Annotated in this window: 52 protein-coding genes, 2 tRNA genes and 1 riboswitch (1 of these 55 running past the window's edge); of the genes, 21 read left to right on the forward strand and 33 right to left on the reverse strand. The window is 71.8% G+C overall.

Annotation, left to right across the window (positions count from 1 at the left end):
• The 4 genes from BMW88_RS38465 to rimP all read right to left on the reverse strand — a co-directional run.
• Positions 1-1,121: translation initiation factor IF-2 N-terminal domain-containing protein (locus tag BMW88_RS38465; protein WP_177221632.1), on the reverse strand; the 1,121-nt coding region annotated here is incomplete at its 3' end.
• A gap of 87 nt (positions 1,122-1,208) precedes the next feature.
• Positions 1,209-1,562, reverse strand: coding sequence for a DUF448 domain-containing protein (locus BMW88_RS38470; protein WP_089961387.1), 354 nt, complete (start codon positions 1,560-1,562; stop codon positions 1,209-1,211).
• A gap of 15 nt (positions 1,563-1,577) precedes the next feature.
• Positions 1,578-2,591, reverse strand: coding sequence for a transcription termination factor NusA (gene nusA / locus BMW88_RS38475; protein ID WP_089961391.1), 1,014 nt, complete (start codon positions 2,589-2,591; stop codon positions 1,578-1,580).
• Positions 2,588-3,112, reverse strand: coding sequence for a ribosome maturation factor RimP (gene rimP, locus BMW88_RS38480; protein ID WP_089961394.1), 525 nt, complete (start codon positions 3,110-3,112; stop codon positions 2,588-2,590). Before rimP ends, nusA begins: the two co-directional genes overlap by 4 nt.
• A gap of 130 nt (positions 3,113-3,242) precedes the next feature.
• Here rimP and BMW88_RS38485 point away from each other — a divergent pair, with 130 nt between their 5' ends.
• Positions 3,243-3,686, forward strand: a complete 444-nt coding sequence (locus tag BMW88_RS38485) for a hypothetical protein (protein ID WP_245778354.1) — start codon at positions 3,243-3,245, stop codon at positions 3,684-3,686.
• On the forward strand, positions 3,683-4,111 hold the full coding sequence (locus tag BMW88_RS38490) for a ferritin-like domain-containing protein (RefSeq protein WP_245778355.1): 429 nt from the start codon (positions 3,683-3,685) through the stop codon (positions 4,109-4,111). The genes BMW88_RS38485 and BMW88_RS38490 overlap by 4 nt, the downstream gene beginning before the upstream one ends.
• 26 nt (positions 4,112-4,137) lie before the next feature.
• Here the strand turns inward: BMW88_RS38490 and BMW88_RS38495 are convergent, their stop codons facing one another.
• From BMW88_RS38495 to BMW88_RS38510, 4 genes are read right to left on the reverse strand one after another with little or no spacing between them, the layout of a single operon-like run.
• Positions 4,138-4,866, reverse strand: coding sequence for a hypothetical protein (locus BMW88_RS38495; protein WP_089961400.1), 729 nt, complete (start codon positions 4,864-4,866; stop codon positions 4,138-4,140).
• A gap of 55 nt (positions 4,867-4,921) precedes the next feature.
• A complete protein-coding gene (locus BMW88_RS38500) occupies positions 4,922-5,875 on the reverse strand; it encodes an aminotransferase class V-fold PLP-dependent enzyme (RefSeq protein WP_089961404.1) in 954 nt (317 codons plus the stop codon).
• On the reverse strand, positions 5,868-6,332 hold the full coding sequence (locus BMW88_RS38505) for a DUF4442 domain-containing protein (protein WP_089961408.1): 465 nt from the start codon (positions 6,330-6,332) through the stop codon (positions 5,868-5,870). Before BMW88_RS38505 ends, BMW88_RS38500 begins: the two co-directional genes overlap by 8 nt.
• Before the next feature lie 11 nt (positions 6,333-6,343).
• Positions 6,344-7,201 carry a glycosyltransferase gene (locus tag BMW88_RS38510; protein WP_342715341.1) on the reverse strand — a complete coding sequence of 286 codons (858 nt, stop codon included), beginning with the start codon at positions 7,199-7,201 and terminating at the stop codon, positions 6,344-6,346.
• Between the two features lie 141 nt (positions 7,202-7,342).
• Between BMW88_RS38510 and BMW88_RS38515 the strand changes: the two genes are divergently transcribed.
• Together BMW88_RS38515 and BMW88_RS38520 are read left to right on the forward strand one after the other, a co-directional pair.
• Positions 7,343-7,750 carry a secondary thiamine-phosphate synthase enzyme YjbQ gene (locus BMW88_RS38515; protein ID WP_089961411.1) on the forward strand — a complete coding sequence of 136 codons (408 nt, stop codon included), beginning with the start codon at positions 7,343-7,345 and terminating at the stop codon, positions 7,748-7,750.
• Between the two features lie 77 nt (positions 7,751-7,827).
• On the forward strand, positions 7,828-8,892 hold the full coding sequence (locus BMW88_RS38520; RefSeq protein ID WP_089961414.1) for a DUF8017 domain-containing protein: 1,065 nt from the start codon (positions 7,828-7,830) through the stop codon (positions 8,890-8,892).
• Between the two features lie 21 nt (positions 8,893-8,913).
• On the opposite strand, the gene BMW88_RS38525 is transcribed toward BMW88_RS38520, so the two are convergent.
• A complete protein-coding gene (locus BMW88_RS38525) occupies positions 8,914-11,901 on the reverse strand; it encodes an AfsR/SARP family transcriptional regulator (protein ID WP_089961417.1) in 2,988 nt (995 codons plus the stop codon).
• A gap of 738 nt (positions 11,902-12,639) precedes the next feature.
• Between BMW88_RS38525 and BMW88_RS38530 the strand changes: the two genes are divergently transcribed.
• Positions 12,640-12,948, forward strand: coding sequence for a hypothetical protein (locus tag BMW88_RS38530; RefSeq protein ID WP_089961420.1), 309 nt, complete (start codon positions 12,640-12,642; stop codon positions 12,946-12,948).
• A 43-nt stretch (positions 12,949-12,991) separates the two neighbouring features.
• Positions 12,992-15,544, forward strand: a complete 2,553-nt coding sequence (locus BMW88_RS38535) for an ATP-binding protein (RefSeq protein ID WP_177221633.1) — start codon at positions 12,992-12,994, stop codon at positions 15,542-15,544.
• Between the two features lie 60 nt (positions 15,545-15,604).
• Here the strand turns inward: BMW88_RS38535 and BMW88_RS38540 are convergent, their stop codons facing one another.
• On the reverse strand, positions 15,605-17,347 hold the full coding sequence (locus tag BMW88_RS38540; RefSeq protein WP_089961429.1) for a proline--tRNA ligase: 1,743 nt from the start codon (positions 17,345-17,347) through the stop codon (positions 15,605-15,607).
• A gap of 134 nt (positions 17,348-17,481) precedes the next feature.
• Here BMW88_RS38540 and BMW88_RS38545 point away from each other — a divergent pair, with 134 nt between their 5' ends.
• Positions 17,482-17,841 (forward strand): VOC family protein, encoded by a 360-nt coding sequence (locus BMW88_RS38545; RefSeq protein ID WP_089961433.1) that lies wholly within the window; start codon positions 17,482-17,484, stop codon positions 17,839-17,841.
• A 491-nt stretch (positions 17,842-18,332) separates the two neighbouring features.
• Here the strand turns inward: BMW88_RS38545 and BMW88_RS38550 are convergent, their stop codons facing one another.
• Positions 18,333-19,292: a GNAT family N-acetyltransferase gene (locus BMW88_RS38550; protein WP_089961437.1), complete on the reverse strand. Its 960-nt coding sequence runs from the start codon at positions 19,290-19,292 to the stop codon at positions 18,333-18,335.
• 84 nt (positions 19,293-19,376) lie between these two features.
• Here BMW88_RS38550 and BMW88_RS38555 point away from each other — a divergent pair, with 84 nt between their 5' ends.
• Positions 19,377-20,132: an SAM-dependent methyltransferase gene (locus BMW88_RS38555; protein ID WP_089961440.1), complete on the forward strand. Its 756-nt coding sequence runs from the start codon at positions 19,377-19,379 to the stop codon at positions 20,130-20,132.
• Here the strand turns inward: BMW88_RS38555 and BMW88_RS38560 are convergent.
• The 3 genes from BMW88_RS38560 to BMW88_RS38570 all read right to left on the reverse strand — a co-directional run bounded on the left by BMW88_RS38560 (position 20,133) and on the right by BMW88_RS38570 (position 21,639).
• Positions 20,133-20,204: transfer RNA gene (locus tag BMW88_RS38560), tRNA-Glu, on the reverse strand.
• A gap of 6 nt (positions 20,205-20,210) precedes the next feature.
• Positions 20,211-20,283, reverse strand: a tRNA-Gln gene (locus BMW88_RS38565).
• 18 nt (positions 20,284-20,301) lie between these two features.
• Positions 20,302-21,639, reverse strand: coding sequence for a hypothetical protein (locus tag BMW88_RS38570; protein WP_218148386.1), 1,338 nt, complete (start codon positions 21,637-21,639; stop codon positions 20,302-20,304).
• Positions 21,640-21,699: 60 nt separating this feature from the next.
• Between BMW88_RS38570 and yaaA the strand changes: the two genes are divergently transcribed.
• From yaaA to BMW88_RS38590, 3 genes are all read left to right on the forward strand, one after another.
• A complete protein-coding gene (yaaA, locus tag BMW88_RS38575) occupies positions 21,700-22,428 on the forward strand; it encodes a peroxide stress protein YaaA (RefSeq protein ID WP_089961446.1) in 729 nt (242 codons plus the stop codon).
• A 203-nt stretch (positions 22,429-22,631) separates the two neighbouring features.
• A complete protein-coding gene (locus BMW88_RS38585; protein ID WP_425434732.1) occupies positions 22,632-23,594 on the forward strand; it encodes a serine protein kinase RIO in 963 nt (320 codons plus the stop codon).
• A 231-nt stretch (positions 23,595-23,825) separates the two neighbouring features.
• Positions 23,826-25,346: a DEAD/DEAH box helicase gene (locus tag BMW88_RS38590; RefSeq protein ID WP_089961451.1), complete on the forward strand. Its 1,521-nt coding sequence runs from the start codon at positions 23,826-23,828 to the stop codon at positions 25,344-25,346.
• A gap of 231 nt (positions 25,347-25,577) precedes the next feature.
• On the opposite strand, the gene cobA is transcribed toward BMW88_RS38590, so the two are convergent.
• From cobA to BMW88_RS38645, 11 genes are all read right to left on the reverse strand, one after another.
• Positions 25,578-26,783: a uroporphyrinogen-III C-methyltransferase gene (cobA, locus tag BMW88_RS38595; RefSeq protein ID WP_089961454.1), complete on the reverse strand. Its 1,206-nt coding sequence runs from the start codon at positions 26,781-26,783 to the stop codon at positions 25,578-25,580.
• 51 nt (positions 26,784-26,834) lie between these two features.
• Positions 26,835-27,548, reverse strand: coding sequence for a PIG-L deacetylase family protein (locus BMW88_RS38600; protein WP_089961457.1), 714 nt, complete (start codon positions 27,546-27,548; stop codon positions 26,835-26,837).
• Positions 27,549-27,599: 51 nt separating this feature from the next.
• Positions 27,600-28,376: a S1 family peptidase gene (locus BMW88_RS38605; RefSeq protein ID WP_089961459.1), complete on the reverse strand. Its 777-nt coding sequence runs from the start codon at positions 28,374-28,376 to the stop codon at positions 27,600-27,602.
• A gap of 152 nt (positions 28,377-28,528) precedes the next feature.
• Complete coding sequence (locus BMW88_RS38610; RefSeq protein ID WP_089961462.1) at positions 28,529-29,785, reverse strand: cobalamin biosynthesis protein; 1,257 nt, start codon at positions 29,783-29,785, stop codon at positions 28,529-28,531.
• Positions 29,782-30,603, reverse strand: a complete 822-nt coding sequence (locus tag BMW88_RS38615; protein ID WP_089961465.1) for a hypothetical protein — start codon at positions 30,601-30,603, stop codon at positions 29,782-29,784. The genes BMW88_RS38610 and BMW88_RS38615 overlap by 4 nt, the downstream gene beginning before the upstream one ends.
• Complete coding sequence (locus tag BMW88_RS38620; protein WP_089961468.1) at positions 30,603-31,658, reverse strand: cobalt-precorrin-4/precorrin-4 C(11)-methyltransferase; 1,056 nt, start codon at positions 31,656-31,658, stop codon at positions 30,603-30,605. Before BMW88_RS38620 ends, BMW88_RS38615 begins: the two co-directional genes overlap by 1 nt.
• Before the next feature lie 30 nt (positions 31,659-31,688).
• The gene (locus tag BMW88_RS38625) at positions 31,689-33,062 is read right to left on the reverse strand and encodes a cobyrinic acid a,c-diamide synthase CobB (protein WP_089961586.1); all 1,374 of its coding nucleotides are present in this window, start codon (positions 33,060-33,062) and stop codon (positions 31,689-31,691) included.
• Entirely contained in the window at positions 33,059-33,673 is a 615-nt protein-coding gene (gene cobO, locus BMW88_RS38630) for a cob(I)yrinic acid a,c-diamide adenosyltransferase (protein ID WP_089961471.1), read from the reverse strand. The genes BMW88_RS38625 and cobO overlap by 4 nt, the downstream gene beginning before the upstream one ends.
• A 10-nt stretch (positions 33,674-33,683) precedes the next feature.
• Positions 33,684-35,621, reverse strand: a complete 1,938-nt coding sequence (locus BMW88_RS38635; protein ID WP_089961474.1) for a putative cobaltochelatase — start codon at positions 35,619-35,621, stop codon at positions 33,684-33,686.
• 59 nt (positions 35,622-35,680) lie between these two features.
• Positions 35,681-35,766: riboswitch (cobalamin riboswitch) on the reverse strand.
• Positions 35,767-35,986: 220 nt separating this feature from the next.
• Positions 35,987-36,949 carry a threonine aldolase family protein gene (locus tag BMW88_RS38640; protein WP_089961589.1) on the reverse strand — a complete coding sequence of 321 codons (963 nt, stop codon included), beginning with the start codon at positions 36,947-36,949 and terminating at the stop codon, positions 35,987-35,989.
• 57 nt (positions 36,950-37,006) lie between these two features.
• A complete protein-coding gene (locus BMW88_RS38645; RefSeq protein ID WP_218148387.1) occupies positions 37,007-38,083 on the reverse strand; it encodes a cytochrome P450 family protein in 1,077 nt (358 codons plus the stop codon).
• A 43-nt stretch (positions 38,084-38,126) separates the two neighbouring features.
• Between BMW88_RS38645 and BMW88_RS38650 the strand changes: the two genes are divergently transcribed.
• Complete coding sequence (locus BMW88_RS38650) at positions 38,127-39,320, forward strand: 8-amino-7-oxononanoate synthase (RefSeq protein WP_245778356.1); 1,194 nt, start codon at positions 38,127-38,129, stop codon at positions 39,318-39,320.
• On the opposite strand, the gene BMW88_RS38655 is transcribed toward BMW88_RS38650, so the two are convergent.
• A complete protein-coding gene (locus BMW88_RS38655; protein WP_089961478.1) occupies positions 39,274-39,732 on the reverse strand; it encodes a GNAT family N-acetyltransferase in 459 nt (152 codons plus the stop codon). The genes BMW88_RS38650 and BMW88_RS38655 overlap by 47 nt on opposite strands.
• Positions 39,733-39,796: 64 nt before the next feature.
• The gene (locus BMW88_RS38660; protein ID WP_089961482.1) at positions 39,797-40,531 is read right to left on the reverse strand and encodes a serine protease; all 735 of its coding nucleotides are present in this window, start codon (positions 40,529-40,531) and stop codon (positions 39,797-39,799) included.
• 149 nt (positions 40,532-40,680) lie between these two features.
• On the opposite strand from BMW88_RS38660, the gene BMW88_RS38665 reads away from it, so the two are divergent.
• Positions 40,681-41,289 carry a LysE family translocator gene (locus BMW88_RS38665; protein ID WP_089961486.1) on the forward strand — a complete coding sequence of 203 codons (609 nt, stop codon included), beginning with the start codon at positions 40,681-40,683 and terminating at the stop codon, positions 41,287-41,289.
• Between the two features lie 15 nt (positions 41,290-41,304).
• Positions 41,305-43,524 carry an ATP-binding protein gene (locus BMW88_RS38670; protein WP_089961489.1) on the forward strand — a complete coding sequence of 740 codons (2,220 nt, stop codon included), beginning with the start codon at positions 41,305-41,307 and terminating at the stop codon, positions 43,522-43,524.
• 72 nt (positions 43,525-43,596) lie between these two features.
• Here BMW88_RS38670 and BMW88_RS38675 read toward each other — a convergent pair whose 3' ends face one another.
• Together BMW88_RS38675 and BMW88_RS38680 are read right to left on the reverse strand one after the other, a co-directional pair.
• Entirely contained in the window at positions 43,597-44,373 is a 777-nt protein-coding gene (locus BMW88_RS38675; RefSeq protein WP_089961493.1) for a S1 family peptidase, read from the reverse strand.
• Positions 44,374-44,388: 15 nt separating this feature from the next.
• Entirely contained in the window at positions 44,389-45,411 is a 1,023-nt protein-coding gene (locus BMW88_RS38680; RefSeq protein ID WP_089961496.1) for a M48 family metallopeptidase, read from the reverse strand.
• Positions 45,412-45,481: 70 nt separating this feature from the next.
• Between BMW88_RS38680 and BMW88_RS38685 the strand changes: the two genes are divergently transcribed.
• From BMW88_RS38685 to srmL, 5 genes are all read left to right on the forward strand, one after another.
• On the forward strand, positions 45,482-46,375 hold the full coding sequence (locus BMW88_RS38685; RefSeq protein WP_245778357.1) for an alpha/beta hydrolase: 894 nt from the start codon (positions 45,482-45,484) through the stop codon (positions 46,373-46,375).
• Between the two features lie 34 nt (positions 46,376-46,409).
• A complete protein-coding gene (locus BMW88_RS38690) occupies positions 46,410-48,284 on the forward strand; it encodes an ABC transporter ATP-binding protein (RefSeq protein ID WP_089961499.1) in 1,875 nt (624 codons plus the stop codon).
• A gap of 38 nt (positions 48,285-48,322) precedes the next feature.
• Complete coding sequence (locus BMW88_RS38695) at positions 48,323-48,916, forward strand: CatB-related O-acetyltransferase (protein ID WP_089961601.1); 594 nt, start codon at positions 48,323-48,325, stop codon at positions 48,914-48,916.
• A gap of 197 nt (positions 48,917-49,113) precedes the next feature.
• Positions 49,114-50,994: a patatin-like phospholipase domain-containing protein gene (locus tag BMW88_RS38700; RefSeq protein WP_089961502.1), complete on the forward strand. Its 1,881-nt coding sequence runs from the start codon at positions 49,114-49,116 to the stop codon at positions 50,992-50,994.
• A gap of 130 nt (positions 50,995-51,124) precedes the next feature.
• Positions 51,125-52,153 (forward strand): PheS-related mystery ligase SrmL, encoded by a 1,029-nt coding sequence (gene srmL, locus BMW88_RS38705; protein ID WP_089961505.1) that lies wholly within the window; start codon positions 51,125-51,127, stop codon positions 52,151-52,153.
• On the opposite strand, the gene BMW88_RS38710 is transcribed toward srmL, so the two are convergent.
• Positions 52,126-52,920 (reverse strand): SAM-dependent methyltransferase, encoded by a 795-nt coding sequence (locus BMW88_RS38710; RefSeq protein ID WP_089961508.1) that lies wholly within the window; start codon positions 52,918-52,920, stop codon positions 52,126-52,128. The two genes, srmL and BMW88_RS38710, sit on opposite strands and share 28 nt — an antisense overlap.
• Positions 52,921-53,086: 166 nt before the next feature.
• On the opposite strand from BMW88_RS38710, the gene lon reads away from it, so the two are divergent.
• Positions 53,087-55,450, forward strand: a complete 2,364-nt coding sequence (lon, locus tag BMW88_RS38715; protein WP_089961511.1) for an endopeptidase La — start codon at positions 53,087-53,089, stop codon at positions 55,448-55,450.
• A gap of 66 nt (positions 55,451-55,516) precedes the next feature.
• Here the strand turns inward: lon and BMW88_RS38720 are convergent, their stop codons facing one another.
• The 3 genes from BMW88_RS38720 to BMW88_RS38730 form a co-directional block, all read right to left on the reverse strand.
• On the reverse strand, positions 55,517-55,993 hold the full coding sequence (locus tag BMW88_RS38720) for an AMIN-like domain-containing (lipo)protein (protein ID WP_143116467.1): 477 nt from the start codon (positions 55,991-55,993) through the stop codon (positions 55,517-55,519).
• 66 nt (positions 55,994-56,059) lie between these two features.
• Positions 56,060-56,506: an AMIN-like domain-containing (lipo)protein gene (locus tag BMW88_RS38725; RefSeq protein WP_143116468.1), complete on the reverse strand. Its 447-nt coding sequence runs from the start codon at positions 56,504-56,506 to the stop codon at positions 56,060-56,062.
• 23 nt (positions 56,507-56,529) lie between these two features.
• Positions 56,530-57,297, reverse strand: a complete 768-nt coding sequence (locus BMW88_RS38730) for a polysaccharide deacetylase family protein (RefSeq protein WP_245778358.1) — start codon at positions 57,295-57,297, stop codon at positions 56,530-56,532.
• 89 nt (positions 57,298-57,386) lie between these two features.
• Here BMW88_RS38730 and BMW88_RS38735 point away from each other — a divergent pair, with 89 nt between their 5' ends.
• Positions 57,387-57,671, forward strand: partial view of a YbhB/YbcL family Raf kinase inhibitor-like protein gene (locus tag BMW88_RS38735; RefSeq protein ID WP_089961516.1) — the 5' portion only. The gene runs 243 nt beyond the window's last position; the window shows 285 of its 528 coding nt (coding positions 1-285); the start codon lies at positions 57,387-57,389; its stop codon lies off the right edge, out of view.

A 57,671-nucleotide genomic window follows, 5' to 3' on the forward strand; every position in this document is an offset into this window, starting at 1 on the left:
CCGCCGCCACCGCCGCCACCGGGACGGAAGCCACCGCCACCGCCACCGCCGCCACCGCCGCCGCGGAAGCCGCCACCGCCGCCGCCGCCCCCACCGGGACGACCGCCGCCACCGCCACCGCCACCGGGACGGCCACCGCCGCCACCGGGACCAGGACGGTTACCGGCCGGACGGCCCGGCATCATGCCGGGGTTCGGGCGCGGGGGCATGTTGCCCGGGTTGGGGCGAGGACCGCCCTGACCGGGACCACCGGGACGCGGACCGCCCTGGCCGGGGCCGGGACGGCCACCGCCCTGCGCGGCGGCCGGGCGCTGACCACCCTGACCGGGCGTGCCGCCCGGACGGGGGTTCGCCGGACGCGGGTCGCCGGGCTTCGGGCCGGAGGGGCGGTCGCCCTGCTCCTGACGCGGGCCGGGACGAGGTCCGGGACGAGGCGCGGGAGCGTTGCCGCCACCGACGCCGAAGGGGTTGTTGCCCGGACGCGGGGAACGCGGGCCGGCAGGCTTGGGAGACTGCGGGCGCGGCGGCACCACGGACGGGGACTGCGCACCGGCGGACGCGGCCGGGGCCTGCGGCTGCTGGGGCTCTTGCGGCTGCTGCTGCGGAGCCGGGCGCGGGCCCGGACGCGGGCCACCCGGCTTGGCGCCGGGAGCCGGAGCGGCCTTGGGGGCGGCCGGAGCCGACGCGGCGGGTGCCGGTGCGGCGGCCGGAGCCTCCGGTTGCTGCTGGGGTGCGGGCGCGGCGGGAGCCGGAGCCTGCGCGGCAGGAGCTGCCGGGGCGGGCTTCGGCGCCGGCGGGCGCGGTGCCGCGGGCTTCGGGCCGGGGAAGGCCTTGGGCGCCGCGGGCTTGGTGTCGGACGCTGCCGGCTTGGGCTCCGCCGGTGCGGCGGGCGCCGCGGCAGCGGCGGGTGCGGGGGCCTTGGGCTTCGGGGCCGAAGGCTTGGGGGCCGAAGGCTTCGCCTTGGCTTCGTAGGCGTCACGGAGCCGGCGGGCCACGGGGGCCTCGACGGTCGACGACGCCGACTTCACGTACTCGCCCTGTTCGGCGAGCTTGTTCAGAACTTCCTTGCTAGTAACACCGAGCTCTTTCGCGAGCTCATGCACTCGGGCCTTGCCTGCCACTGCTCTCCTTGGTCGTGAGGCCGGCGGGCAAGTCCCATCGACCTCGTCTTAACGTCGCGCGTTCATGTCTTCAGCTTCACGGCTGACTCATGACGGGTCGACCTGCTTCCTTGTTTCCTGCTGACCGAAGGGCTGTCCTCCGGCCGGGTTCCCGTGCCGCTGCTCCAGGTGCTCGCGCAACAAAGCGACGTCGAGGGCTCCCTGGACCCGGAGGGCCCGCGAGAACGCCCGTCGCCGCTCGGCGTTGCGCAGACATTCGAGATCGAAATGCAACCAAGCACCCCGACCAGGAAGCCGCCTGCGGACGTCCGGAACCACCGATCCGTCCACCGCGACCACACGCAGCAGCTCAGAGTGCAACGTCCGGATGCGGCACCCAATGCACGTGCGAACTGGGCCGATGTGCTGGGAGACCGAACCCGACGTTGAACCGTTGATAATTCTATCCCCTGGAACTCATTCGGCCGAACTGGATGTGACTGCTCCGGCAGCCGGAGACTCCGCGTCGCTGCGGATGTCGATGCGCCAGCCGGTCAGGCGGGCGGCCAGGCGGGCGTTCTGCCCCTCCTTGCCGATCGCGAGCGACAGCTGGAAGTCCGGCACCACGACGCGCGCCGTCTTGGCGCGCTCGTCGAGCACTCGTACGGACACAACCTTGGCCGGGGACAAGGCATTCCCGACGAAGGTGGCCGGGTCGTCCGAGTGGTCGATGATATCGATCTTCTCACCGCCGAGCTCGTGCATGACGTTGCGCACGCGGGCGCCCATCGGGCCGATGCAGGCGCCCTTGGCGTTCACGCCGGAGACCGTCGACTTGACCGCGATCTTCGAACGGTGACCTGCCTCACGTGCCACCGCGGGGATCTCCACGGTGCCGTCCGCGATCTCCGGGACCTCGAGGGCGAACAGCCGCCGCACGAGGTTCGGGTGCGTGCGCGACAGGGCGATCTGCGGGCCGCGCGAGCCGCGGGAGACGCTCACGACGTAGCACTTGATCCGCTCGCCGTGGTTGTACTGCTCGCCCGGCACCTGCTCGGCCGGCGGCAGGACGCCCTCGGTGTCACCCACCTGGACGACGACCATGCCGCGGGCGTTCGCGCGGGCGTCGCGCTGCACGACGCCCGCGATGATCTCGCCCTCCTTGGCGGCGAACTCGCCGAACGTGCGCTCGTGCTCGGCGTCGCGCAGGCGCTGCAGGATGACCTGGCGCGCCGTGGTGGCCGCGATGCGGCCGAAGCCCTCCGGAGTGTCGTCCCACTCCTCCTGGACCACGCCGTCAGGCCCCAGCTCCTGCGCGAGCACGCGCACGACCCCGGTCTTGCGGTCGATCTCCACCCGCGAGTGCGAGTGGTGCCCCTCGGTGTGCTTGTAGGCGGTCAGCAGCGCTGACTCGATCGCCTCCAGGACCGTCTCGAAGGGGATGTCCTTTTCACGTTCGATCGCCCTCAGGGCGGCGATGTCGACGTTCACCTCGGCTCCTCCTCCGGTGCTTTGCGAGTGAGCCGAGCCAGTTCCTCGACCGGCGGCTGCTTGAACTCGATCTCCATGACCGCGCGTTCGATGTGGCGGTACTCCACGCGCCTCAGCTCGCCCTGGTGCAGCAGCTCGACCCCGGTCTCGTCGCACTCGCCGACCCGGCCGAACCACTCGGCCTGCTCCGGCTGCTTGATCTTCACGAGACGCAGGTGCGCGCGCTTCCAGTGGCGCGGGCGGGTGAGCGGGCGGTCGACACCCGGCGAGGTGACCTCGAGGGTGTACGGCCCGTTGATGAGGTGGTCGTGCGCGTCGAGCGCGGCGGAGACCACGCGGCTCGCCTCGGCGACCTCGTCGAGACCGATGCCGTCCTCACCGTCCACGACGACCTTGACCAGACGGCGGCGACCAGCCTGATTCACGTCGAGCGCGTCGAGGTCGAAGCCGATGGCCTCGAGAGCTTCCCGCACAACGGGCGCAAGCTGCGCGGAAAGCTCTCCGCGCGGCGGGCTGGACACGTGGTGACTCCTTCGAGTTCGAACGCATGGAAACCCCGGCCGACGACGTGGTCGGCGACCGTGGACGCCAAGACTATCTCGTTCGCCCGCCTCCCACCGCCCCGCACGGCTGCTGGCAAGATGGGTTCGCGTGATCTCCGAATCGGTCAGCCGCCGTCGCGTGCTGCTCGCGGTGGCCGCCGCACCGCTCGCCGTTGCGTGCACCACAGAACCTCCCGCGCCACCGCCGCCGGACCCGCTGTCGGCCCTCGCCGCGCAGGCCCGCACGGACGCCGCGCTGGCCAGGACGCTGACGACGGTGCCGGCGGCCTCTGAGATCGCGAAGGCCCGCGAGACGCACGCCGCCCTGCTGCAGGCGGAGGTCGACCGGGAGCGCCCGCCGCTGTCCTCCACGGCCCCGCCCGTCCCCACCACGCCGCCCACGCCGCCGGACCCGGTGGCGGCGCTGCGGACCGCGCTCGACGGGGCGGTCCGCGAGGCCTCGGCCGCCGTCGCGTCGCTGCCGAGCCACCGGGCCGGGCTCGTCGGTTCGGTGGCCGCCGGCTGCGCCTCGCTGCGGGAGGTGCTCGCGTGAACGTCGACGCCGTGCAGACCGCTCTCGGCACCGAGCACGCGGCGTTGTGGACCTACGGGATGGTGTCCGCGTTCCTGGGCAACCAGGCCGCGGCCGTCGCGGAGGGCGTCACCGCGCACCGGGCACGCCGGGACACGACCGAGCGGTGGCTGCGCGACCAGGGTGCGACGCCCGCGCCGCCCGCGGCCGCCTACCTGCCGCCCTCCCCCGTGTCGGACGGGCCTTCCGCGCTCGCGGCGCTCGTGGCGGTCGAGCAGGACACCTGCGCCGCGTGGCGGGGGGTGCTGGAGCGCACCGACGACCCCGCGCTGCGGACGTCGGCGCTGGAGTCGCTGACGGCGGCGGCGGTGCGGGCGACGAGGTGGCGCAAGGTCGCCGGGGCGACCCCGGCGTCCATCACGATGCCGGGTGTCGCCTCGGGTTAGGTTCCGCGCGGGGACCGGTGCGGGCTCTAGTCGCCGAACGACGAAGCGAGCCTGATCGCGTCCTCGGAGACCTTCTTCATCTCCTTGTTGTGCGCGAGCGCGTCGGCGCCCCTGACCGGCGAGTCCGACTCGACGATCACGACCTCCTGGTCGCGTTGCTCGGAGGCGTACCCGCCGTTGGCGAGCGTGGTCAGCGGCGGCACGCTGATCGCCTTGTCCAGCACCAGGTCCTTGACGTTGCCGGTGCCGTCCTTCTGGGTCAGCTCGCGCAGTTGCCGCGCCTCGTCCGCCGTGCGCATCTTCACCACGGACACCGACGAGTAGACGGTGCGGCCGTCGGGCAGCTTGGCGGTGTAGAAGGCGCGCGTCAGCTGCAGGCACGGCGTGGCCTTGAAGAACGCCTGCGTCTGCCCGGTCGCGTGGACCGCGCAGTCGCTGTCCTTCACCGGCCCCGGCAGCTGCGGCACGCTGGTGAACTCGAACTCCCCCGCGGTCTTCTGCGGCTGCGCGACCGGTTCGTCGACCCGCTCCGACGGCTGCAGCACCCACCACACGAAACCCGAGACCACCGCGACGCCCACGAGCGCCAGCGCCTTGCCCAGCCACGTCGTCTTGCGCTGGGGCGCAGGCGGCGGGGAGGGTGGGTGCGGCCGGCGGTTGTCCATGATCGACTGGAGCTTCACCAGCTCGTCGGCCGGGTACAACGGCGCGGTGTCGGTCGGCCTCGGTGGGAATCGAGGCAGGTTCTGGGTCACCTCTTCAGGTGACTGGCGTGGTTCCGACACAAGGACCAACGGTAACGGACGGCAGTCACGCAAGCGCTTCGAGCACCCGGTCAACGTCCTCGACCGTGTTGTACATGTGACACGCGAACCGCGTCCTGCCTGCACGAACCGATGAGACGACGCCCGGAACGGGTGCCGCGCCCACTGAGACGATCGACGACCCGTTCGGGGGAAGGCCGAGCCCGGCGAGGAGGCGATCCGTCAAGCTCACGCAGTGCGCGCGCACGGCCTCAAGATCGAGGGTGGCCACCCATGGCAGCGCCACCGCCGCACCGACGTGAGCGAACCACGTCGGCGAGAGGTCGAACCGCCGTGCGTCCGGACGGAGCACCAGCTCGGTTCCGTAGTTCTCCTCCGTGCTGTACCAGTTCGCCGCCACGGGACTGAGGAAGTCCATCCGGTCCGGCCGCACCGCCAGCCAGGCAGCGCCCCGCGGCGACATCAGCCACTTGTACGCGACACCGACGACGAAGTCCGCCCACGCCAACGACAACGGCATCCACCCGGCCGCCTGCGAGACGTCCAGCAGCACCGGTTTGCCCGACGCGCGCAACGCCTCCAGGTCCGCGATGGCCCCGTCCGCGGACTGGACCACGCTCACCGCGACGAGATCGCATTCGTCCACAGTGGACACGATCCGGTGGCCCGCCGCCACGAACGGCAGCGTGACGCTGGTGAACTCGCCGGGGTCGAGGAAGACCTTCGAGCCGGCGGGCAGCGCCTGAGCGACCAGCGAGACGAACTGCGAGACCGTGGCGCCGCACGCGACCGATGTCGCGGGCACCCCGATCAGCCGGCCGAACGCCGCACGGGAGGTCTCGACGACGCCGGTGAAGCTCGACGAGGTGTCCTGGCCGCGGCGCCACCGCTCGTGAGCGGCCGCCACCGCGTCGGCGACGTGCCGCGGGGGCACACCGATGGACGCCGTGTTGAGGTATCCCGGCTCGACGTCGAAGACGGCCCCGAACGCCTCACGCATGCGCGAGCCGCTTGTCGCGCTTGCGCCGCGCGTAGACCTGCTTGCGCACCTTGGCGATCACGGTCCCATCCTGCCCCACGACGTCCGTGTCGAACCAGATCAACGCCTTCGCGCCGGACCCGGTCCGCTCCAGGACCTGCTCGACGTGCTCGTCGGTCAGCCGGAACTCCGCGCGCACGGTGCCGCGGCCGGGCGCCACGAACTCGATCTCGCCGGCCCGGTCCCACACCACGTGCTCGCCCTTGAGCTGGTGGAACAGCAGCAGCACCCAGAAGGGGTCGGTCATCGCGAACAGCGAGCCGCCGAAGTGGGTCCCGAAGAAGTTGCGGTTCCACGGACGCAGGCGCATCCGGACCCGTGCGTACCGGTAGTCCGGTGAGATCTCCTCGACGCGGATGCCGGCGAACAGGAACGGCGGCCACAGGTTCATGCCGAGGCGCAGGCGGCTTGCCTTCATAAAAAACAGTGTTACACAACGTCCGCCAGCCTGTCCGCGACTTCCTCCGGCGACGGCATGTGACGTATCTCTTCGGCTACCCGAGCTGCGGCTTCCCGGTAACTGCCGACCGCGAGCACCCGCCGCGCGCTCTCCGCGACCGCGTCGGCACTCACCGCGTCCGGCCACACGCCCGCACCCGCCTCGACGAGTGCCGACGCGTTGCCGAACTGGTCCGCGCCCCGCGGCAGCACGACCTGGGGGACGCCGTGGGCCAGTGCCGCCAGCATCGTGCCGCTACCGCCGTGGTGGACGACGACGTCCGCCTGCCTGATGACCTCGGCTTGCGGCAGCCACGGGTGCACGGAGACGTTCGGCGGCAGCTCGCCCAGCCGCACTCGCGGCGCGGCGACGACCACCTGCGCGTCGAGCCGCCCGAGGCCCGCGATGGCGTTCCTCAGCACGTCCTCGGTGCCGAACACCGTGCCGAGCGTGAGGTAGACCAACGTCTCGTGCGTCCGCCGGGGCACCTCGCCGGGCGTGGCGTGCGGCACCGGTCGCAGCAGGAGGCGGTCGGCGCGGAAGCCCTCGTCCTGCAGCGAGGGCGGGCAGATGTCGAGGTGCCGCCCGCCCTCCGGCCGGGCCAGCCCGGTGCCCTCGGGGAACATCCGCCCGAACCCGTGCCACAGCACCGGGAACGCCCGCCTGCGCGCCTCCGCGAAGACCTCGGGGACCGCCCACCCGGCGATCACCAGGTCGGGCAGGACGCGTTCGAGCTCGGGGGCGATGTCCTCGGCGTAGATCTCGCCGAACACCAGCCCCGGGCGGAACGGGCGCAGCCCCAGCCGGTCCAGTTCGGGGTGCAGGTCCTCCCCGACCGCGAAGTGCACCTCGTGCCCCGCGTCGCGCAGGGCGAGCGCCAGCGGTACCAGGGGGTAGGTGTGTGACCGGCCGTCGCCATGCCGGCGAAGAGCACGCGCATGCCGCGACGGTACTGCGGGCGCGCGAGCGGGTTCGTAAGATCTGGTGCCATGCGCAGCGAGGAGATCCAGGTCCGCACCGGTGCCGAGGAGGTCGTCCACGACCTCACCAGCGAGTGCGAGCGGTTCCTCGCCGACGAGAACGGTGACGGGCTGCTGCACGTGTGGGTGCCCCACGCGACGGCGGGCATCGCCATCATCGAGACGGGCGCCGGCAGCGACGACGACCTGCTGACCGCGTTGGAACGCGTCCTCCCCCACGACGTGAAGTGGCGGCACCGGCACGGCGCCCCCGGCCACGGCCGCGACCACGTGATGCCCGCGCTGGTGGCGCCGTACGCGACGATCCCGGTGCTGGGCGGCGTGCTGGCGCTCGGGACCTGGCAGTCGATCTGCCTCGTGGACACCAACGTCGACAACCCCGTCCGCACGGTTCGGCTGAGCTTCCTGGCCGGCTGAGCTCCCAGGCCGCGACGACCCGCGGCAGCGCGGACGAGGGATCGGGGGCTGTCGGACGCACGAGGTACCGTTTGCCCGTGACGTACCCAGGTGGCGGCGGGCAGGGCGGCTGGAACGACCAGCAGGGCTGGAACGACCAGCAGGGCTGGGGTCAGCAGCAGGGTGAGCACCCCAGCGGCGGTTACCCGGTCGGCGGCCATCCGCAGACGGGCGGCTTCCCCCAGCAAGGCGGGTTCCCGCAGCAGGGGGAGCACCCCAGCGGCGGCTACCCGGTCGGCGGCCCCCCGCAGACGGGCGGCTTCCTCCAGCAGGGCGGCTTCCCGCACCAAGGCGGTTTCCCCCAGCAGGGCGGCGGCTACGGCGGTCTCGGGGTGTACGGCGGGTTCGGCGACGAGCCGCCGAAGAAGAGCAAGAAGACGGTGTGGCTGGCGCTCGGCGCGGTCGTGCTGGTGCTCCTGGCCGCCGGTGGCCTGACGTGGTTCCTGGTCGCGCAGTCGGATGACGACCCGGCCGCGCAGACGACCACGCCGGCCCCCACGAGCACCTCCTCCTCGCAGCAGGCCGAGGCGGGGTGTCCGAAGAACGACGGCATGCAGTGCGTGAAGACGTCGCTCGGCTTCACCTACGAGGTGCCGAGGACGTGGGACATCATCGACGCGAGCATCCCGGTCGAGAAGTTCGCGGGCGTCTCGCTGACCGGCGTCACCTCGTACGGCGACTACACCTGCGAGGGCAAGCCGTTCACGAAGGGCACCAACGGCGGAGCGCTGCTGCCGAAGGGCGACATCAACAAGACCGCCACCGACTTCACCACGGCCGTCGCGACGCAGTACTACTCGTCGGGCGGCGCGCCGCAGGTCACGCTGACGCAGCCCAAGCCCGTGAAGATCCAGCACACCCAGAAGAACGGCGAGAAGGTCGTCGTCGAGGGCGTGCAGGTCGACGCCACCGTCACCCAGTCCGGCAACAAGTGCCTGGCGAGCAAGGGCATGGTCAAGGTCGTCGTGCTCAACGGCAGCAGCAAGCTGCACGTGCTGGTCGTGAACGGCGACCTGGAGGGCGGCGGGGGTGGCGCCACGCCGCCGTTGCCCAAGGAGTCCGACCTGCAGAAGGTGGTCGACTCGCTGGTGCCGACCACCTAGCACCCGCCGAGAGCGGCTCGTCTACCGCGCGCCGCCGTTCGACGGGACGGCGGTGGGCGCGGCCGTCTCGGCGGTGATCTTCTCCAGCACCGCCACCGCCTTGCTCTCCCACAGGGCGAGCCGCAGTTCCTGGAACGTCATCATCGCCTGCTCGACGATGGCGACCGCGTGGAACGTCTCCCCGCGCTGGGCCACCAGCTGCGCGAGGTCGAGCCTGATCCGCGCGGCGCCGACCCGGTCGAGGTTCTCCTCGCACAACCGGATCGCGCGCCGCAGCAGCCGGCCCGCCTCCGTGAACATCCGCATCCGGCCGTTGATCAGGCCGAGGGAGTGCAACGCGTAGCTCTCGCCGACGATGTCGCCGGAGCGCTGCACCATGCCGAGCACCGACGTGATGAGCTGCTGCGCCTGCTCGTAGCGCCCCTGCACCAGCATCGCGCTGCCGAGCCGGTAGAGGATCTGGGCCTCGACGCGCGGGCTGGAGATCTCCCGGCACATGCCGAGCGCGCCGCGCAGCTGCCCCACCGCGAGCTCGTGCTCGCCGCGGTCGAGCGAGAGCTGCGCGAGCTGGGACACCACGTACGCCTGGCCGACGACGTCGTCGACGTGCTGGAAGCCCGCCAGCGACTGCTCGAAGACCAGGGCGGCGCGTTCGGGACGTCCCTCGTGGTACTCGAGCAGGCCCAGGTTCCTGCGCACCAGAGCCAGGCCGTGGACGTCGTCGAGCTCGAGGAAGAGCTCCAGGGCGGGTTCCAGGGCCGTCCTGGCCGCGTCCATCCGGCGCTGGCTCTGGTGCAACGACCCGAGCGAGCACAGCAAGGCCGCCGTGCCGCGCTTGTTGCCCGCCTTGCGCACGGCTTCGAGCGCACGTTCGTGGGTGTGCTGCCAGTCGTCGCAGTAGCTGCGGGTCTCGAACAACGTCACGAGCGTGGTGGCGAGGTCCCAGCACAGCTCGTCCAGGCCGGCGTCGGCAGCCTGGAACACGGCCGCGCAGAGGCTCTGGCGCTCGCTCTCCAACCAGCCCAACGGGTCTTCGAGCACCTGGCCGACGTACGAGGCGTGCGGTTGCCAACGTTGACCATGGCCGTGCAGGACCGTGAAGTCGCCGCCGTAGAGCTTCTTGTGCGCCTGCTCCGCCATCGCGAGCCATCCGCCGGTGACGCGTTCGACCGCGGCAAGCTGCGCGGCGGGGGCCTCGTGCACCGCGAGCTGCTCCTTGGCGAACAGGCGGATCAGGTCGTGGAAGCGGTACCTCGGCAGGCCCGTGACGTCGCTGCCCGCCACGTCGAGGAGCTGGGCGTCGACGAGGCGCTCGAGCATGTCGAAGCCTCGGTGGCGTTCGTCGTCGGTGAGCGCCGACGCCGTCCAGACCGGCAGGCTTTCCGCCTCCAGCAACGACATCAGCCGCATCACCCGGCGCGTCTCGGCGGCCAGCCCGTCGTAGGTGAGCGAAAGGCTGGCCCGCACGACCATGTCGCCGTGCACCAGTTCGTCGAGGCGGTGCCGTTCGTCGGAGAGACGACCGACCATCGAGGCGAGCGTCCAGTGCGGGCGGGCGGCCAGGCGCGCGCCGATGATGCGCAGCGCCAGTGGGAGCCCTCCCATGACATCCGCCAACGCGGCCGCGGCGACGGGTTCGCTGCCGAGGCGTTGCACGCCGATGATGCGCCTCAACAACTCCAGCGCGTCACCGGAGTCCATGAAGTCGACGTCGACCAAATGAGATCCCGCCAAACCGGTCAGCCGCGTCCGGCTCGTGACGATCACACCGCACGTGGGCGAACCGGGAAGCAGTTGGTGCACCTGGGACTCACTGGCCGCGTCGTCCAGCACGACCAGCACGCGGCGGTTGGCGAGCATGCTGCGGTACATGTCTGCCCGTTCGTCCGCGCTATCGGGCAAAGACGAGCCCACGGCGCCCAAAGCGGACAGGAACCGGCCGAGAACTTCGGCGGGAGTGGCCGGTTGGGCTTGCGTGCCGCGCAGATCGCAGTAGAGCTGGCCGTCCGGGTAGGTCTCGGCGGCGACGCGATGGGCCACGTGGACCGCGAGGGTGCTCTTGCCGATACCGGCCTTTCCCGAGATGTTCACCACCGGCATGGTCGTGTGGTCGTCCGAGAGCACGGCTTCCACCCGCGCCACCAGGTCCTGCCTGCCGACGAAGTCCGCGATGGTCGCCGGGAGCTGGTGCGGTGACACGACGTTCTGCACCGTGATCGGGGCCGGCTTCTGCTGGTCGAGGCGCAGCACCTGGTCGTCGGTCAGGATCGCGGTCTCGAGCTTGCGGAGCTGGTCGCTCGGTTCGAGGCCGAGGTGCTCGATGAAGAGGTCGCGGCCGGTGCGGTAGACGTCGAGCGCTTCCGGTTTCCGCCCGGATCGGTAGAGCGCGAGCATGAGCTGGCCGCGCGGCCGTTCCCGCAGCGGGTGTTCGGTCACCAGGCTCTGCAATTCGGCGATGAGAGCGTGGTGCCTGCCGAGCAGCAACTCCATGTCGATGCAGTTCTCCAGCACCGACAAGCGTTTCTCGTCGAGCCGCAGGGCTTTGTTCTGCAACGTCGCCGCGGCGCCGCCCAGCGTGGGGCCGCGCCACAACGCCAGCGCCGAGCGCAGGATCGTCGACGCCTCCTCCACCCGTCCCTGGCGGGTGGCGGCCTCCGACTCGGCCACCCTGCGCTCGAAGACGACGGCGTCGATCTTGTCGGCCGCGACGCGCAGCAGGTAGCCGGGCTGGCGGGTCTCGATCTGGGCGTCGACGCCGACCCGCGTGAACTCCCGCCGGAGCGCGGACACGCAGATCTGGATCTGCGCCCGCGCGGTCGACGGCGGGGTGTGCTCCCACACGAGGTCGATCAGCTGGTCCATGGCGACCACGCGGTTGGCCTCGAGCAGGAGGGCGCCCAGGATCGTCTGCTGCCGGCCGGGAGGAACCTGGACCTGCTCCTCGGCGCCGATGACCTCGATCGGGCCGAGCAGTTTGAAAATCAGTTTGTCGTCAGGGCCGGAACTCATATCGGACGACCCCTCGCGCCTTCATTTCCCGCAAAGCCACTACACCTCACGCTCCGGTCGCGTTCACCGTTACGGAATTGCATCCACCGAAGACGAGGAAAGGCACTCCCAGGGCGTCACCTCAAGATCGGTTTGCAAGATGAAGATGTTTCACATCTGTGTTCCGACTCCGGTTGCACCAAGCACAGGTAGCACTCGCAAGGTAATGCTCCCGAAGTTAGTCTCGGCCGAGAAAACTGTCAAGATCCTTCTTGTGCGCGTGGACACATCCTCCACAATGTGCCCGATCTCAATAGGCATCTCATTTGGCACTGGTCAGGGCGGTAACAACATGGCAGCTCAGGCGGTAACTCGGCGTGAAATTCATGGTCGTGATGGTGGTTCACCGCGATCCTACGACATGCCGTCGGGCGACAGCCTGAACGCCTCACCGACGCTACTCCGAAGGGCACAAGCCGTTCGTTCGGATCACCAGCCGCACTCCGAGCAATGCGGTACCCCGCACCTAATTCTGCGGATAACCGACCACCCTGCGTAGTAACAGTGGATTGCTGAGTGACGAGTCAGCTCACACACCGTCTCAATTGGCGACTTCCTGCGTCACGACCGATTGATACGCGGTGGGTACGTGATAGAGCGGCGATGGGCGGCGCTCCTAACTTGTATCGCGGGGCGCCACTGGAAGGTGTCCGCAGCACGAACTGGAAGCTCAGGTCCGAGCAACAAGAGGAGGCCGACATGACCCGCAGGACGACCGCCGCCGCCACTCTGGTTCTCTCCGCCATCCCCGCGGTCCTGGCGCTCACGCTGTTCACCGGGACGGCGCAGGCCGACGACACCCCGTGGGCCAACGGCCTCTCGGGTGACACGCCGTGGGCCAACGTCATCGACGACGACACGCCGTGGGCCAAGTCCCACTCCATCGACACCCCGTGGGCCTTGAGCGTGGCGAGCGACAACATCCCGTCGGGCAAGGCAGTTCCCAACGACGGCGACACTCCGTGGGCCGACATCACCCCGCTGAGCGACGACACCCCCTGGGCCTGATCCCTCCCTCCGTCCGGATGACCACGTAATGGAGGCCGGCACCATGCGATTCCACCTTCTGGGCTCCCTGGAAGTCCTCGACGACGACATGCCAGTGCCCTTGGGCGGCATCAAGCAGCGTGCGGCTCTGGGATACCTCCTGCTGCACGCCAACCGCGTGGTGGCGACCAGCAGGCTGCTCCAGGCGCTGTGGTCGCGGGACGTCCCGCCCACCGCCCGCAAGATGCTCCAGAACGCGGTCTCCGGACTGCGCGGCATCCTCACCCCGCACGGCGGCACCGGTGGTTCCGCTCTGCTGCTGACCCACGCGCCGGGCTACCTGCTGCGCGTGGACGAGGACTCGCTCGACCTGTCGCGCTTCCGGCAGCTCACCGAACAGGGCCGGGGTGAGCTGTCCGCGGGCAACTGGACCGCTGCGGCGAAGGTGCTCCGCACGGCGCTCAGCCTGTGGCGCGGACCGGTGCTCGCGGACCTCGCGGAGACCGGCATCACCTGGCCGGAGCTCACCGCCATCAAGGACTGGCGGCTCGCCACGCAGGAGGACTGCTTCGAGGCGGAGCTCGCCTGCGGCAGGCACTACGAGATCATCGGCGAGCTCGAGTCCCTGATCGAGGTCGAGCCGTACCGCGAACGGCTCAACGGCCAGCTCATGCTCGCGCTGTACCGGTGCGGACGCCAGGTCGACGCGTTGAGCGTCTACCGCCGCACGAGGGCGGCGCTGGTGGAGGAGCTCGGTCTCGAACCGGGCCGCGAGCTGCAGGAGCTGGAGCGCGCGATCCTCGACCACGCCCCCTCCCTGGACCTGCCGCCGTCAGTGCAGCGCAGGCACCTGCTCGCCGTCGGCAAGTCCTCGCCGGCTCCCGTGCCCGCGCCCGTCGTGATCACGCCGCCGCCGGTCGCGGAGCCCGCTGCTCCCGCGGTCCCGGTGGACGTGACGGTCGTGGAGCGCAAGCAGGTCAGCGTCGTGATGGTGTCCGCTCAGCTCGGTCTCGCGACCGGTGACGGCGACCCCGAGGACGTCGACGGCGTGCACCAGGAGGTCGCTTCCGCCGTCCGCGCCGAGGTTTCCCGGCTGGGAGGCGTCGTCGGCGGCAACGTCGGTTCCGTGTTCCTCGCGATGTTCGGTGTTCCCAGGACTTCCGAGGACGACGCCGACCGCGCTGTGCGCGCCTCGCTGGCCGTCCGCGACCGCCTCTCGTCCGTCGCGGACGTGCAGATCGGCGTGGCGACCGGCGATGCTCTCGTTCGCCTGCCCTCCTCGGGCACGCCCACGGCGACCGGCGTGCTGCTCGACCGGTGCCGTCAGCTCATGTCGTTGGCACCGCTGAGCGCGGTCCGAGCGTGCACCACGACCCGTGACGCCACCAGCTCCGTGACGTGGGCCGCTGATCCCGCCCCGACCGGCGGCTGGGAGGCGGTCTCGTGCGTGTCCCCGCAGGGCGCGACCCGCCGCGCGCAGGCCGCCGTGCCGTTCGTCGAACGTGAACGCGAGCTGCTGTTGCTGCGGGGGCTTCTCGACGACGTCCGCGGCCGCCGCCGTCCGCACTTCGTGACCGTGCTCGGGGAAGCCGGTGTGGGCAAGACCCGGCTGGTCGACGAGCTCACCGCTTCGTGCGCCACGGTGTTGCGCGGCACCGCCACCGCGTTCGGCGACGACCACGGCTACGGGCCGTTGTCCGACGTCGTCCGCGGCTTCGCGGAGCCGGAGACCCTGCGCGACGCGGTGTCGGCGCTGGTCGGCACCGGTGAGCTCGCCCAGACCCTGCTGGCGGGCCTGGCCGGGCTGCTGGAGCCCTCCCCCGCCACCTCCGCCGACTTCCCGGCGTGGCGCCGGTTCCTGGAGGAGATCGCCGACTCCACGCCGCTGGTGGTCGTCCTGGAGGACCTGCACTGGGCGAACGACGTGGTGCTCGACTTCGTGGAGGAGCTCAGCGAGTACGCGGGCTCCGTGCCGCTGCTGGTGATCGCGACCGCTCGACCCGAGCTGCTGCGGCGCCGGCCGTCGTGGTTCGGCGGCAAGCGCAACGTCACCACGATCAGCCTGGAGCCGTTGTCCCACAACGGGACCCGGAACCTGCTGAACTCGTTGCCGCAGACCGCCGAACTGCCGTCGGAGCTGTGGCAGGCCCTGGTCTCGGCCGTCGGCGGCAACCCGTTGTTCGCCACCGAGTACGCCCGCATGATCGCCGACCCGCGCATGTCGTGTCCGCTCGGCGATGCTCCGCTGCCGGTCCCGCCGTCCGTGCGTGCTGTGCTCACCGCTCAGCTCGACTCGTTGCCGTTCGAGCTGAAGGCGGTGCTGCAGGACGCCGCGGTCGTGGGCGACCTGGTGTCTCCCGGTGCCGTGGCCGTCACGGGGCAGCGCGAGCCGCTCGACGTCGCCAAGGCGCTGGAGCTGCTGGAACAGCGCGACTTCCTGCGCCGGCAGGGACGCAACAGCGAGACAGGCGAGATCGAGTACGGCTTCCGGCACCCGCTCATGCGCGACATCGTCGCCGAGCAGCTCCCCCGCGCCGTGCGTGCTTCGAAGCAGGAACGTGCCCTCTCGTGGTTCGAGGAGCCCGCGCTGGACCTCACCGGCCGCCGGGCGGGCTGATCCGCTCCCGCTGACGACGAAGGCCCGGGCACCGCGGTGCCCGGGCCTTCTGCTGCTCCGTCAGCCGCGGACGACCTGCACGAGGTGGTCGACGGCCTCCGCGACCGGCACCTCGACGCGGTCGCCGGACCTGCGGTCCTTGACCTCGACCGTGCCGTCCTTCAGGCCGCGGCCGATCACCAGGATCGTCGGGATGCCGACGAGCTCGGCGTCCGCGAACTTCACGCCGGGGCTCGCCTTGCGGTCGTCCAGCAGGACCTTGAGGCCCTTCTCGCTGAGCTGCTTCGCGAAGTCCTCACCGGCGCCCAGCAGCGTCTCGTCCTTGCCGGCGACGACGACGTGGACGTCGGCGGGGGCGACGTTGCGGGGCCAAATCAGACCGCGGTCGTCGTGCGACTGCTCGGCGATGGCCGCGACGAGCCGCGAGACGCCGATGCCGTACGAGCCCATCGTGATGCGGACGGGCTTCGAGTCCGGGCCGAGGGCGTCGAGCGAGAACGCGTCCGCGTACTTGCGGCCGAGCTGGAAGATGTGGCCGATCTCGATGCCGCGCGCGGCGACCAGCACGCCCTTGCCGTCGGGCGACGGGTCGCCCTCGCGGACCTCGGCGACGTCGATGACGCCGTCCGGCGTGAAGTCGCGGCCCACGACCAGGTCGACGACGTGGTGGTCGGCCTTGTCCGCGCCGGTGACCCACGCGGTGCCCGTGACGACGCGGGGGTCGGCGAGGAAGCGGACGCCGTTCGCCTGGATCGCGCCCGGACCGATGTACCCCTTGACCAGGAACGGGTTCTTGGCGAAGTCGGCCTCGTCGAGCATCGCGACCTCGGCGGGCTCCATGGCGGCCTCGAGGCGCTTGAAGTCGACCTCCCGGTCGCCGGGGACGGCCACGGCGAGCAGCTCCCAGTCCTTGCCGGGCTGCCGGAGCTTGACCAGGACGTTCTTCAACGTGTCCGCCGCGGTGAACTTGCGGTCCGTGGTGGCGTTGAGGAAGTCGACCAGCGTCTCGATGGTCGGCGTGTTCGGCGTGTGGTGCACCTGTGCCGCGGGCTTGTCGTCGATCGGCTGCGCGGCGGGCACCGGCGTCGTGACGGCCTCGACGTTCGCCGCGTAACCCGACTCGGTGCTGCGCACGAAGGTGTCCTCGCCCGTCTCGGCGACGGCGAGGAACTCCTCGGACGCGGACCCGCCCATCGCGCCGGACGTCGCCGACACGATCACGTACTCGAGGCCGAGCCGGTCGAAGATGCGGATGTAGGCGTCGCGGTGGTCCTGGTAGGACTTGCTCAGGCCCTCGTCGGTGAGGTCGAACGAGTACGAGTCCTTCATCAGGAACTCGCGCCCGCGCAGGATGCCCGCACGGGGACGCGCCTCGTCGCGGTACTTGGTCTGGATCTGGTACAGCGTGACGGGGTAGTCCTTGTAGGAGCTGTACTCGCCCTTCACCGTGAGCGTGAAGAGCTCCTCGTGCGTGGGCCCGAGCAGGTAGTCGGCGCCCTTGCGGTCCTTGAGCCGGAAGATGTTGGGCCCGTACTCCTCCCACCGGTTGGTCGCCTCGTAGGGCTCCTTGGGCAGCAGGGCGGGGAACTGGATCTCCTGCGCGCCGAACGCGTCCATCTCCTCGCGGACGACGGCCTCGATGTTGCGCAGGACCTTGAGCCCGAGCGGCAACCAGGAGTACCCGCCCGGCGCGACGCGGCGGACGTAGCCGGCGCGCACCAGCAGCTTGTGGCTGGGCACTTCGGCGTCGGCCGGGTCCTCGCGAAGAGTGCGCAGGAACAGCGACGACATCCTGGTGATCACGGTGGGTACTCCTCGTTCACGGGCTGTCGGAGCAGCCTACTGGTTGCGCCGCCCGCCAGTGCGCGGCGGCGGGTCGCACGGTCCCTGAACTGCGCGGACCGGACTTGTCAGACCTCCTGAGTAGCGTCCCCGCCATGTCCCTGACGATTGACATGATCACCATCGACACCGGCGACGCGCGCAAGCTCGCGGAGTTCTGGACGGCCGCTCTGGACACGACGATCCAGAACGACTGGGGCGAGTTCATCGTCCTCGCCCCGCACGCGGGAACCGGCCCGGCCCTGGGCATCCAGCAGGTGCCGGACCCGACAGCGGGCAAGAACCGGATCCACTTCGACTCGCACGTGCCGGACCGCAAGGCGGAGGTGGCCCGCCTGGTGGCGCTCGGCGCGCGCGAGGTGGCCGTGCACAGCGTTCCCGGCCTGGTGTGGTCGGTGCTCGCCGATCCGGACGGCAACGAGTTCTGCGTCGGTCAGGCCGGCGAGGAGCTCTAGGCCGCCTGATCGGGCCGGTCGGCTGCGAACCGGTGCGCTCGTGCCGGCGGGCGCACCGGGTTCGAGGTGGCCGGGTGGGCTACGAGGTCGCCGGGTTCGGCGGGCGTGCCGGTCCAGCGAGGTCGCCGGGTTCGGCAGGCGTGCCGGTCCAGCGGGACCGTCGGTTCGACGGGACCGCCGGGTTCGGCAGGCGTGCCGGTCCAGCGGGACCGTCGGTTCGACGGGGCCGCCGGTTCGACGGGCGTGCCGGTCCAGCAGACGTTCCAGTTCGACGGACACGCCAGTCCAACCGACCCGTCGATCCGACCGACCCGTCGGTTCGGCGGCGTGCCAGTCCAACGGCCCGATCCCCGCACACGGGAGCCGAGCCGACCACCCGAGCCAACTACCCGAGCCGCCGACAGCAACCCACCGACATCCGCCGATCACCACCGACCGACCACCACCGACCGATCACCACCGAAGCACCACCGACCGATCACCGGCCCGCACTACCCCGGCGCGACCGGCAACCCGTAGTCCACCCACGTCCGCACCACCTCGAACCCCGCCCGCTCGTACACCCCGAGCGCACCGGTCGGGTTGGCCGAGTCCACCGACAGCCCGGCACGCTGGTAGCCCTGCGCCCTCGCCTGAGCCAGCGCGTGGCTCAGCAGGGCCGAAGCCACCCCGCGCCCGCGGTGCTCCGCGAGCGTGCCGACGTCCCCGATCCACAGCTCGCGCACGCCGGTCCTCTCCAGCACGACCGGGTAGTGCCGCGCCAGCACGAAGCCGGCCACGGCCCCGCCGGCGAGTGCCAGGAAGGAGGTCTCCGGCACGAACCGCTTGCTGTCGGTGAACGACGCGGCCCATTCCGCCGGAGTGCGTTCGACCGAGCCCCAGTGCCCCCGGAACGCCGCGTTGCTCACCTCGCGGACCTCGTCGTCGCGAGCCGCGGAGAACGGCACGACCTCGTAGGCGGACGGCACCGGGACCTGGGCGAGTGACTCGCCCAGTGCCACCTCCAGTTCGAAGGAGCGCCGGTCGGCGGTGAAGCCGAGCTCCTCGACCAGCGCGATGTGGCCCGCCGAACGGCTTTCGACCATGGTGCACACGTCGAGTGGCATCGCCGGGTGGCGGGCGAGGTGCAGCTCTCGCGCCATCGCCACGAGGCGCGTCAGCAGTTCACGGCCGATGCCCTGCCTGCGGAACCGCGGGTGCACCGCCCCGTCGAGGCGGACGCGGTGCGTGCCGACGGGTGCCCCGCGGAGCACGACCAGGCCGTAGGCCGCGAGAACGCCGGACGCGACGACGGCGGCCGACCCGCCGGGCAGGTCGGTCTTGGCGAACGACGCGGCGAAGTCCTCTTCGGACAGCAGGTCGCCGGTGTCGTCCGCCGCCTCGGCCGCGGTGTGCAGCGCGGCCACCTCGGGGATGTCCGCCGTCGTGAGAGCGCGCCACACGAGTTCCACGCGACCGAAGCTACGGGGAGGTGGTGCCACCACCAACCGAATATCGCCTTGCCCCCGGCGGGCCGGAAAGCCATCCTGCGTGTGATGACGACACCGGAGATCACGCCGCTGCACCAGGACCTCACCTTCCACGGACCGCTGTCGGAGGAACGGGCCGCCCGCCTGATCCGCTCGCTGCTGCCGCTCGACGGCGGGCACGTGTTCGACGCCGGGTGCGGCTGGGCGGAGTTCCTGCTGCGCGTCCTCGAGGCCGCGCCGTCCGCCACCGGCACGGGTGTCGACCTCGACGCCGAGGCCATCGCGCACGGCCGGGCCAACGCCGAAGCCAGGGGGCTCGCAGCGCGCGTCAGCCTCGAGGTGGGCGACGTGGCCCAGTGGCAGCTCGGCGGGCCGGTCGACGTCGTCGTGGTGAACGGCGCCAGCCAGGTGTGGGGCGGAGATCCGTTGCAGTACACGGCGAACGCGCTCACGGCCGTGCGGGGGCTGCTGCGACCGGGTGGGAAGTTGTTGCTGGGCGAGGGTTTCTGGGAACGCGAGCCGACCGCGGACGAGCTGGCCGCGATGCCGATCCCGCGCAACCAGTACAGCTCCCTGGCGGACCTGGTCGACCTGGCGCACACGCACGGGTACCGGCTGCTCGCGGTGGAACAGGCGAGCCTCGACGAGTGGGACGTGTTCGAGAACGGGCACGCCCTCGCGCGGGAGCGCTGGCTGCGCGAGCACCCGGACGCCGAGCACGCCGCGGAGATCAGGGCGAGGGCCGACGCGCACCGCACCTACCGCTTGCGCGGATGGCGCGGCACGCTCGGCCTCGCGTACCTGACGTTGCAGGCTCCCTGAGAACCACGACCGGGCTCGAACCGGCGTCCTCCCGGATGAGAGCCGGGTGCTCCACCACTGAGCTACGTGGTCCACGCGTCCGGCCGACCGGGCTCGAACCGGCGTCCACCCGGTCCCAGAGCCGGGCGCTCTACCACTGAGCTACAACCGCACGCGGTACCAGCATCACTCAGCCGCTCGCGTCCTGTCCACCGAATACCCGGGTCGACAGCGGCTTGCCGCTGAACACCCGTGCGCGGCGCAACACCATGGCCCACACCGGATCCGACACCGTGACGCCGTGCACGAGCTCCGGGGTCGGCCGGAAGCGCGCGATCGCGCGGTGCGTCCGCGGTGCCGTCCACCCGGAACGTTCCGGATCGACGCGCTCCTCACGGCACGCCGCCTCCACGTCGGCACGCGTGCAGGTCGCCGTGCCGTCGAGCACCTCCCAGGGCAACGGCAGACGTGACCACACCGCGGTGTCCGGGTGCAGGCCACCGCCCACCTCCCGGTGCCACGCGGCGAGGTCGGCGGCCATCACGCGCATGACCTTGCCCGGCCACGCCTCCGCGATCAGCGAGGTCAGCCCCGCCGCGTGCAGCGAGGTGATCCAGCCGCTGCGCGCGGCGTTGTAGGCGCCCGCCAACGCGTTCCACGTCGACGAGTCGACACCGCCTCGCACGACCATGGTCGCCCGGTCGATCTCGGACGAACGCCACAGCTCGGCCAGGAGCGCGGCCACCGACCTGGTCGCCGCGGACCACCTGCCGAGCAGCTCGCCGAGCTGGTCGGGCCGCAGCCGGCGCAGGACGTCCCACGTCGGGCAGGCCAGCGCGATCATCTCCCAGTCGGTGCCGCGGTGGGCCTTGCAGCGCGCGAACAGGACGTCCGCCACCTGGTCGAACGGGTTCTCGCGGCCCGCGAGCGAGAACTCGCGGCGCAGCTTGCGCCGCGCGGTGTAGTAGGCGACGAAGCACGCCGCGTCGACGTCCGCGCGGAACCGGTCGCTGTCGATCGCACCGGCGAACCCGGCCGACGCGAGCAGCGTCATGCGGCGCATCACCTGCATGCGTTCCAGGCGGCCCGCCTTCGCGGAAAGCCGGCGCAGCACGCGGAAGCGCCGGTTGTACTGGCGCTTCGACAGCTCGATGCCCGCGGCGGCCCGCGCCGTCCGGTTGAGCCGGTCGGCGAGGAAGTCGGTGTGCTCCGGGTCCCAGTCGATCTCCGCGCCGGCCAGCGCCGCGAACTCCAGCACGGAGATCGGGTCGTCGGGGTCGACGACGGCACCGTCCACCCCGAACACCACGCGGGCCGCCTCGACCTGGCGCGCGGCCCCGACCGGGCGGGCGTAGTCGGCGTTCATCCCGGAGAAGCCGAGCCAGCGGTGCGCGTGCGACGCCACGGCGTCGACCACCGCGCGCTCACGCCGCGTCAGCTCCGGCTGCGCCTCCAGCACCAGGACGGCCACGTCCTCCGGGCGCAGCCGTGCGTCGAGCGAGTCGTACAAGCGGTCCAATGCGTCCACGCACACCAGAGCACCACGCCGGTCCAGCGGTTTTCCGGAGTTGCCCTACTCTTGCCAACCGTGCTGGTGCTGCTTCCCCCGTCGGAGACCAAGGCGATCGGCGGCGAGGGCCCGCCGCTCGACCTCGGCGCGCTGTCGTTCCCCGAGCTCACCCCCGTGCGCGACAAGCTGGTGTCCGCGCTGGTCGACCTCGCGAAGGACGTCCCGGCGAGCATCGAGGCGCTCGGGATCTCCGAACGCCAGGCCGACGAGGTGCACCGCAACGCCGCCCTGCGCACGTCGGCGACGACGCCCGCCCTCCTGCGCTACACCGGCGTCCTCTACGACAACCTGGACTTCCCGTCGCTCAAGAAGGCCGGAAAAGACCGCGCCCGTCGGCGGCTCGCCATCGCGTCGGCGCTGTTCGGAGCGGTGCGCGGCGGCGATCCGGTGCCCGCGTACCGGCTGTCCGGCGGCACCACCCTGCCGTCCCACGGCAGCCTGCGCACGGTGTGGAAGCCGGTCCTGGAGCCGCTGCTCGCGAACCTCGACGAGTTCGTCGTCGACCTGCGTTCGGGCGCCTACTCGAGCCTCGCGAAGATCCCGCACGCCGTCGTCGTCCGGGTGGTCACGAGCGAGGGCAGGGTCGTCAGCCACTTCAACAAGGCCCACAAGGGGCTGCTCGCGCGGGCCATCGCCACCGCCGCCACCGAGCCGAGCGACCTGAAAGGCCTGGTCAGGCTCGCGGAGAAGGCCGGGATTCGGCTCGTGCCGACCGGCGAGAAGACCGCGGACCTGATCACCGGTTAATTCGGTTGCGCGCTTCAGGGGCGGCCGGGCAAGCTCCACCGCAGCCGAAGCGCGGCGTTGAGGAACGAGGAGGTGCGTTGTGTCAGAGCCTGTCGACGGACGTGGCACCGCGACCCGTCCCTCCGCCCCTCGCGCCTGATCAGCACCGTTTGATCGCAGAGCGCCTGTGGGGCGGTCACCTCCACTTCCCGGGAGACCCCACCGTGCGCGAGCACGACCTTTACGAGCGTTACGAATCCTCTTTCGACGACGACGCCGATCTGATGCGTCGCAAGGGAAAGCGCGGCAAGAACAGCGATGCGGGGCCCACCCGCCGCGGCCGCATGACAGAAGAAGAAAAGCTGCGGATCGCCCGCCTGCGCGAGGACCAGCTCAGCACCGCGGACACCCCCGAGGACGGCGACCGCTGGTCCACCTGGGGCGACGCCGAGCAGGGTCCCGCACCGCACCCGAGCTGGCTCGTCACCGAACTGGCCGCGGTCGACCGCGAGCTGGGGATCGTGAAGACCGGCAAGGAGGCGGACGTCTTCCTGCTGGAACGCGCGATCGGCGAGAAGGCGTGCCTGCTCGCGGCCAAGCGCTACCGCAGCAACGACCACCGGATGTTCCACCGCGACGCGGGGTACCTGGAGGGTCGCCGGCTGAAGAAGTCCCGCGAGACGCGGGCCGTCCAGAACCGCACCGCGTTCGGGCGCAACCTGATCGCGGAGCAGTGGGCGGTCGCGGAGTTCGCCGCGCTCGCCAGGCTGTGGCGGATCGGCGCACCCGTGCCGTACCCCGTGCAGCGCAGCGGCACCGAGCTGCTGCTGGAGTTCATCGGTGACGACGAGGGCAACGCCGCCCCGAGGCTCGCGCAGGTCCGTCCCGGCGAGGACGAGCTGCTCGACCTGTGGCGCCAGCTCGTCGGCACGTTGACGACGCTCGCGGAGGCGGGCCTCACCCACGGCGACCTGTCCGCGTTCAACCTGATGGTCCACGACGGCAGGCTGGTCATGATCGACCTGCCGCAGGTGGTCGACCTCGTCGCGAACCCGCGCGGGGCCGAGTTCCTCGACCGGGACGTCCGCAACATCTGCGGGTGGTTCGCCGCGCGCGGCCTCCCGCCGGAGATCGGCGACCCGTCCGCGCTGGTGGAGACGCTGCTGGACGTGGCGGGCACGTCCTGAGGCGCGGACGCGCGCGGCCGTGTCCAACGACACGGCCGCGCGCGCACCGGATTGGCATAGATCAGCTAGACTGTTAATGCACCGATGAAGGCTTGACCGCCGTTGACCGGTGCGTCCACCCACTCATTCAGGCGTGACCACCACGCCGGGCTCGTCCTTGTGAACTGGCACCGCGGTAAGCGCGGGGCAGCCTTGAGACGTGCCATGTCTCGGAGGTTTGTTTTGCCGACTATGTCCGAAGGTCGTTCCGAGCGCTCTTTCAGCCGCAGGCCGCGGCGCCGCTCGGGCCGCCAGGGCAACTCCTCGCGTCCGCAGCAGCGGGTCGAGGAACCGATCGTCGCCGAGCACTTCGAGAGCACGCTGCCGGAAGGCCCGCTGCCCTCGTTCGCCGAACTCGGCTTGGCCGACGCGCTGATCAAGTCGCTCGTCGCCAACGAAATCACCGAGCCGTTCCCCATCCAGGCGGCCACCCTGCCCGACGCGATGTCGGGCCGGGACATCCTCGGCCGGGGCCAGACGGGCTCCGGCAAGACGCTGGCGTTCGGCCTCGCGATGCTGACCCGCCTCGCGGGCGGCCGCTCGGTGCCGCACAAGCCGCGCGGACTGATCCTCGTGCCCACCCGCGAGCTCGCGATGCAGGTGGAGACGGCTCTCACGCCGCACGCCCGCGCGCTGGGCCTGTGGTGCCGCGTGGTCGTCGGCGGCACGTCGTTCCCCCGCCAGATCGACCACCTGCGGCGCGGCGTCGACCTGCTGATCGCCACGCCGGGTCGTCTGTCCGACCACGTCCGCCAGGGGACCTGCGACCTCTCCGAGGTCGAGATCACCGCGCTGGACGAGGCCGACCAGATGGCGGACATGGGCTTCATGCCCCAGGTCCGCGCGATCCTCGACCTGACCCCGCAGGACGGCCAGCGCCTGCTGTTCTCCGCGACGCTCGACGGCGACGTGGACAAGCTGGTCCGCCAGTACCTGCACAACCCGGTGACGCACTCGGTGGCCCCGGCCACGGCGAGCGTCACGACGATGGAGCACCACCTGCTGTTCGTGTCCGCTGAGGACAAGCAGAACGTGGTGACCGAGGTGGCCGCGCGCGAGGGCCGCACGATCATGTTCGTGCGCACCAAGCACCACGTCGACCGCCTGGCCAAGAAGCTGCGCTCGGTCGGCGTCAACGCCGGCGCGTTGCACGGCGGCAAGGCGCAGAGCGCGCGCACGCGTGTGCTCGGCGAGTTCCGCGAGGGCACCATGCCGGTCCTGATCGCCACGGACGTCGCCGCGCGCGGCATCCACGTCGACGACGTCTCACTGGTCGTCCACGTCGATCCGCCGGCGGACCCGAAGGACTACCTGCACCGAGCGGGCCGCACGGCTCGCGCGGGCCAGTCCGGCACGGTCGTCACGCTGGTCACGCACGACCAGCGCCGCGCCGTCCAGGGCATGGCCGCCCGCGCCGGCATCCACCCGGAGAGCACGAAGGTGCGCCCCGGTGACGACGACCTGATCCGCATCACCGGAGCCCGCACCCCGAGCGGCGAGCCGATCGTGGAACGCGAGAAGCCCGCCCGCCGCAGTGGCGGCACCGGCCGTCGCTTCGGCGCACCGGCCACCGCCGGCCGCGGCGGCTCCGGCCGTCGCTCCGAGGGCGGCGAGTTCCGCGGTGGTCCGCGTCGTGCGGAGCGTTCCGAGGGTGGTCGCACCTTCGGCCGCACCGAACGCACCGGGCGTCCGCGCCGGGCACCGCAGCACTGATCCGTACACCGTGAAGGCCGCCTCCCCGCTGCGGGGAGGCGGCCTTTGCCGTGTGTGGGGCCGGTGGCCCGTGCATCGTGTGGCGGGTGTTGTTCACGGACGTGGCGCCCGCCCGAAGCGGCCCGGCCGACGTGGCAGCCGCTACCCAGACGCAGGCAGCCCGCACATCACCCGGCAGGCGCCGCCCACGGACGTGGTACCGGCCGAACTGCCCCTCAAGCGACTACGCGCTCACTCCGCGGGCGCGATGCCGGCCACCGGCCCGACCACGATGATCGCCGGCGGGCGGATCTGCTGCGCCTCCATGTCGGCGGCCAGCGAGTCCAAAGTGGACCTCAGCACGCGCTGGGACGCCGTGCTGCCTTCCTGGACCACGGCGACGGGGGTGGAGCCGGGACGGCCCTGCATCAACGCCGTGGCGAACGCACCGGCGCGTTCGACTGCCATCATCAGCACGACGGTGCCTTGCAGGCGTGCGATTGCGGGCCAGTCGACGAGAGAGCGCGGGTCGTCCGGGGCGACGTGGCCGGAGACGACTACCACCTCGTGCGCCACGCCTCGGTGCGTCACCGGCACACCGGCCAGGGCCGGCACACCGAACGCCGACGTCACGCCTGGCACGACGGTCACCGGGATGCCTGCCTCCGCACACGCCAGCAGCTCCTCGAAGCCGCGCCCGAAGACGTACGGGTCGCCGCCCTTCAGGCGGACGACGAACTTCCCCTCCTTGGCGCGGTCGACCAGCGTCTGGTTGATGAACTCCTGTGTGGCCGCACGGCCGTACGGGATCTTCGCCGCGTCCACGACCTCGACGTGCGCGGGCAGTTCTTCCAGCAGTTCGCGCGGTGCCAGGCGGTCGGCCACGACCACGTCGGCGTGGGCCAGCAAGCGCTTGCCCTGCACGGTGATCAGCTCGGGGTCGCCGGGACCGCCGCCGACCAGCGCGACACCGACCGGCGGCGTGGCCTGGTCGGCGATGCGGCCGTCGCGCAGCGCCGCCACGAGGCCGTCGCGCACCGAGGCCGAACGGCGGTGCTCACCGCCCGCCAGCACGCCGAGCAGCATCCCGTCGTGCGTGCCGGTGGCCGGTGTCACGGCCGTGCCCTCGACCGCGATGTCCGCGCGCACGCAGAACACACGCTGAGACAGCGCCTCTTCGCCGATCTGTGCGTTGACCTCGATGTCCGACGTGCAGGCCAGCACGTACCACGCGCCCTCGACGTCACCGGCCTCGTAACGGCGCCGGTGCCACGTCAGCTCTCCCGCGTCGACCATGCCCTGCACGGCGGGGGTCACGGACGGCGACACGAGATCGACGACGGCGCCGGACGCGATCAGGCGGGGCAGGCGGCGCTGCGCGACCGTGCCTCCGCCGACCACGAGGACGCGCCGGCCCCGCAGGTCGAGGCCGGCCAGGTAGTGCTGTTCAAAGGGCATGCGTAGAAGCATCCACACCGGATCCGCCGTGTCCAGCCGAAGGGAACATGGTCACAGCGCCAGGAGCTCGAAGGAGGTCGCCAGCACCCCGCCGAACCGCGTTCCGACCGCCTCCGCCATCGAACGGAGGAACGGCTCCGGTTCGGCCATGTCGCCGCTCAGCGCCTCCAGATAGAGCTTGTGCGCGCGCAGCGAGGCCACCGATGCATCGAACGAATCGGTGATGTCCACGGCGTGCGTCGCCAACGGTGAGGACGCCGCCGCCACGTACTTGACGCCGTTCCACGGCTCAAGTCCCTGGTCCTGGAAGATCCACCGGTTCCCCGCGTCCCGGACCGCGTCCACGGTCGCCCGCCCGACGGCGATGTGGTCCGCCATGTTCAGGCCACCGGTGGGCCACGTCTCGCGGTAGTTGCCGGTGATCACGCACTCCGGCCGGTGCCGGCGGATGGCGGCCGCGATGTCGCGCCGCAGCGGAACGCCGTACTCGATGATGCCGTCCGGGTGGTCGAGGAACTCGACCTCCGTCACTCCCACCGCCGCGCAGGACGCGATCTGCTCCTCCACCCGCAGCGGCGCCGCGGTCGCGGGGTCCATCGAGTCGATCCCGGCCTCGCCGCGGGACGCGAGCAGGTATGCGACCTTCTTGCCTTGAGCGGTCCACCGCGCGATAGCGCCCGCACCGCCGTACTCCATGTCGTCGGGGTGAGCGACGACGACCAGTGCGCTCGACCAGTCCTCGGGCATCGCTTCGAGATCAGCCATGCAGGCAGGGTGCACGCTGAAGCGCGCACCCTGCAACAGAACCGCGACCGCTCAGAGCTGAGCGGTGATCTCCGAGTAGTACGTGGCGATCCGGCCGTACACGCCGGGGTAGCCGGCACTGGCGCAACCGCGGCCCCACGACGTGTCACCGATCAGCTTGCCGCCGTAGACCAGCGGGCCACCGGAGTCGCCCTGGCAGGTGTCGACGCCGCCCTGCGGGAAGCCCGCGCACACCATCGCGGTGCTGCTGTACTGCGAGTACGCGGTCCGGCAGGTCGCGTCCGAGGTCAGCGGCACGTTGGCCTTGAGCAGGTACCGCGAGGCGGAACCACCGGAGGACGTGGTGCCCCAGCCGAGGATCAGCGCGGAGTTGCCCGCCGCGTACAGGGCCGTGTCGGACGGGGTGGCGAGCGGCAGGGTGGCGGAGCTGATGTTGCGGTCCAGCGTCAGCACGGCCACGTCGTAGCCGGAGGTCGCGGTGCGGTAGCTCGGGTGCACCCAGATGCGGGTCACGCTCGCGACGGTGCCCGCGGTGCTCTGCTTGTCGTCACGCCCGTGCACCACGCGGGTGCTGGAGGCGGAACGGCCGGACACGCAGTGGGCGGCGGTGACGACCTTGTTGGCCTTCACCAGCGTTCCACCGCAGAACTGCGAGCCGGACGTCGACGCCAGGTAGACGACCCACGGGTACGTCGACGTGCTGGCGCGCGTGCCACCGACGATCATCGGTGAGACGTCGTCGGCGTTGGCGGCCGGGGCGACGAAGAAGATGCTCGCGAGAGCGGACACCACAACGGACACGATCAGGCGATGCAGGGTTTTCGCCATGTTGCAGTCCTTCCCGATGGTGCTGTGTGCAGGGAGTCGAGCAGCAGCCCACACAGCGTCACGGGCGGAGAATCAACGGCACAACCGCCACTAGTCGGGCAACTCCGGCTTCACAGTTGACTCACACGCGAAGAACGCCAGCGATTCCCGACTCAGCGATTCTCCACTCCGGGCACCACGACCACGTCGGCGTCGACCGGACCGTCCAGCGTCGGCCCTGCTCCGAAAGCGACGAACGCGACCGCCGCGCCGCGTGCCGCCAGCTCGCACGCGCCCTCGTGGCGGATCTCGGTGCCCGACCGCAGCAACGGCCCGACGGCGTCGATCGCCTCGGGTGCGCCGACCACGAACGCCGCTCGCCTGATCTCCGCTTCCGCGCGCGGCGTGCGCTCCTCCGCCCCGCCAGGGCCGAGCCCGACCAGCGCGAGCCGTCCCCGCGGCAGCACCCGCGCGGCGGCCACGGTCACGTTGTCCCGCTTGAACTTCTCGGCCGCCAGCTCGACCTGGCCGCCGTGCCCGATGCTCCGCGCGCCCCGCAACGCCGCCGCCTCCGCGACGCTCGCGGTGCCCATCGAGTTGCGCACCACCGAGCTCGGGTTCGGCACGCCGATCTCCGCGAGCTCCTCGGTCGGGTACGTCAGCAGCTCGGCGGTGTCGCCGTGCCAGAAACCCCAGTCCTCCACGGCGTCGACGATGCCGGGCTCGTCGGCCTTGGCGTCCGCGGTCGCGAACGCCTTGATGGCGCGCAGGTCCAGGCCGCCCTGGGAGTCCAGTTCGGACAGTGCGGCACCGACGCTCGTGGCCGAGGCACCCCGCGTGGAGCCCACGCCGACGACGAGGGTGCGCGGCACGATCCGCAGCACGTTGCCCTTCGTCGCGGCGGCGCGGTCGTCGACGACGATCACCCACGTCGCGTCCTCGCCCTCCGCCACGACGTTCGGCGGCAGTGCGGGCAGCGGGAAGCTCAACGGGTTGCGCAGCACCACCTTCTCGCCCGCGTCGATGGCCGCGACGCAGGCCTCGACGTCGCCGTCCGCGGTGGCGTCGAGCTGCTCCACCAGCTCGTCGAGCACCGAGTCGATCGACGGGCCGCTGGTCACCACGGCCGTGCGGTTCAGCAGGTCCGCGACCTGGCGGGCGAGCGCGTCCGCGGCACCGGCCAGCGCCACCGCGAAGTGCTCGTCCACGCACACCACGGCGGGGTCGGTCCGCCTGTCCCGCAACAGGGGCGCGATCAGCCGGACCGCGGAGCCCGCGTCCAGGAACAGCACCACCGCGCCGAGCCGCGGCCACAGCTGGTGCAGGGCCGGTTTGACCAAGCCGTCCGGCACGACCGCGTCCGCACCCAGCAGGCCCGCGAGGTCGGCCGCGTCACCGCGCCGACCGGGGCCGGCGAAGACTCCGATCACTTCTTGGTTCCCCACAACACCGTCACGGGCACCGCCGGGGCGAAACCCGAGTCGAGCAGGCGCGAGGCGGTCCAGTGCACGCCCTCCACCTCGTACCCCGCGGCCTGCAACGCATCACGGGCGGGCACGATCTCGTCGACCCGTTCCGTCGCGACCACGACGCGCCGGGCGGACACCGCCGCGCACGCCTTGACCTCGCGCAGCTCACCGCGGCCGACGAACACCGCGTCGGGCCGCGGCAAGGCCGCCGTGTCCAGCTCGGCCTCCTCGACGCGGACGTCGACGCCGTGGGCGGACGCGTTCGCGATGATCCGCACGCACTGCACGGGGTCGGGCTCCACGGCGAGCACCGCGGCGCCCAGCCGCGCGCACTCCACCCCCACCGCGCCGGACCCGGCCAGCACGTCCCACACCAGCACGCCGGGACGCGGGGCGAGCCGGGCCAGCACGAACGCGCGGACCTCGGCGCCGAGCACGTGCGAACGGCTCGCGAAGGCGTCGTCCGGCAGCGCCCAGCCGTCGGCCGACCGGAGGAACTCGGTGTCCGCCAGGGACAACACCGCGTCCGGCGACGTCCAGCGGCGGGTCACCGCGTCACGCGGGTCCACAGTGGTCAGCTCGCCGCCGTCCGACACCACGAGCGTGCGGCGCCAGCCGGCGAGACCCGCGCCGATCTCGGCGGGACCGATGCCCTCGGCCAGCTCGACGATCACGGCGGAGCCGGCGCGGCACGCGTTCAGCGCGGGACGCAGGCCGTCCGCGGCGTCGACGACCTCGACGGGACGGCCCGCCGCCGCGCGCAGCTCCTCGAGTGCCATCAGTTGCCGGCGGTGCGCTTGGGCTTACGGGCGGCGGGCTTCTTCTTGGCCGAGGTGGAGGCGCGCACCGTCGGCGGCTTCGCCTTCTCCGCGGCGACGACGGTCAGCTTCGGCTTGGGCGCGGACTCCTCGGCCGGCTTGCGCACCGACTGCTGTATTTCCTCGACCGCGGTCCACGCCGGGTTCGGCTCGCCCGCGGGCGCGGGAGCCGGGGCGGATGCCGGGACGACCGGGGCGGGCGCGGGGATCGGCTCGTCGGCCCGCGTCGCGATGCGCGAGGCGGCACGGCGCGACCAGCGGGTGGGACGGGCGGCGCGGATCGGTTCGTCGACCGACGTGGTGGCCGAGGTCGAGACGCGGCGCGTGGGCGGCTTCACCGCGGTGCCGACCAGAAACAGGGTCGGGCGGTACAGCTTGTGCTGCTTCACCACCGACTCCAGCTCGCCGACCGTGGTGTGCACGACCAGTTCGTCGGCCTGGCTCACCTTGTACGCCACGACGACCGGGGTCTCGGCCGGGTAGCCGCCCTCCAGCAGCTTCTCGACGAACTGCCCGGTGCGCGCACCGGAGACCGTGGCGGCCATCGTGGTCTGCAACGCGGCGTACTCGCGGACGAGCTCGCTGCTCTCCGGCGAGATCAGCACGGCGGACGACGCCTCGGTCGCCGTGATCTCCCGGCCGATCCTGGCCGCGGCGGCGGCCACGACCGACACACCGGGCACCACCTCGACCTCGAGGCCCAGGCGCACGCACAGGTCGTGCTGCTCCTGCACACCACCGCCGGTCGCGGCGTCGCCCGCGTGCAGGCGCACGACCACCTGCCGCGAGGCGGCGGCACGGCGGTACAGGTCCGCGATCTCCTCGGCGCTCACGCGCGAGAAGTCGACCAGCTCGGCGTCGGGGCGGGCGTGCTCGCGAACGCACTCGACGTCCACCGCGCTGGGAGCCCAGACCACCACGTCGGCTTCCGCGATGCGGCGGGCGCCGCGGAGGGTGATGAGGTCGGCGGCACCGGGACCGGCGCCGACGAAGGAGACCCGACCGGTCGTCGTCACGACAGCTCCACAGGGGTTTCGGCGAGAGGCTTAAGCGAAGACCGTACCGCTTGCCGCTCCGGCCACGAACGGGTGGCAGGCCCGCACGAAACGGGCCACCGCCTCGGGATCACCGGCCGGGTGCGTGTGCAGGTAGGACGCGTGCACGCCGCCCGCCACGAAGCCCTCGGCGACCGGTCGCGAGTCGACCCCGCGCCAGTGCCAGGCCGGCGGGGCCGAGTGCGGTGTGGACAGCCGGGTCCGGTGGAACTCGTGGCCGGTCACGCGGCTGCCCGCCGGGTGCAGCGACGAGCTCGCCGACGCGACCGCGTCGCGGTAGCCCAAGGTCAGCTTCGGCGTCATGAACCCCTCGGCGTCGAGCACCCCGCACATCGGGTGCCCGTCGAGCGAGCGCGCGAGGTACAGCAGCCCGCCGCACTCCGCGTGGACGGGCGCGCCCGACCGGGCGAACCGGGCCACGGCGGCGCGCAGCCCCGCGTTGGCCGACAGCGCTTCCGCGTGCTGCTCGGGGAACCCGCCCGGCAGCACCAGGCCGGCGGTGCCTTCTGGGAGCTCCTCGTCGTGGAGCGGGTCGACGACGGCCACGGCCGCGCCCGCCGCCAGGAGCACCTCGACGTGCTCGGCGTAGCCGAACGTGAACGCCGCTCCCCCCGCCACCGCGACCAGCGGTTCGCCGCTGACCGGCTCGACCTGCGGCTCCCACGCGGCGACCGCCATCGCGGGCACGGAAGCGAGCCTGCGCACCGCGTCGAGGTCGACGTGCCGCGCCACGGCGGCGGCGATGGCGTCCACGGCGGCGACGGCCTCCTGCCCGTGCTCCACCGCCGTCACGAGCCCCAGGTGCCGCGAGGGCAGCGAGAACTGCGGATCGCGCGGCAGCACGCCGAGGACGTCGAGGCCGACCTCGTCGCAGGCGGAGCGCAGGACCTGCTCGTGGCGCTGCGACCCGACCTGGTTGAGGATCACGCCGCCGAGCCGGACCGTCGGGTCGTAGCCGCGGAACCCGTGCAGCAGCGCGGCGAGCGACCGGCTCTGCCCGCGCGCGTCCACGACGAACAGCACCGGCGCGTTGAGCAGCTTGGCGACGTGCGCGGTCGAGCCGACGCCCGCGGTGTCGACCCGGCCGTCGAACAGGCCCATCACGCCCTCGACCACGGCGATGTCGCAGCCCCTGGCGCCGTGCGCGAAGAGGCCGGGGACCCGGTGCTCGCCCACCATGACGGGGTCGAGGTTGCGGCCGGGCCGGCCGGTGGCGAGCGAGTGGTAGCCGGGGTCGATGTAGTCGGGTCCCACCTTGAACGGCGCGACCCGTGACCCCGCCCGGCGCAGCGCGGCCATCAGTCCTGTCGCGACCGTGGTCTTGCCGCTGCCCGACGCCGGCGCCGCGACGACCAGCCGGTTCACCACTCGATCCCCCGCTGGCCCTTCTGCCCGGCGTCCATCGGGTGCTTGACCTTGGTCATCTCCACCACGAGGTCCGCGGCGTCGACCAGCTTCTGCGGCGCGTACCGGCCGGTGATCACGACGTGCTGGTGCCCCGGCCTGGTGACCAGCGCCTCCACCACCTCGTCGACGTCGATCCAGCCCCAGTGCAGGGGGTAGGTGAACTCGTCGAGCACGTAGAAGCCGTGGCGTTCGGACCGCAGCCGCCGCGCGATCTCCTGCCAGCCCTCGAGCGCGGCGGCGGCGTGGTCGGACTCGGTGCCCTGCTTGCGCGACCAGGACCAGCCCTCGCCCATCTTGTGCCACTCGACGGCGCCGCCCTCGCCGGTCTGGTCGTGCAGGCGGCCGAGCGCCTTGAACGCGGTCTCCTCGCCCACCTTCCACTTGGCGGACTTCACGAACTGGAACACGCCGATGTCCCAGCCCTGGTTCCAGCCGCGCAGCGCCATGCCGAACGCCGCCGTCGACTTCCCCTTCATCTCACCGGTGTGCAGCATCAGCAGCGGCCGGTTGCGGCGCTGCCGGGTGGTCAGGCCGTCCTTCGGCACCGCGGTGGGTTGTCCTTGAGGCACGGTGATCTCCTTACGCGGCCCGGACGACGCCGGCGAGGTGGTCGGCGGACAGCTCTTCCAGGCGGACGCACGCGCCCCGCAGCGCGTCGGCGACCTTCTGCGCGAGGCCGAGCCGGACGTGGCCCTGCTCGCAGTCCACGACCACGACGGCGGTCTGCGCGAGCAGGCCCGCCGCCTTGATCGCGTCCGCGGCCGGGTCGCCGCCGAGACCGGACGAGGTGGCACGGCCGTCGGTCAGCAGCACGACGAGCGGGCGCTTGCGCGGATCGCGCAGGTGCTCGACCTCCAGCACGCGGTGGGCTTTCAGCAGGCCGTCCGCGAGCGGCGTCCTGCCTCCGGTGCGCATCTTCCTGAGCCGGGCCGCCGCCGCGTCGACGGACGTCGTCGGTGGCAGCGCGACCTCGGCCTGGCTGCCGCGGAACGTCACCACGCCGACCTTGTCCCTGCGCTGGTAGGCGTCGCGCAGCAGCGAGATCACCGCGCCGCTGACCGCCGACATGCGCTGGCGCGCCGCCATCGAGCCGGAGGCGTCGACGACGAACAGGACGAGGTTCGACTCCTTGCCCTCCCGGACCGCCCTGCGGAGGTCCGTTCCGGTCAGCACGAGCCCCGGCCCGGTGCGGCCCCGCGCGGCCTGGTGCGGCGCCGCGGTCGTCAGGGTGTCGACCAGGTGCAGACCGGTTCCGTCCACGGTGGACGACCGCACGACCCGGCCGGTGCGGGCACGGGCCCTGGACCGCTTGCCGGGCGCGCCCTCCCCGACGCCGGGGACCTCCATCAGCCGCGCCTTGAACGCGGGCGCGGGCTCGGGAGCGGGCCGGTCCTGGGGCGCGTTCCCGTTGCCGGCCGGGCCTTCCTGCGGTTCGGGCAGGTCGCCGCCGCCCGGACCGTCGTCCGGACCGCCGTCCGGTCCGTCGTCATCCGGACCGTCGTCCGGTCCGTCCGGTTCCTGCGCGTGCTCGGCCGCCTGGCGCATCGCGTCCTCGAGCTGCTGCTCCTCGATGCCCGGCTCGTCGAACGGGTCGCGGCGGCGCCGGTGCGGCAGCGCGAGCCGGACCGCGACCTCGACGTCGGACTCCTCGACGCTCTCGGCGCCGCGCCACGCCGCGTGCGCGGTCGCGGTACGGGCCACGACGAGGTCCGCGCGCATGCCGTCGACCTCGAAAGCCGCGCAGACAGCGGCGATGCGGCGCAACTCGGAGTCCGGGAGGGACACCCGGGACAGGTTCGCGCGCGCGTTGGTGATCTGCTGCTTGAGCCGCGCGTCCTCGTCGGCCCACCGACCGGCGAACGTCGCCGGGGCGGCCTCGTAGGCGAGCCGGCGGCGGATCACCTCGGTGCGCACGCCCACGTCCCGCGCCGCCTTCACCGACACGGTCAGCCCGAACCGGTCGAGGAGCTGCGGCCGCAGCTCGCCCTCCTCCGGGTTCATGGTGCCGACCAGCAGGAACTGGGCGGCGTGCGAGATCGAGACGCCCTCGCGCTCGACGTGCGCGCGGCCCATCGCGGCGGCGTCGAGCAGCAGGTCGACGAGGTGGTCGTGCAGCAGGTTGACCTCGTCGACGTAGAGCACGCCGCGGTGCGCCGCGGCGAGCAGTCCCGGCTGGAACGCCCGGACGCCCTCGGTCAGCGCCTTCTCCAGGTCGAGGGACCCGACCAGCCGGTCCTCGGTGGCGCCGACGGGCAGCTCGACGAGCTTGGCCGGACGCCGCTGCACACCCTCGTGCGGCGCGTCGGGGCAGTCGGTCGTGCCGGGCACGCAGCCGAACCGGCAGTCCCGCGAGACGTCCAGCTCGGGGAGCAGCGCGGCGAGGGCGCGCACGATCGTCGACTTCGCGGTCCCCTTCTCCCCGCGGACGAGAACGCCGCCGATGCCGGGGTGCACGGCGTTCAGCAGAAGGGCCAGCCGGAGGTCGTCGTGTCCGACGACAGCCGAAAAGGGGAACATGCTCGGTGAAGTCCTTCCTCGGGTGTCCACGCCCGTGGCCGGTCGAATAAGAGGGGGACGAGTTCCTGACTCCCTGGCCGGCTGCTCCAACACAGCCCGACCGGTCACAGTCGCGGGACGGCGCCGGATTCGCACCGGCTTCCTCGCGCTCCCCTCACAGCCCCGGCATCGTCGCACCTCGCACCCGCCGGTCCAACAGCCAGGTGAGCGACGTCGCGTTCTCGGTGCGGTGATCACCGGGCCGCCGAGGTCCGCCGCTGTGGGGAGCAGGTCCCGGGAGATCGCCGGCGAGCCCGCGGAACAGGTGCCGGTCCGGGCAGCTCCCCGTGGGCGGACGAGCCCCGCACCTCGCCGAGGACCGGCGCTCAGCCCAGCGCGGCGCGCAGCTCCGCCCAGGCGGCGCTCACCTCGTCCGCGGTCCACCCCAGCGCGGGCTCCGCGACCGTGACCTCGGTCTTGGCCAGCGGGCCGTCCTGCCAGAACGAGCCGAGGAACTCCCCGCTCAGCTCGGTCAGCCGCGCCGGGTCGCCGGGCAGGTGCAGCGCGAACTGGTGGGTGTGCGGCTCCGGCAGGTCCATCGCGGCGGCGACCACCTTGGCGTGCTCGACGTAGGTGCCCAGCCGGGGCAGCACGGTGTCCAGGCCGTGCAGCGCGGACAGCGCCGCGGGCCACTGCTGGAACAGCATGCCGCCGTACCGGTGCCGCCAGACCCGGGCCTGCTCGACGAAGTCCTCGCTGCCGGCGAGCGCCGCGCCGGAGATGCCCTCCAGCGACTTGTAGAACGAGACGTACACCGAGTCGAACAGCCCGGCGATCTCGGCCAGCGGTTTGCCCAGGCCCACCGTGCTCTCCCACAGCCGCGCGCCGTCGAGGTGCACGACCGCGTCCCGCTCACGCGCCAGGTCGACCACGGCCGTGAGCTCGTCCCACGTCGGCAGGACGAACCCCGCCTCCCGGTCCGGCACCTCCACCAGCAGCGTCCCGAACGGCTCCGGGCAGGTGCCCACCTCGTCGTCGCGCACCTTGACCGGACGCAGGCCGGACAGCACGGTCAGCGCGTCGTCCTCGTGGTGCAGCGGGTGCGCCCGCGGGTGCATCGCCACGATCGGGTTGTGCGTGCGGTCGGCCCAGCACCTCAGCGCGATCTGCTGCGCCATCGTCCCCGTCGGCACGAACAACGCGGCCTCGGTGCCCAGCAGCCGCGCCACGCGGTTCTCCAGCACGGCCACCGGACCGCCGTCGCCGTAGCGGTCGGGGTCGACGTCCGGCACGGGGCCGAGCATCTCCAGCAGCGACTTCTTGCGGACTCCGGAAAGCTGGCGGTTCATCACCACCGCATCAAACACCGGCCGCGAGCGCCCCGGTGGACGAAATGGCGGACCGGCTCACCGCGCGACCCCGACGGACCGGGGCGCGCGGAACGACAGCAGGGTCAGCCACTCCGGTGGCGGGCCCACGAGGTGCAGCGAGGGCTCGTGCTCGGCCACGGTCCGCAGCGTCACGGCGGCCTCCAGCCGGGCCAGCCCCGCGCCGAGGCAGAAGTGCCGGCCGTACCCGAACGCGAGGTGCCGCGGGTCACTTTCCTCGCCGCTCAACAACAACACGAGCTCGGCACCCGCGGGAACGCGCACACCGGACAGCACCACCTCGCGAGCGGTCAGCCGTCGCCACGTCACCACGGGCGTCTCGGTCCGCAGCGCGTCCTCCACGAACGACTCCGCCACACCGGGTTCGCCGAGCCGCGCCCACAGCGGGCGGTCCCGCAACGCCCGGCGCAGAGCCGCGGACAGCAACTGGGTCGTCGTCTCCTGCCCCGCGATCAGCAGGAAGTAGCACAGGCCGGCGGCGTCCTGCGCGGACACACCGGCGTCGGCGAGCGCGCAGAACAGCTCGCCGTCCCGCGCGTGGTAGCGCTTGACCAGCCATTGGTGGAAGTCGCCGACGTCGTCGACCAGCTCGAGCTGGCGCTCGCGGGAGATGTCGCCCCAGAAGAACTCGAGCGAGCCGGAGCTCCAGCGCTTCAGCGTCGGGATGTCGACGTTCTCCAGGCCGAGCAGCTCCACCAGCACGACGGCCGGCAGGTCCCACGCCAGGCCGCTGACGAGATCGCCCCGGCTGAGATCCATGCCACCGAGGCGTTCCACCGCGAGCTCCCGGATGCGAGGCTCCGCGGCGGCGACACGCGCCGGCGTGAAGAACGACGCCACCAGTCGCCGCAGACCGGCGTGCGACGCGGAACCGTTGTTCGCGAGGGTCGGCGGCAGCGAGAAGCGGGCCCTCACCAGGGCGCGCAGCGCGGCGGGTGCGACCGGGGTGACCGCGGTCAGCGCGTTGTCGGGCAGGTACGTGACCGGGTCGGCCAGCACGGCGCGCACGTCGTCGTAGGCCGACACCACCCAGCGGCCGCCGACGAACTGCACCGGTGAGGTGAGCTCGGCGCGCGTGAAGGTGAACAGGTCCACGAGCGGCACGCTAGTCGGCGGATGGGAGACTCACGCGGTGACCGTGAGCACAACTGAGGCGATTTCCAGTGGTGGTGAGTCGACGTTCGACTGGATCGACGTCCGCTCGCAAGCGCGCGCCAAGGCGGGGCTGACCCGGCGGCTGCGGCCGCGCACGGCGGACTCGACGGACCTCGACCTCGCGAGCAACGACTACCTGGGGCTCGCCAAGGACAAGCGCGTCGCGGGCGCCGCGGCCGCCGCCACGCTCAAGTGGGGCGCGGGCTCCACGGGGTCGCGGCTGGTCACGGGATCGACGGAGCTGCACGCGGAGCTGGAGTTCGAGCTCGCGAACTTCTGCGGCGCGCAGTCGGCGCTGGTGTTCAGCAGCGGCTACGCCGCGAACCTCGGCGCGGTCACGGCGCTCACCGGTCCGGGCACGGCGATCGTGGCCGACCAGCACATCCACGCCTCGCTGATCGACGGCACGCGGCTGTCCAAGGCCGACGTCGTCGTCGCCGGCCACTGCGACGTCCGGCAGGTCCGGCACGCGCTGGAGACCCGCGGCAAACGGCGCGCGATCGTGGTCACCGACTCGGTCTTCAGCGTCGACGGCGACATCGCCCCGTTGGCCGAGCTGCACGAGGCCTGCCGCGCGACCGGGGCCGCGCTGGTCGTCGACGACGCGCACGGTCTCGGTGTCGTCGGTCCCGGCGGCCGCGGAGCCGTGGCCGAGGCGGGCATCGTCAGGGCGCCGGACGTGATCACCACGCTGACGCTGAGCAAGTCGCTCGGCGCGCAGGGCGGCGCGGTGCTCGGCCCCAGCCGGGTGATCAAGCACCTGGTCGACACCGCGCGGACGTTCATCTTCGACACCGGTCTCGCGCCGAGCAGCGCGGCGGCGGCCCTCGCGGCGATCAAGATCCTGCGCGAGGAGCCGGACCGCCCCGAGCGCGCGCTGACGGTCGCGCACGACCTGAGCAACCGCCTGGCGGAAGCCGGTTTCGACGTCAGCACGCCGGCCTCGGCCGTGGTCAGCGTGCGGGCGCCGTCGCCGGAGCAGGCGTTCCAGTGGGCCGAGAACTGCCGCGCGAACGGCGTCGTCGTCGGCTGCTTCCGGCCGCCGTCGGTGCCGGACCAGATCAGCAGGCTGCGGCTCACCGCGCGCGCCGACCTGACCGAGGCCGACATCGCGCGCGCGGTGCGCGTGATCAGGGAATGCGCCGCATCCGCAGGTGTGGGATCCCGTCCTCGATGAACTCCGCGCCTTCGGGCACGAAGCCGAACGACGCGTAGAAGTCGGCGACATACGTCTGTGCGTCGAGCACGCACGGCGTATCACCGACGTCCGCCAGAGCCGCCTCCATCAACCGGCGGCTGAAGCCGCGGCCGCGCGCCATGCGCGCCGTGACGACCCGTCCGATCCGGAACGTGCCGTCGGGCTCTTCGAGCAGCCGCAGGTAGGCGAGCGGGTCGTGGGAGCCTTCGGCTTCCAGCCAGAAGTGCCGCGTTCCCCGTTCGAGATCGCGGCCGTCCACGTCGCAGTAGACGCTGTTCTGCTCGACGACGAACACGTCCTGGCGCAGCCGCAGGATGGCGTAGAGCTGCTCGAGGCTCAGGTCGAGGCCCCACTGCCGGCGCAGGGTGGCGGGAATCGGTGTGGTTCGCACCGCACCTTGGATATCAGAAGCCCGCGGATATCAGAAACCCGGAGACCTCGCCGACGCGGAACCGTCAGATGCCCAGCGCCGACCGGTGGTGGGCCAGCCGGGTGTAGACGCCGGGTTCGTCGGGGCGCGCGCAACCGCGGCCGAACGAGACGACGCCCGCGAGCCTGCCGCGCACGACGAGCGGCCCGCCGGAGTCGCCCACGCACGCGTCCCGGCCACCGCGCCCGGCGCACAGCATCGCGTCCGGCCGGAAGTCCGGCTCCTTCAGCGCGCACTCCTCGTCGGACAGGATCGGCACCGTCGTCTTGCGCAGCGCCAAGGCGGGCGGCGAGTTCTCCGCCGTGCGGCCCCAGCCGAGCACCACGCCGTCGGGACCCGTCTCACCGAGCGCGATCGTCCGGTAGGGCAGCGCCTGGCCCAGGGTCAGCACCGCCACGTCGTCGCCCCGGGTGACCTCGCGGTACTCCGGGTGCCGCCACACGCTCGCGACGACGGCCTCGACGCCCTCGTCCTTCACCCGCAGGTCCGTGCGACCCGCGACGACGCGCAGGTGCTCGGCCTGGCGCTGGTCCTTGCCGATGACGCCCTTCGTCGTGACGCAGTGCGCGGCGGTGATGACCTTGTCCGCGGCGACGAGCGCGCCACCGCAGATCAGCTGGCCGTCCGTGGTGGTGATCGCCACAACCCAGGGGGTGTCCGCCACCCGCGCGGGAGTCCCACCGACGATCGCGCCGGCCGTCGGTGCGCCGCTGACCAGCGCGATCACCGCCAGCAGCACGGCAAACCGCTTACCCCTCACGGACCACTCCCCGTTGCGCCAGGTGGACGATTGGTCACCAACGGTAGCGACCGCGCTAGGATGACGTCAAAACCGAAGAATCTCGTGTTAACGTCTCTTGTGGCCGCAGATTTTACGGTCAGTGGCGCAGATCACGGGGGTTATGTACGGTGCTGTTCGACTTCGGCCAGGTCCCGGCCTTCCTCATCGCGTGCGCGGTCGTCATCGTGACCCCCGGTGTTGACGCGTTCCTGTTGCTGCGCACGTCGTTGCGCTCCGGCACCCGCGCGGGACTGCTCGCGCTGGCGGGCATCCACTCGGCCGCCGCCGTCCAGGTGGCGCTGGTGATCTCCGGCCTGGGCGTGGTGCTGGCGCAGTACCCGGTGGTGCTCGCGGCGTTGCGCTGGATCGGCGCCGGTTACCTGCTCTACCTGGCGGTTTCCATCACGCGCGGGCTGCTGCTGCGCTCCGGTGAGCAACCGGAGGAGACCATGAGCAACCGGCCGTTCCGGCAGGGCTTCCTGACCAACATCACCAACCCGAAGATGATCCTGTTCTCGCTCGCGTTCCTGCCGCAATTCATCGGATCGGGTGAACCGGCACCGCAGCTCGCGATGCTGGCCGTGCTGTTCCTCGGCCTCGCGGCGATCTGGGAGCTGATGATCGTGCTGGCGGCGTCACGCGTGGCCGGCCGGCTCCGGCGGCCGGGGGTGACGACCGCGCTGGACGCGGTGTGCGCGGCCGTTTTCCTGACCATGTCCGTCGGCCTGGTGCTCTGAGGCACACTCGATCTCGTGGCGGATCGACTGCGGGCTCTGCGCGACGCGCTGGCCGCACGTCCCGGCGAACCGGTGCCGTTCGACGCGCTGATCGCCGAGGTGTGGCCGGACGGACCGCCGATGCACCCGCGCGCGGCGCTGCGCACCCTGGTCAGCAGGCTGCGCGGCACCGAGCAGGTGGTCACCGAACCGGCCGGCTACCGGCTCGTCCCCCGCCCGCCCGCGCCGTGCCAGCTCCCCGCCGACCTGCCGGACTTCGTGGGCAGGAGGGAGGAGATCGCGAGGCTCGAGCTGATCGACGCGCCGGTGCGGGCGATCACCGGGCTGCCCGGCGTCGGCAAGACGGTGCTCGCGGTCCGCGAGGCGCACCGGCTGCGCGAGCGGTTCCCTGACGGCCAGCTCTACGTGAACCTGCGCGGCTTCTCCACCGGGCCGCCGATGACGGCGGAGCAGGCGCTGGCGCGGTTCGTGAAGGCGCTCGGCGGCGGCCCGGACGACGACTACCGCGAGCTGCTGCGCCACCGGCGGGTGCTCGTGGTGCTCGACAACGCGACCGCCGGGGTGGTCGCGCCGCTGCTGCCGGCCACGCCCGGCTGTGCCGCGCTGGTCACGAGCCGCCAGGACCTGCCGCAGTTCGCGCAGGTCCGGCTGGGCGTGCTGACCGACCAGGAGGCGCGGGAGCTGCTCAAGGGCATGCGCGTCGACGGCGACACCGGTGAGCTGGTCGAGCTGTGCGGCCGGCTGCCGCTCGCGCTGCGGATCGCCGGGGCGAACCTCGCCGGGCGCCACTTGCAGGACTACGTCGAGGAGCTGCGGGAGCACCGGCTGGACGCGTTGGAGATCGAGGGCGACACCACGGCCGTGCGGGCCACGTTCGACCTCTCGTACCGCGAGCTGTCACCACGGGCGCGGCGCACGTTCGACTTCCTCGGCGCCGTCCCCGGCCAGGACATCCCGCGCGGCCTGGCCGGTCCCGCCGCCGACGAGCTGGTCGCGGCGAACCTCGTGCAGCGCAACGACGACCGCTACCAGCTCCACGACCTCCTGCGGCTCTACGCGCACCGGCGAGCGACGGCGGACGACCGGCGAGCGGTGTTCGACTGGTACCTCAGGCACGCGGACGGCGCCGAGGCGCAGCTCAAAGCCGGCTTCACCCGGCTGCTGCCGCCCGTGCCGGACCCCGTCGCGTTCACCGGCCACGACGAGGCGGTGGCGTGGTTCGAGGCGGAGCGGCCCAACCTCGTCGCCCTCGCCGAGGACCGGCCGGACGCGGCACTGGTCGCGGCGCTGCGGACCTACCTGCTGCTCACCGGCCAGTACGCCGACCTGCGCACGATCGCGCGTGCCGCGCTGGACCGCGGCGAGACCGGGCAGCGGGCGGCGGCGATGCGGGTGTGCCTCGCCTACCTCGACTGGCGCTTCGGCGAGCACCGCACGGCGATCGAGCACGGCGAACGGGCCATCGCCGAGTACCGCGCGGCCGGTGCGCGGCCGCAGGAGGCCAGCGCGCTGAACATCCTCGCCGGGATCTACCACGACGTCGGCGAGCTCGGGCCGGCGCGCGAGCACCTGGCCGCGGCGATCGAGATCTACGAGGCGGACGGGCTGCGGCCCCAGCTCGTCGGCGGGCTGGCCAACCTCGGGCTGGTCGAGCTGGAGCTCGGCAGGCTCTCCTCCGCCGAGGACGTGCTGCGCCGGTCCGTGCGGCTGGCCAGGGAGAGCGACGACTGGCAGCACCTCGCGAACGGGCTCAACAACCTCGGCGTGGTGCTCGCGGCCCGGCACCGGTACGCGGAGGGCGAGCAGGCGTTCCACGAGTCGCTGGACCTGGCGCGCGAGCACGGCCTCCGGCCCGTCGAGATGTCCGCGCGGGTCGAGTACGCGGAGCTGCTGCTCGCGGCCGGGAGGCCGCGGGAGGCGCGGGAGCAGGCGGGACGAGCGCTCGAACTGGCCGGGGGCGACGACCTGCTCACCGAGGTGGACGCCTGCCTGGTGCTCGCGGAGGTGAACCGGTCGGTCGCCGAGTACGACGAGGTGCTGCGCCGCGCGGTCGACGCCGAGTTCCGCATCATCGAGGTGCGCGCGCTCGCCGGCAAGGCCGCGCTGGTGCAGGACGAGGCGTTGTACGACAAGGCGATCGAACGAGCGGAGAGCGCGGGGCTCCGCTACCGCGCCGACCTCGTCCGGGAGCTCAAGCGGACGTCGGGGTCCCGTCCCCGGTCCGGCGCCTGGTGAGCGACCGGGACCCGGCGGCCGTCGGTGAGCGGCCGAGCCGCCCACCGACGACGGTGCTCGCGTGCGGCGGAGCTACGGGTCGACGACTTCGGCCGGTGCCGGGTTCACCACCGGGTGCAGGTCCTTGGCGTAGCGGGAGACCCGGACGTACACGCCGGGCTTGCCCTTGCGCGCGCAGCCCTCGCCCCAGGACGTGACGCCGACGAGCTTGCCCCCGGCGACGATCGGGCCGCCCGAGTCGCCCTGGCACGTGTCGACCTTGCCGCCCTCGTAGCCCGCGCAGAACATGTCCGCCTTCACGAAGTGCGGGTAGGTCCGGACGCAGTAGTCGTCCGGCAGGACCGGCAGGGTGGCCTGCATGAGGAAGCGGGACGTCCTGCCGTTCTCGCTCGTGCGGCCCCAGCCGAGCGCGCGGAGCTGCGTGCCCGGCTCGTAGAGCGGCCCGTCGGCGGCTTCGGCGAAGGGCAGCGGCGAGTACGGCAGCGCCTCGCCGAGCGTCAGGACCGCGAGGTCCTCTCCCTGGTCGGCGGCGATGAACTGCGGGTGCAGCCAGATGTCGACCGGCGTCGCCACGATCCCGGACTCGCGGTCCAGCTTGTCCTCGCGGCCCGCGACGACTCGCAGGTTGCGGGGCGAGCGGCCTTGCACGCAGTGCGCCGCGGTGAGCACCTTCGCCGGCGCGACGAGGGTGCCGCCGCAGAACTGCGCGCCACGCGCGTCCGTGAGGTGCACGGCCCAGGGGTTCGCCGCGATCGACGCGCGCTCGCCGCCGACGACCTGCACGTCGGCGGCGGCCACACCGGTCGGGACCAGCAGAGCGGAGAGAACAAGCACCAGGAGTCGTCTCATGACTCCAGATGGTAGCTACTCCGCTGCGCCATTTGGAGCAACTTTGCTCCAGACCTTGCCCGCCGCGCCCATGACGGCCTCGCCGATGTCGTTGATGGTCTTGATCAGCGGGTCGGCGGAGTTGCCCATGGACTCCTTGTACGACCGGGCGGCGGACTTCACGTCGTCGGTGAGGTTGTTCGCCGGCCTGTCGTCCTCGCGGCGCGCGTACGTGCCGGTCAGGATCTCGCGGTACTCCTCGCTCGCCGACCAGCGCTGCAGCTCGGCGGCGCGCACCACGACCAGCGGGTGCGAGCGCTCCTCGGTGTGCAGGAGCTTGAGGATGCTGTCGCGGATGTCCTCGACCTCCTCGTACTCCCTCGCCTGGGCGAGGAACTCGGCGATGTCGACCTGGCCGCCGAGGTCGCCCGCGAGCGCGACGTGCGCCCGCAGCGCGGCCTGCGGGTCCTGGCAGGCGAGCAGGCCGGCCCGGTCGCAGGACAGCTCGGTCTTGCGCTGCCACTCGCGCAACGCCGCGATGACCGCCCGCATGGCGAGCGCGCCCGCGGGCACCCACGCGAAGGACTGCTGGAGGCCGATGAGGCGGCGCAGCAGCGTGTTGTAGAGCGCGTGGCCCGACATCACGTGGCCCATCTCGTGGCCGATGACGAACCGCAGGCTCTCGTTGTCCAGCAGGTCGACCAGGCCGGTGGTCAGCACGATGAACGGCGTGTCGATGCCGCTCGTCCACGCCGCCTCGACCGGGTGCCGCTGCACGTAGAGCTCGGGCACCGGCTCGAGGTCGAACGCCGCGGCGACCTCGTTGCGGATGCGGTCGAGCTGCGGGTACTGCTTCGGGCCGACCCGCACGGAGGACGCGAGCTGCAGCAGGCGCTCCCCCCGTTCGGAGAAGGCCGCGGCGACCGCCTTGAGGACCGGCGCCACGGCGGGCACCGCCCTCAGCACCGCGAGGGCGCCCCGGTCGGCTGGATGTTCGTAGGCGCGCGGGCTGATCCCCGGAAAGCGCACCCTCGACGACTGCTCGATGTCCCCCGTCACACCACCCAGGTTAGACACGATCCGGACGAGCCTGCACGGAATCGGCACCGGATGGTTGCAAACTGGCGCGGTGAGCGACGAAGACACCACCGTTCTGCCGTTGCGCGGCGGGGCCTCCGCGACGCTGGTCCGCCGCCGTGCCGCGGTCAACGACCGCGGCGCCATCCTCTACGTGCACGGCTTCGCCGACTACTTCTTCCAGGAGCACGTGGCCGAGCACTACACCGCCCAGGGCTACGACTTCTACGCGGTCGACCTGCGCGGGTACGGCCGGTCGATGCGCGACGGCGAGCTGCCGAACTACACGACCGACATGGCGGTGTACTTCGAGGAGATCGACGCCGCCATCGCCGTGATCCGCGCGGAGCACTCGCGGGTCGTGCTGATGGGGCACTCGACCGGCGGGCTCACCACGTCGTTGTGGGCGCACGAACGCCGGTCCGGCGACCTGATCGACGCGTTGGTGCTCAACAGCCCCTGGCTCGACGTCGCCGAGCCGCGGTTCCTGCGGCGGCTCGTGAAGCTCGTCGGGCGGGTCGCGCCGAAGGTGAAGGTCCGCGCGAACCTCGGCGACGCGTACGGCGCGGCGATCCACAACTCGCGCAACGGCGAGTGGGACTTCGACGTGAAGTGGAAGCCCCTCGCCGGTTTCCCCGTGCTGGCCGGGTGGATCCGGGCCGTCCTGATCGCGCAGGAGAAGGTCCACAAAGGTCTCGACGTCCGGGTGCCCGTGCTCGTGCTGCACTCCGACAGGAGCATGCTCAACGCCCGTGAGTGGAGCGAGGACGTCTCCCAGGCCGACGCGGTGCTGGACGTCGAGGGCATGAGGCGCTGGGGCCCGAAGATCGGGCCGTCGGTCAAGGTCGTGGAGATCAAGGCCGGCATGCACGACCTGTTCCTGTCGCCGGAGCCGGTGCGCGCGGCGGCGCTGGCCGAGGTGGACGAGTTCCTCAAAACAGCTTGACCTCGTCATAGGTCGAAGTTCGAGACTGGGCGTCATGAACATCGACTTCAACGCCTGGTACGCGCTCGAGAGCGCGATGCAGGACGAGAAGAGCCGCCGGGTCAGCCGGGCGACGTTGAAGCGCGTCGCCCGGTTCGCCCACCCGCAGCGGCGAGCCGTCTACGGGCTGCTCGCCATCAGCGCCGTCGCGGCGGTGCTCGCGGTGGCCTCGCCGCTGCTGGCCGGACGCGTGGTGGACACCATCATCGCCGGCCGCGACTACGGGCTGGTGGTGTGGCTCGCGCTGGCGATCGCCGGCGTGGCCGTGCTGGAGGCCGGTTTCTCGCTGGTCGAGCGCTGGCAGTCGGCGCGGGTCGGCGAGGACCTGATCCTGCGGCTGCGGCAAGCCGTGTTCGACCACGTGCAACGGATGCCGATCGCGTTCTTCACCCGCACGCGCACCGGGGCGCTGGTGTCGCGGCTCAACAACGACGTGATCGCGGCGCAGCGGGCGTTCTCCGAGACGATCTCCGGTGTCGTGACGAACGTGATCGCGCTGGTCCTCACCCTGGCCGTGATGCTGACGCTGTCGTGGCAGGTCACGGTGCTGGCGATGCTGCTGCTGCCGGTCTTCCTGATCCCGGCGCGGCGGATGGGCAAGCGCTTGGCGTCCATGCACCGCGAGGCGGCGAACCTCGACTCGGCGATGACGACCCAGATGACCGAGCGGTTCTCGGCGCCCGGCGCGACCCTGATCAAGCTGTTCGGCCGGCCGGCGCTGGAGAGCGCCGAGTTCGGGGCGCGGGCGCGGCGGGTGCGCGACATCGGCGTGCGGACCGCGGTGGCGCAGTGGCTGTTCCTGGTGGCGCTCACCCTGGTGTCCTCGCTGGCGCTGGCGCTGGTCTACGGCCTGGGCGGGTACTTCGTGTTCGCCGGGGAGATGGCGCCGGGCACCATCGTGACGCTGGCGCTGCTGCTGACGCGGTTGTACGCGCCGCTGACGGCGCTGGCCGGAGCGCGGGTCGACGTGATGACCGCGCTGGTGTCGTTCGAGCGGGTCTTCGAGGTGCTCGACCTGCCGCCGCTGATCAAGGAGAAGGACGCCCCCGTCCCGGTGCCGGACGGGCCGGTGTCGGTCGAGTTCTCGGACGTCCGCTTCGCCTACCCGTCGGCGGACAAGGTGTCGCTGGCGTCGCTGGAGGAGGTCGCGTCGCTCGACACGCGCGGCGGCGAGGAGATCCTCGGCGGGGTGTCGTTCGTCGCGGAGCCGGGTTCGCTGATCGCGCTCGTGGGCGCGTCCGGCGCGGGCAAGTCGACGATCGCGTCGCTGGTCCCCCGCCTGTACGACGCGGACTCCGGCGCCGTCCGGCTGTCCGGTGTGGACGTTCGCGACCTGTCGTTCGACTCGATCCGCGCGACCGTGGGCATGGTGACGCAGGACGGGCACCTGTTCCACGAGTCGATCGGGGCGAACCTGCGCCTCGCGGCCCCCGACGCCACCGACGAGGAGATCTGGGACGCGCTGACGCGGGCCCGGCTGGCCGACCTGGTGGCGTCGCTGCCGGACCGGCTGGACACCGTGGTGGGCGAACGCGGCTACCGGCTCTCGGGCGGTGAACGGCAACGGCTGACGATCGCCCGGCTGCTGCTGGCCAAGCCGCGGGTCGTGATCCTGGACGAGGCGACCGCGCACCTGGACTCCCGGTCGGAGGCGGCGGTGCAGGAGGCGCTGGTCGAGGCGCTGGCGGGACGGACGTCGCTCGTCATCGCCCACCGGCTGTCGACGATCCGCGCGGCGGACCAGATCCTCGTCGTCGACGGCGGGCAGATCGTCGAGCGCGGTACGCACGACGAGCTGCTGGCCCGCGAAGGCCACTACGCCAAGCTGTACCGCACGCAGTTCAGCGAAGAACCGATCGGAGCGCCGTGACCATCCCCTCGCCCGACAACCTCTACCCGTTGCCGGACATGCCCCGCACGGTGCTGCTCAAGCCGTTGGTGAAGAACCCGCAGATCGAGGTCGGCGAGTACACCTACTACGACGACCCCTCGCACGCCACGGAGTTCGAACACCGCAACGTCCTTTACAACTTCGGTCCGGAGAAGCTGGTCATCGGGCGTTACTGCGCGTTGGCCGAAGGCGTCCGGTTCATCATGTCCGGCGGCAACCACCGCACCGACGGTGTGTCGACGTACCCGTTCACGATCTTCGGCGGCGCGTGGGCCGAGAAGACGCTCGACATCGCCCTGGGGGCGCCCAGCCGTGGCGACACGGTGGTGGGCAACGACGTGTGGATCGGCTACCAGGCGTTGATCATGCCGGGGGTCCGCGTCGGCAACGGCGCGATCATCGCCGCCGGCTCGGTCGTGGTGTCGGACGTGCCGGCGTACGGCGTGGTCGGCGGCAACCCGGCCCGGTTGCTCAAGAAGCGGTACGACGACGCCGAGATCGAGCTGCTGGAGCGGGTCGCGTGGTGGGACTGGCCGGTGGAGAAGGTGACCGAGCACGTGCGCGTGATCATGGCGGGCACGCCGGCCGAGCTGGCCGAGCTGGCGGGGTGACGGTCCCGCCGGGGTGGGCAGGACGCCGGTGGCCGAGGGAGGCGTGGCCGAGGGAGGCGTGCCCGCCGGGTCGTGCGTGATCCGGCGACGGCGCTCCGGCGACCCCCAGCGGTGGCGAGGTGGCGGCCCGAGATCGGTTCGGTGGCGTCCGGGTGAACTTCGGCGACGGACGACCTTGGTCGCGCGACCATGAGCACATGGAGTACGACCGCTACTGCGACCTGACCATGCGCGGAGGTACCACCAGCGGCGTCGTGTACCCGCTCGCCGTCGCGTCGCTGGCGCGCCACTACGAGTTCAAGCAGATCGGTGGCGCGTCGGCGGGTGCGATCGCCGCGGCGTTCACCGCCGCCGCCGAACGCGGTCGCGCCCAGGGCGGCTTCGAGAAGCTGGCCGGGCTGATCGACTGGTTCACCTCCGGCACGGGTGCCGACCGGTGGCGGATGGCGCAGCTCTTCCAGCCGGCCGAGAAGACCCGCGCGCTGTACCGGATCGTCGTCGCGACCATGCAGAAGCGCGAGACCACCGGCCGCAGCGCGATCTCGTGCCTGTTCTTCGCGCTGCTCGGCGCCGTCGGCCTGCGGGCGAAGTCGGTGCTGGCGCTGATGGCGTTGCTGTGGCTGGGCGGGCCGGTGCTGTGGTCGGCGTGGCTCGCGCCGGCGCGGTACCCGGCCTGGCTCGCGACGCTGGTCGTCCTCCTGGCCGTCGCGTGCCTGGTGCTGGTGCTGTGGCCGTTGCGCACCGGCCTGCCCTGGCCCGCCTGGGTCTTCTCGGCACTACCGCTCACGCTCGGCCTGGCGTTCTCGCGGCACCACGCGACAGCGGCGGTCGTGCTGCTGGTGTGGCTGGTGCTCTCGCTCGCGGCGGTCAGCGCGCTGATCGTCACGTACGGGTACGCCATGCAGCGGTTCCTGAAGAACAACGCGGAGTCCATCCACTTCGGACTGGTGCCGGGCACCGGCGACTTCCGGCCGTCGTGGCTCGACCGGCTGGCGGGCATGCCGAAGCCGACGGGTGTGCCGCCGCTGGCCGACTGGATCGCCGACCGGCTCGACGACATGGCGGGCACCGCGCACGCGCTGACGTTCGGCGACCTCGGTGAGATCAACCTCGTGCTGATGACCACCGACCTGTCCGAGGGACGGCCGTACCGGCTGCCGTTCAAGGAGGACTGGCAGTACTGCGAGGAATGCCTCGGCTACGTGCTGCCGCGCCGGGTGGTCGAGCAGATGAACGGCCCTGCCACCGACGCGAAGTGCCCGCTGCACGAGCACATGCCGTTGCGCGGCCTGCCTGCCCGCGAGAACCTGCCGGTGGTGCTGGCGGTGCGGATGTCGCTGTCGTTCCCCGGCCTGATCGCCGCCGTGCCGCTGTGCCGGGACGGGCGCGTGCACTGGTTCTCCGACGGCGGCATCACCAGCAACTTCCCCATCCACTTCTTCGACGCGCTGCTGCCGCGCTGGCCCACGTTCGGCCTGAGCCTCCAGCCGTACCCGAACGGCGACGAGCGGGAGGTGTGGCTGCCGGAGCAGGACGCGTCGACCAGCGGCACGCGCTACGCGTCGATCGGGTCCGTGCCGGGCTTCCTGATGTCCATCCTGGACACGTTCCTGGACTGGCGCGACACCATGCAGTCCGGGCTGCCCGGCTACCGCGGCCGCATCGCGCACGTGCGGCAGTCCGGCGACGAGGGCGGCACCAACCTCTTCATGCCGCCGGCCACGATCAAGCGGCTGGCGCAGCGCGGCCGGCACGCGGGCGACCTGCTGCGCGAACGGTTCCAGCAGCAGCAGAACACCGACCGCTACCGCTGGATCCGGCTGCGCATGGCGATGCGGGAGTACCACGACCTCGGCGTGCAGGCGTCCGACCGCGACGCGATGTACGAGGAGTTGCTCGACCGGTTCGAGATCCCCGAGGCGCTGGGCGAGTGGTTCCGCACTCCCCCGGCCGACGGTGACCCGTTCCGCGACGAGATCAAGGTCGCCCTGGACCACGTCGGACGGTTGAAGGACGACGGGCCGTTCGACGGCGTGCCGCCGGTGGACCCGGATTTGCGGCTGACGCCGCCGGAGTGAAGCGCTAACCTCGGGGTCATGACGCGCCGATTCAGCCACCCCCGACCCGCGGCGGTGGCGCGCGCCTGACACCTTCCCGCCGGTCGGGGGACTCCGCACCCAGGAACCCGCACCCGAGAACGGGAAACCCATGTACCGCACCGAAGAACTCGTGCACGCCCTGAACGTCCGCGACCTCACCGATCCCGCGCGGGGCCCGCACGCGATGCAACTGCTGATCGCCGAACTGGCTGCCGTCCTCGACAACCCGAGGGCGGTCCGCCACCACCCGCTCGTCCCGGTGGAGCACAACTACGAGCACCTCGGCTATCCGCGTGACGCGATCACCAGGGACGCCCGCTACACCAGGTACGTCAGCGAGACGTGCATGCTGCGCAGCCACACCACGGCCATGATCCCGTCCGCGCTCAAAACGGCCACACCGGACGTGACGCTGCTCTGCCCTGGTCTCGTCTATCGACGCGACACGGTCGACCGCCTGCACACCGGCACACCGCACCAGCTCGACATCTGGCGGATTTCCCGCGAACGCGAGGAACTGGACGACCTCATCCACACGGTCGTCACGACTGTGCTGCCGGGCAAGCGGTACCGCACGGTCGACGCGCAGCACCCGTACACCACCCACGGCAAGCAGATCGACGTGGAGCACGACGGTCAGTGGGTGGAGATCGGCGAGTGCGGGCGGGCCGCGCGGCACGTGCTCAAGGAGCACCCGCACGGGCTGGCGCTGGGGCTCGGCCTCGACCGGCTGCTCATGCTGCGCAAAGGCGTTCCCGACATCCGCCTGCTGCGCAACACCGATCCGCGCATCGCGGCGCAGATGCTCGACCTGGCCGAGTACCGGCCCGTCTCGAAGCACCCGGCCGCGATCAGGGACATCTCGATCGTGGCGGACGAGCACGAGGACGCCGAGACGCTCGGTGACCGGATCCGCGCGCTCGTGCCGGAGGACGTGGTCGAGGAGGTCGAGGTGCTGAGCCAGACGCCGGTCGAGGAGCTGCCCGAGCACGTCCGGACGAGGCTGGAAGCGGGGCCGGGTCAGAAGAACGTGCTCATCCGCGTGACGATGAGGGCACCGGAGCGCACCCTCACCGACCGCGAGACGAACGAGATCCGCGACCGCCTGCTTCAGGGCTTGCGGGCGACGGCGCCGTAGATGGCCGTGTGGTCCTCGAAGGAGTCCGGGCGCCAGTCGTTGACCGCGACGACGCCCGGCTCCAGCAGGTCGAGGCCGTCGAAGAACCTGGTCACCTCGGCGTGCGTGCGCGGGGTGAGCTGGTTGTCGGAGCTGCTGTAGATCTTCTTGACCTCGTCCGCCTCGGCGCGTTCGGTGTCGGTGAGGCTGTCCCAGGTGGCGTGGGTGATCGCGAGGTACGAGCCGGGCGACAGGTTCGCGACGTACTCGGCGACGGCCTCGTACGGGCCTTCCGAGTCGGGGACGAAGTGCAGGGCCGCGATGATCAGCACGCCGACCGGGCGGGAGAAGTCGAGCGTCTCGCGGGCGCCCGCCAGGACCGCGGAGGTGGCGCGCAGGTCCGCGAGCAGTGCGGTGGCGTGGTCGTTCCCGGCCAGCAGGGCGTTGCTGTGCGAGACGGCGACCGGCTCGAAGTCGACGTAGACGACGCGGGCGGAGGGGTTGTCCTGCTGGGCGATCTCGTGGACGTTGCCCACGGTCGGGATGCCGGAGCCGAGGTCCAGGAACTGGTCGACGCCCTCGGCGACGAGGTGGCGGACGACCCGGCGCAGGAACGAGCGGTTCGCCTGCGCGCTCTGGGCGACGCCGGGGAAGATCTGCTCCACCTGCTTGGCGGCGGCGCGGTCGGCCTCGAAGTTGTGCGAGCCGCCCAGGAAGTAGTCGTACATCCGCGCCACGCTCGGGCGCGTGACGTCGACCGTGGACGGCACCCACTTCAGCTCTTCCATCACCGGCGCATCCTCGCTCGTGCGCCGCACGGGTGTCCACCGCCGCGGGCCGAACGGCGATCGTGTCGGCCTATCGGGGCTGCTCGCTGACAGCGAACACCTCGGGGGAACACCACCAGGCTCCAGTTGGTTGAGCGGTACAGACTCAACTTTGGAGGGTGATGTGATGGGCGAGACGTTGGCCCTGCCGGTACTGCCGCTGGACGACGTTGTGGTGCTGCCCGGCATGGTGGTGCCGATCCGCATCTCCGGTGCGGACGCCAGCGCCGAGGCCCGTGCGGCCGTCGACGCCGCGACGGCCGCAGAGACATCTTCAGGAAATCAGCAGGTGCTGCTCGTCCCACGGCTGGACGGCAAGTACGCCTCGGTCGGCACGCTGGCCGAGATCGAACAGGTGGGCCGCCTACCGGGCGGTGAGCGCGCCGCCGTCGTGCGCGGCACCAAGCGCGTGCGCATCGGCACGGGCACCACGGGGCCGGGCGCGGCGCTGTGGGTCAACGCGACGATCGCGGACGAGTCGGAGATCACCGACCGGACCCGCGAGCTCGCGAAGCAGTACCGCGCGCTCGTGACGAACATCCTGCAAACGCGCGGCGCGTGGCAGATGGTCGACTCGGTGCAGCAGATCAGCGACCCGTCGGCGCTGGCCGACCTCGCGGGCTACGCCTCCTACCTCGACGAGAAGCAGAAGATCTGGCTGCTGGAGACGAGCGACGTCACCACGCGGCTGGAGAAGCTGGTGGAGTGGGGCCAGGCGCACCTGACCGAGCTCGACGTCAACGAGACGATCGCGAAGGACGTCAAGGAAGGCGTCGAGAAGCAGCAGCGGGAGTTCCTGCTGCGCCAGCAGATGGCCGCGATCCGCAAGGAGCTGGCCGAGCTCGACGGCAAGCCCGCCACCGAGCAGGAGGACTACCGGGCCCGCGTCGAGGCCGCCGAGCTGCCGGAGAAGGTCCTCAAGGCCGCGCTCGCCGAGGTCGACAAGCTGGAGCGCACCTCGGAGCAGTCCCCCGAGGTCGGCTGGATCCGGACGTGGCTCGACACCGTCCTCGAGATGCCGTGGAACTCCCGCACCGAGGACTCCTACGACATCAAGGCCGCGCGCGAGGTGCTCGACGCCGACCACGCCGGTCTGGACGACGTGAAGCAGCGCATCACCGAGTACCTGGCCGTGCGCAAGCGCCGGGCCGACCGCGGCATGGGCGTCGTCGGCGGGCGTCGTTCCGGCGCCGTGCTCGCGCTCGTCGGTCCTCCCGGTGTCGGCAAGACCTCGCTCGGCGAGTCCGTGGCGCGGGCGATGGGCCGCAAGTTCGTGCGCGTCGCTTTGGGCGGTGTGCGCGACGAGGCCGAGATCCGCGGTCACCGCCGCACGTACGTCGGCGCGCTGCCGGGCCGGATCGTCCGCGCGATCAGCGAGGCCGGCTCGATGAACCCGGTCGTGCTGCTCGACGAGATCGACAAGGTCGGCTCCGACTACCGCGGCGACCCCACGGCGGCGTTGCTCGAGGTGCTCGACCCCGCGCAGAACCACACGTTCCGCGACCACTACCTGGAGGTCGAGCTCGACCTCTCGGACGTGGTGTTCCTCGCGACCGCGAACGTCCTGGAGTCGATCCCGGCGCCGTTGCTCGACCGCATGGAACTGGTGCAGCTCGACGGCTACACCGAGGACGAGAAGGTCACCATCGCGGCAGGGCACCTGCTGCCCCGCCAGATCGAACGCGCCGGCCTCACGCCGGAGGACGTCACGTTCGACGAGCCCGCCCTGCACCAGCTCGCGGGCGAGTACACGCGGGAAGCCGGTGTGCGGCAGCTCGAACGGGCCCTCGCGCGGATCCTGCGCAAGGTGACCGCGAAGGTGGCGCTCGGCGACGCCGAACTGCCGATCACGGTCGACCAGCCGTCGCTCAAGTCGTACCTGGGCAGCCCGAAGAACACGCCGGAGTCGGCCGAGCGCACCTCGGTTCCCGGTGTGGCGACGGGCCTCGCCGTCACGGGCGTCGGTGGCGACGTGCTGTTCATCGAAGCCTCGCTGGCCCCGAAGGGCACCGGCTCGACCGGCGTCACGCTGACCGGCCAGCTCGGCGACGTGATGAAGGAGTCCGCGCAGATCGCGTTGTCCTACCTGCGTTCGCACGACGACAAGGCCGAGGCGCTGGCCGACCGGGGAGTGCACATCCACGTCCCGGCGGGCGCGGTGCCGAAGGACGGCCCGTCCGCGGGCGTCACGATGACGACGGCGCTGGCGTCGCTGCTGTCCGGCCGCCCGGTGCGCTCGGACGTGGCGATGACGGGTGAGATCTCGCTGACCGGCCGGGTGCTGCCGATCGGCGGCGTGAAGCAGAAGCTGCTCGCCGCCCACCGCGCCGGCATCACGACCGTGCTGCTGCCCCAGCGCAACGAGCCGGACCTGGAGGACGTGCCCGAGTCGGTGCGCGAGCAGCTGACCGTGCACTTCGTCTCGGACGTCGCGGAGGTGCTCGAGCACGCGTTGTCGGAGGAGACCGCCGCCACCACCGTCGCGGCGTGACGGTCCCGGCCAGGACCCTCGTGGGGGCAGCAGCGGCGACTGCCGCCCCCACGAGGTTTTCCGTCGCTACAGGCCGATGTCGATGACGACCCGGCTCGGGTTCGTCAGCGTGAAGACCCGGTGCCACGAGTAGGTGTTGCTGTACCCGACGGCGACACCCAGCGTGGCCTCGAAGTCGCACGTGAGCGCGACCCCGCGGACGTGGCTGAGCCCGGGGGTCGCGAAGTTCCGCGACCCGAGGTAGGTCGGGTTCCCGTTGTCGTCGTGCGCGGCGGCGCCGATCAACGTGACGTGCAGGATCTCCCGGACGTCACCGCCCGCGACGGTGATCGGGTCGCCGGACGCGCAGTGCGAGACGCTGGCGACCTCGCTGCTCCGGTGTTCCGCCGGCAGCGCGGACAGGTCCAGCACCACGCGGCTGAACCCGGCCTGCTGGCCGGTGCGGATGTTCGACAGCGTCGGCGTGCTCTGCGCCGACGCCATCGGGATGAACGTGAAGACCGACAGCACCGCCAGCAGCACCGCGGCAAGACGTCTGTTCATCTCGTACGCCCCCTCTCAGGGCTTCTCTGGTGCCCAGTTAGACGTGTGACTCAGGCCACAGTTGCGTCAGTGGCTGATGTCGACCACGACGCGGACCGGGGCGTCCAGGACCGACACCCGGTACGCCGACCCCTTCGTCCCGATCCCGATCCCGAACTCGAGGTGCGCCTCGAAGTCGCAGGTGCCGGTGACGCTCCGGACGTTGCCCAGTCCCGGCGTCTCGAACGAACGCGGCCCGGTGTACGCGTGGGCGTTCGCACCCCACATGCCCACCACGACGAACTCCGCCCCCTTGGCCGCGATCGGCTTGCCGGACCCGCACCCCTCCAGCCCGGTGGCGCGGGAGTCCGTGACGGACGGCCGCTCACCGGACAAGGTGAAGACGACCCGGTCGAACGTGGCGTGCCGCTCGGTGGTGATGGCCGTCAGCTCGCTCCCCACCGCGGCCGACGCGCCGGGAACCGCCACCGCCGCCATGACCGCGGCGACGAGCACAGCGAGAAAACCCTTCATGAAGCCCCCTCTTCACAGTTCCGCTACCCCAGGAAGTCCTCCAGTGGCACCGGGGTCAGCCCGTCCTGCTTAGCGCGGTTCAGGAACGCCGTGAAGTCTTCGGCGAACGTTGTCCGAAAGTGCATCAGCACGATGTCACCGGCCTTCAGCCGATCACCGGCCTGGAACTGCACGCGCCCGTCGTTGACCGCGGCGGTCCAGTTCACCAGCGCCTTGAAGCCGCAGCCCGCCGCCGCCTGCCGCGTGGTGGCGTCGAAGTTGCCGAACGGCGGCCGGAACAACGTCGGCCGCCTGCCGTACTCGGCCGTGAGGAAGTCGGCGTTCCCGCAGATCTCGTTCCTCTGGAACTCGTACGGCCTGCCGAGCAGGTTGGGGTGGCTGGTCGTGTGGCTGTGGACGGTGACGGGCAGGGCCTTGAAGTAGTCCTTGTGCCCTTCGGCGTACTTCGTGTTGAGGAACACCGTCGGCCACACACCCGCCTGGATCATCAGCTCGCGGGCCTTCGGGTGCTGCACGGCGCCGTCGTCGACGGTGATGAACACGTACGGCTTGTCGACCGGGATGTGCGTGACAACGGGCACCATCCCGTCCACGACCGCCGGCGCCTTGGCCTGCACGGTCCCGTACGGGTACGGCGGCTCGAACATCCGCTGGGGCCGCTCGGCCGGGGTGGTGGCCGCCGGCGGCGCCGAGGTGGTCAGCACCGGCCCAGCCGGTTCCCCGGCGGGCTGCCCGCACGCCACGGCACCGGCCACCAGCAAGAACGCAGCACAGAGCCGCAACTTGAACATCGAACTCCCCCTTCACCCCGAAGACGCCGCGCGGGCCCGCGCGGTTGCCCGGCGTTAGGGTCGGACTGATCACAAGAAGGAGGAGTTCCATGAGCCTCGAGCGCCCAGTCGCTCCCGACCCCTACCGGCTGCTCCCGCGGGTGGGCACCTTCACCGTCACCTCCACGGACGTGCGCGACGGCGAGCAGCTCCCCGAAGCGCAGGTCTTCGAAGGCGGCAACACCTCACCCCAGCTCTCCTGGTCCGGCTTCCCCGAGCAGACCCGGAGCTTCGTGGTCACCTGCTTCGACCCGGATGCCCCCACCCCCTCCGGCTTCTGGCACTGGGTGGCCGTGAACATCCCCGCGGACACCACCTCGCTGGACACCGGCGCG

This window comes from Lentzea xinjiangensis, assembly GCF_900110955.1.
Taxonomy (GTDB): Bacteria; Actinomycetota; Actinomycetes; order Mycobacteriales; family Pseudonocardiaceae; genus Lentzea; species Lentzea xinjiangensis.

Bases quoted from the DNA above. Each gene is read 5' to 3' on its own strand.
- BMW88_RS38590 (WP_089961451.1), top strand. From the start codon at position 23,826: ATGTCCGAAGGTCGTTCCGAGCGCTCTTTCAGCCGCAGGCCGCGGCGC.
- BMW88_RS38525 (WP_089961417.1), bottom strand. From the start codon at position 11,901: ATGAGTTCCGGCCCTGACGACAAACTGATTTTCAAACTGCTCGGCCCG.
- lon (WP_089961511.1), top strand. From the start codon at position 53,087: ATGGGCGAGACGTTGGCCCTGCCGGTACTGCCGCTGGACGACGTTGTG.
- BMW88_RS38515 (WP_089961411.1), top strand. From the start codon at position 7,343: ATGCGCAGCGAGGAGATCCAGGTCCGCACCGGTGCCGAGGAGGTCGTC.
- BMW88_RS38635 (WP_089961474.1), bottom strand. From the start codon at position 35,621: ATGTTCCCCTTTTCGGCTGTCGTCGGACACGACGACCTCCGGCTGGCC.
- BMW88_RS38730 (WP_245778358.1), bottom strand. From the start codon at position 57,297: ATGTTCAAGTTGCGGCTCTGTGCTGCGTTCTTGCTGGTGGCCGGTGCC.
- BMW88_RS38700 (WP_089961502.1), top strand. From the start codon at position 49,114: ATGGAGTACGACCGCTACTGCGACCTGACCATGCGCGGAGGTACCACC.
- BMW88_RS38500 (WP_089961404.1), bottom strand. From the start codon at position 5,875: ATGCGTGAGGCGTTCGGGGCCGTCTTCGACGTCGAGCCGGGATACCTC.
- BMW88_RS38530 (WP_089961420.1), top strand. From the start codon at position 12,640: ATGACCCGCAGGACGACCGCCGCCGCCACTCTGGTTCTCTCCGCCATC.
- BMW88_RS38675 (WP_089961493.1), bottom strand. From the start codon at position 44,373: ATGAGACGACTCCTGGTGCTTGTTCTCTCCGCTCTGCTGGTCCCGACC.
- BMW88_RS38640 (WP_089961589.1), bottom strand. From the start codon at position 36,949: ATGAACCGCCAGCTTTCCGGAGTCCGCAAGAAGTCGCTGCTGGAGATG.
- BMW88_RS38555 (WP_089961440.1), top strand. From the start codon at position 19,377: ATGACGACACCGGAGATCACGCCGCTGCACCAGGACCTCACCTTCCAC.
- BMW88_RS38695 (WP_089961601.1), top strand. From the start codon at position 48,323: ATGCCCCGCACGGTGCTGCTCAAGCCGTTGGTGAAGAACCCGCAGATC.
- BMW88_RS38720 (WP_143116467.1), bottom strand. From the start codon at position 55,993: ATGAACAGACGTCTTGCCGCGGTGCTGCTGGCGGTGCTGTCGGTCTTC.
- BMW88_RS38605 (WP_089961459.1), bottom strand. From the start codon at position 28,376: ATGGCGAAAACCCTGCATCGCCTGATCGTGTCCGTTGTGGTGTCCGCT.
- BMW88_RS38545 (WP_089961433.1), top strand. From the start codon at position 17,482: ATGTCCCTGACGATTGACATGATCACCATCGACACCGGCGACGCGCGC.
- BMW88_RS38710 (WP_089961508.1), bottom strand. From the start codon at position 52,920: ATGGAAGAGCTGAAGTGGGTGCCGTCCACGGTCGACGTCACGCGCCCG.
- cobA (WP_089961454.1), bottom strand. From the start codon at position 26,783: ATGCCCTTTGAACAGCACTACCTGGCCGGCCTCGACCTGCGGGGCCGG.
- BMW88_RS38615 (WP_089961465.1), bottom strand. From the start codon at position 30,603: ATGGCACTCGAGGAGCTGCGCGCGGCGGCGGGCCGTCCCGTCGAGGTC.
- srmL (WP_089961505.1), top strand. From the start codon at position 51,125: ATGTACCGCACCGAAGAACTCGTGCACGCCCTGAACGTCCGCGACCTC.
- BMW88_RS38600 (WP_089961457.1), bottom strand. From the start codon at position 27,548: ATGGCTGATCTCGAAGCGATGCCCGAGGACTGGTCGAGCGCACTGGTC.
- BMW88_RS38535 (WP_177221633.1), top strand. From the start codon at position 12,992: ATGCGATTCCACCTTCTGGGCTCCCTGGAAGTCCTCGACGACGACATG.
- BMW88_RS38690 (WP_089961499.1), top strand. From the start codon at position 46,410: ATGAACATCGACTTCAACGCCTGGTACGCGCTCGAGAGCGCGATGCAG.
- BMW88_RS38505 (WP_089961408.1), bottom strand. From the start codon at position 6,332: ATGAAGGCAAGCCGCCTGCGCCTCGGCATGAACCTGTGGCCGCCGTTC.
- BMW88_RS38725 (WP_143116468.1), bottom strand. From the start codon at position 56,506: ATGAAGGGTTTTCTCGCTGTGCTCGTCGCCGCGGTCATGGCGGCGGTG.